Genomic DNA, 54,414 nt, shown 5'->3' with positions numbered 1-54,414 from the left:
CCTCGAAGCGCGCGGCATTGGCTGCGTCAAGTTCGCCGTCGATGAAGCCGTGCAGCAGGTCGTTCCATTCGCCGTGATCATTATGGTCTCCGCCGTTCATCGTGCCGCCCCTTTTCCTTCGAGGCTGCGCCAGACTTCGCCGAAATCGCGGCGGGCACGGGCGAGCCGCGACATGACGGTGCCGATCGGCGCATCGATGATCTCGGCGATTTCCTTGTAGGAGAGATCCTCGAGTTCGCGCAGGACCAGAACCTCGCGCATGGCATCAGGCAGCCTTTTGATGACCTCGCGCACGCGCTGCGTTTCCGACTTGCGGATGAAGGCCGCCTCGGGCGTATCCTCCTCGGAGGCGGGATCAGGGGAAGGCGAGCCTTCATCCGAATCCCGTTCGTCCGACATCGGCTGCTCATAGCGGGTCTTGCGCCGGCCCTCCTGCAGCCAGGCGTGATAGCAGTTGCGGACGATGGTGAAGGTCCATGCGCGGGCATCGCCATCGCGAAAGCCGCCGAAGCCGCGATAGGCGCGAAGATAGGCCTCCTGCACGATATCCTGCGCGGCATCGGCATCGCGGCTCAGGAAACGCGCGAAATTATAAGCGGCGTCGAGATGCGGGATGATCGTTTGCTGGAAGCGGCGCATGCTCTCGTCGGGCAGCGCGGTCGCGTGCTTCAATGGCTCCGCGCTGGCAGCGGATTGAGCGACCGCCATCTGGACGGCGTGATTGCCGGGCTTCGCCTCGGCAATGAAACGACGCAGGCGAGCCAGAAATCGGGCAAACCTGCCGATCGCGGTGTTTTGCGGCGAGTGCCATGTCCATGGGCGGGGCTGGCCGCCAAGTATCATCGAACTCATAGGTCGGGCGTCTGTCATCGTGATCCCCGCAAAACGCCGCTGCTGACTGTAAGCTTCAGCTAAGGCGCTTGCAATGTTGCCTGAGAGGCTAGATCGCGCTTGCGCGGGTTTTATTCCCGGTCGGATGAAAAAATCAAAGGCGAGGGAATGCGGAATGTCCGTCATCCCATCCGCCAATCCCTCGCCGCTAAAATAATCAAATGGATTTCAATGGCTTGCAAGAAATCTTCGGTCGAGGGGGGAATAAGCGCTCATTACCATCGATCTTCTTCCTCAGTGGACGGCCGCGATCGCTTGCGACCTCCGCCTGGCCCGAAAAGCCATAACCACGAGGAGATACTGCGATGTTTGATATGACCCGCCGCGCCGTGCTCGGCACGGCTGCAGCTGCGGCAGCCTTCGGGCTGTCGTCGAAGCTCGAATTCATACCGCAAGCCTTTGCCGCCACGCCGCTGGAGCCGACGGTCGGCTTCTACAAATACAAGGTCGGTTCGATCGAGGTCACGGCCATCTATGACGGCATCTGGCGCAAGCCGCACGATCCGGCCTTCATCAAGAACGCCTCCGTCGAAGACACCAAGGAAGCGCTTTCAAAGGCCGGTCTGACCACCGACTTCATGCCCATTCCGCTGACCGTCGTCGTCCTTGATATCGGCGGCCGCAAGATCATGATGGATGCCGGCTCCGGTGTCGGGCAATGGCAGACCAACGCCACGCATCTGCCGGCCAACATGGCCGCCGCCGGCATCGACTACAAGAAGATCGATACCATCATGATCTCGCATTTCCATCCCGACCACGTCTGGGGCCTGATGGAAAAGGGAACGAACGCGGCCGTCTTCCCGAATGCCGAGCTGGTCGTCAACGCGACCGAATACAAGTGGTGGACCGATCCCGGCCGTGTCGACAAGCTGGCGGAGGGCCGCAAGGAAGCCGGCCGGCGCATCGCCTCAGTCTTTCCGACATGGAAGAACTGGAAGCTGGTCGATGACAATGCCGAAGTGGCGCTCGGCGTTCACATGCTGGCCGCTTACGGCCATACGCCGGGGCACTCGGTCTTCTTCATAGATGGCGGTAGCGAACAGCTGATGGTCTCGGCCGACATCATGTATGTGCCGGCGCTGCTTGCACCCCATCCCGAATGGGAGGGTGCCTACGACCAGGACGGCCCGATGGCCGTCGCCACCCGCCGCAGGCTGATCGACCGCGTCATTGCCGACAAGATCAGGATCTGCGGCTCGCACTTCCCATTCCCGGGCTCCGGCACCTTCGTCAAGGACGGCAATGCCTACGGATTTACCCCCACCATCCAGGCCTGAGTGGCCAGAAAGAGGAGCAACTACCATGTTCAGACATGCCATTTTCGGGATCGCCGGCCTGTGCGCTGTCGCCATCCTTCCGGCCGCAACGGCAGGCGTTGCCTTTGCCGTCGATAATATGGAATCGACCGATGCGCCGGACCTGACCTCCGTGCGTGCCAAGATCGACGCCAAGGACTATGCCGGAGCACTCGCCGAGCTTCGCGATATCGCCGAGGAGCACCAGCAGGCCGATGTCTACAATCTGATGGGCTTCACCCTGCGCAAGACCGGCGACTTCAAGACATCGCTGACCTACTACACCAAGGCCCTGGAACTGCAGCCGGATCATAAGGGCGCGCATGAATATCTCGGCGAACTCTATGTCGAGACCGGCGATATGCCCAAAGCCCGCGAGCAGCTGGCAACGCTGACCAAGCTTTGCCCTAGTGGATGCGAGGAGCTTGAGGATCTGACCAAGGCGATCTCCGCCAAGGCAACCAACTGACGCTGTGTTTCAATCGATCCGGTGGCCTTCCATTTGATCATGTCGTGGGATGCCGCCGGACAGGATCGGAAATCTATGAATCTGACGGGAAGGAGATGGTCATGGAATTCGAAGAGGGGAGTGCAGTTCTCGTGAACATGACCGATATGGCATTGCTGTTCGGTCGCATACTGCTGTCGCTGCTCTTCCTGGAAGAGGGCATCGAACTTGCCAGCAATTTGGACAATGCCTTGGATGCCATGGCCAGGCTTGGCGTCACGGCTCCCATCGCGGTTGCAACCATCGTGCTGCAGCTTGGCGCGGGTCTCGCCATTGCGCTTGGCCTGATGACCCGGTTGGCCGCATTTGGCCTCGGCCTGTTCTGCTTGCTGACGGCGATGCTTTTTCACACGAACTTCGCCAGCCACAACGAGCTGCTGCATTTCGAAAAGGATTTGGCGATCGCCGGCGGCATGTTTGCGCTGATCGTCGCCGGCGCCGGCAAGCTGTCGCTCGACATGCTCATCCGGCGCCACTGGAAGACGAGGCTCGTGGCTTGAGCCGTCGATCGTCCGGTGAGCCGCACAAAGGGCTTCTGCTCACCGGTTGAGCTGCTTTCCCCGAGAATCAGGAGACCTTCTTGAAGCTCGGAAGCGTTGCGAAGAGTTCCACCGACTTCAGCCGCGCCTCGATGTCATGGATCGGCATCGAAATGATCACTTCATCAGCCTCCGTATCCCGGATGAACTGCGAAATCTTCTTTTCGGCCGTCTCAGGTGAGCCAACGATGGCATAGCGCAGCGTGTTTTCCACATTCAGCTTTTCCATCGGCGTCCAGAAATCGTCCATGTCGCTGCGCGGGCGCGGGAAGGGGCCACGCACGTTGCGGCGGAGGTTGACGAATTGCTGTTGTGCGGAGGTGAAGTGATACTGCGCTTCTTCGTCCGTATCGGCCACAGCGCCCATGGCGCCGACCATCACATAGGGCTTATCGAGCGTGGCCGAGGGCGTGAAGCGCTCACGGTAGATGGCGATGGCATCCATCAGGGCTTCCGGCGCGAAATGCGAGGCGAAGGCATAGGGCAGGCCGAGCATGGCGGCGAGATGGGCGCTGTAAAGGCTGGAGCCGAGCAGCCAGATGGGGATGTTGGCGCCATGGCCGGGAACGGCAAGGATGATCTGGTTGTCGTCGGCCGGGCTGAAGAGGTGCTGCAGTTCGACGATATCCTGCGGGAAACTCTGCGCACCGGCATCGATATTGCGCCGCAGGGCTTGCGCCGTGCGCATGTCCGTGCCCGGCGCGCGCCCAAGGCCGAGATCGACGCGGCCGGGAAACAATGCTTCCAGCGTGCCGAATTGCTCGGCAATCACCAGCGGTGAGTGGTTCGGCAGCATGACGCCGCCCGAACCGATGCGGATGCGCGAGGTTGCCGCGCCGACATGGCCGATGACGACCGACGTCGCGGCGCTGGCGACACCCGGCATGCCGTGATGCTCGGCAAGCCAGAATCGGTTGTAGCCCAGCTCTTCCGCCTTCTGCGCCATGCGCTTCGAACTCTCGAAGGACTGGCTGATGGTGCTGCCTTCGGCAACGGGCGAAAGATCGAGGATGGAAAAGGGAACCATGGCAAGAACCTGCGTGGTGGAAAGGAGGGGTTGCTTGCACATGTAGGAGCGCTGCATGCCTATTCCAAACCCTGTCGCCGCAATTTCGTCACGATGTTTTCAGCGCGGCTCCGGCAATCGCAATCTGTCCCTTGTTTTTGTTTTGTTCACATTTTGCTGGCACATGTCGGGCCTGAAAGATAGGTTTGACCCATGCAAAATACGATTCGCATCATCGGCATCGATCCGGGCTTACGCCGCACCGGCTGGGGTATCATCGATACCCTAGGCAACTCCCTGCGTTTCGTCGCGTCGGGGACCGTGACGTCGGACGGCGACATGGATCTCGCATCCCGCCTTTGCCAGCTTCATGATGGTCTTGCCGATATCGTGCACAGCTACAAACCGGATGAGGCCGCGGTCGAACAGACCTTCGTCAACAAGGATGCCGTGGCGACGCTGAAGCTCGGCCAGGCGCGTGGCGTCGTCATGCTGGTGCCGGCACGCGCCGGCCTGCCGGTGTCGGAATATGCGCCGAATGCCGTCAAGAAGGCCGTCATCGGCGTCGGCCACGGCGAGAAGCAGCAGATCCACATGATGTTGAAGATCCTGATGCCCAAGGTCGAGTTCAAGGGCAATGACGCCGCCGACGCGCTGGCTATCGCCATATGCCATGCCCATAACCGCGGCACCAGCAGACTGCGGCAGGCAGCACTGGCCGGATAGTTTGTTCTTGACTTGTTCCTATGGTAATGATAATTCTTACTTTGTAATTGGAGAGTAAGAATGCGTGTGACATCCAAGGGACAGGTGACTATCCCCCGCGACTTGCGTCAGTTGGCTGGCATAGAGCTCAACAGCGAGGTCATATTCTCCATCGAGGATGGAAAGCTGGTTGTTTCGCCCAAGAACGGCAAGCGGGAGATTGAGGATCGGCAGCGGCTCGATCGGTTCATGGCTACCCTCAAGCGCCTGGAAGGCACCGGTGATCAGGATATCGACGCCGAAGCGCTAATGTCGATGACGCGTGACCGGTAGGCATGGTCACCATCGTCGACACGAATGTGTTGGTTGATCTGGCGATATCTGGTTCAGCCTGGCACGGCTGGTCCAGTGGGCAGGTTCTTTCAGCTTTCAAGCGAGGACCGGTGGTTATCAACCCCATTATCTACGCGGAATTCTCTGTGCGTTATAGCAGCATGGATCAAGTGGACGAGCTGCTGCCGCAAAGCGAATTTCGCCGTGAAAGCCTTCCCTGGCCAGCAGCATTTGCCGCAGCAGCGGCTTTTAGGGTTTATCGGCAGGCTGGCGGTGGAAGAGACCGCATTCTTCCAGACTTTCTGATCGGAGCACACGCTGCAGTGCGCGGCTACTCCATATTGACGCGTGATCCCAAGGGCTATCGCTCCTACTTTCCCTCGCTCGACCTCATCACCCCCGAAACCCATCCCTGACGGACATCATCCATGATCGGCAAGCTGAAAGGCACAATCGAAGAGATCCGCGAGGACTATGTGCTCGTGGACGTGCACGGCGTCTGCTACGTCGCCTATTGCTCGGCCCGGACGCTGTCGAAACTCGGTTCGGTCGGCGAGGCCTGCATTCTCTTCATCGAGACCTATGTACGCGAAGACCAGATCCGCCTTTTCGGCTTCATGACGGCGCTGGAACGCGAATGGTTCAACATCGTGCAGACGGTTCAGGGTGTCGGTGCGAAAGTGGCGCTGGCGCTGCTGTCGACCCTGACGCCGGCCGAGCTTGCCAATGCTATCGCCTTGCAGGATCGTGCTGCCGTTTCGCGGGCGCCCGGTGTTGGCCCGAAGGTCGCCATGCGTATCGTGACGGAACTGAAGAACAAGGCACCGGCCTTTGCCGGCGATGCTGCCAATATCGGGCTCAAGCAGGAGCTTGGGGAAGGTGTTGCCGCAGCGCCCGTTGCCGACGCCGTCTCGGCGCTGACCAACCTCGGCTATTCCCGCGATCAGGCCGCCAACGCCATCGCCGCGGCAATGAAGGCAGCTGGCGAGGGTGCCGACAGCGCCAAGCTGATCCGCCTCGGCTTGAAGGAACTGTCGCGGTGAGGCTTTGCACCTTCCGCAATCCTTACTATTGTCGCAAAGTCGAGAGATCGACATGGGGTGCTCCGTCGTCAAAGACTATTTTTGAGTGCGGCAGAATAAATGCTGCCTTCGGCGCGGGAGCCGCAAAACGCATACCGGAAATGGAACCTCTGACATGAGTGAAGCCGCACGTCTGATATCGCCGGAAAAGCGGGGCGAAGACATCGATGCGACGCTCAGACCGCAATCGCTGGACGAGTTTACCGGCCAGGCGGAAGCGCGCGCCAATCTGAAGGTCTTCATCGAGGCGGCCAAGGGGCGTGGCGAGGCGCTGGATCATGTGCTGTTCGTCGGCCCACCTGGCCTCGGCAAGACGACCTTGGCGCAGATCATGGCCAAGGAACTCGGCGTCAACTTTCGCTCGACGTCCGGTCCGGTCATCGCCAAGGCGGGCGATCTGGCGGCGCTGCTCACCAATCTCGAAGAGCGCGACGTACTCTTCATCGACGAGATCCATCGGCTCAATCCGGCCGTCGAAGAAATCCTCTATCCTGCGATGGAAGATTTCCAGCTCGATCTCATTATCGGCGAAGGCCCGGCGGCGCGTTCGGTGAAAATCGATCTCGCCAAGTTCACGCTGGTTGCTGCCACCACCCGCCTCGGCTTGCTGACGACGCCGCTGCGCGACCGTTTCGGCATTCCGGTACGTCTGAGTTTCTATACGGTCGAAGAGCTGGAGCTGATCGTTCGGCGCGGTGCGAGGCTGATGGGCCTCGGTATGACCGACGAGGGTGCGCGCGAGATTGCAAGACGCGCCCGCGGCACGCCGCGCATCGCCGGCCGCTTGCTGCGCCGCGTGCGCGATTTCGCCGAGGTCGCCAAGGTCGAAGCGGTGACGCGCGAGATTGCCGACGAGGCGCTGACACGGCTTCTCGTTGACAATGTCGGCTTCGACCAGCTCGACAAGCGCTACCTCAATATGATCGCGGTCAATTTCGGCGGCGGGCCGGTCGGCATCGAAACCATAGCCGCCGGGCTTTCCGAGCCGCGGGATGCGATCGAGGATATTATCGAGCCCTACATGATCCAGCAGGGCTTTATCCAACGCACGCCGCGCGGCCGTGTTTTGACCGCGATTGCCTGGAAACATCTCGGCATGCAGCCGCCCAAGGATCTGGAGGCCGCGCAGTTCGGGTTGTTCCGGGAGGAAGATTGAATGCTCGGCCGTCGTGCCTTCCTGAAGCTTTTCGGCGGCAGCATATTGGGATTGATGGCACTCGGGGGATATGCCTTCGGCTATGAGCCGGTCGTTCGTCTCAATGTCACCCGCTACGCCTTGGTCCCGCCGGGATGGGCGCCTGGGCTGAAGCTCAGGATCGTGGCGCTTGCCGATTTTCATGCCTGCGAGCCATGGATGAATGCCGAGCGCATCGCTTCGATCTGTGACCGCGCAAACCAGCTCGGCGGCGACATTATTTTGCTGCTCGGCGATTATACGTCGGGAACGGACCTTATTACCTCACGCGTCGATCATCGTATCTGGGCGGCGGAACTGGCAAAGCTGCAGGCGCCGCTCGGGGTTCATGCCATTCTCGGCAATCATGATTGGTGGCATGATTCGAGCGCGCAAAGAACCGGCCATGGGCCGACATTCAGCCATCGGGCATTGGAAGCTGTTGGCATCGAAGTCTATTCCAACCGCGCGGCACGCCTGGAGAAGAACGGACAAGGCTTCTGGCTTGCCGGCGTCGAGGATCAGCTCGCGCTGCGCCGGAGCTTGCGCTGGAAGCGTCCCTTCACCAAGGGACTGGACGATCTCGGCGGCACGCTGGCGCAGGTCGGCGATGATGCGCCCGTGATCCTTCTCGCCCATGAGCCCGATATCTTTCCCGCCGTTCCCCAGCGTGTCTCGCTCACTTTGTCGGGGCATACGCATGGCGGGCAGGTGAGGATTTTCGGCTGGTCGCCCTATTCGCCTTCGCGCTATGGCGACCGGTATGTCTATGGCCATATCGTCGAGGAGGAGCGCCATATCATCGTATCCGGCGGCCTCGGTTGCTCCATCGCGCCGGTCCGCTTCGGCGTTCCGCCTGAAATCGTCGTGATCGACGTGGGATAGGGGATCATGTCGAAACGCAAACTCATCAGATTGAATGCCGGTCCCCAGCGCTTCCAGATGCGCGTTGCGGGCCTTGGATTTCGGGACGGCCATGTCCTGGTGCATCGCGCCGTGCACGAGCATTTCTGGACTTTTCCCGGCGGCCGTGCGGAGATCGGCGAGACCTCGCAAGAGACGTTGCGGCGGGAGATGATGGAGGAGATCGGCGTTAACGTTACGGTCGGGCGTCTGCTCTGGTCGGTCGAGAATTTCTTCCATTACGAAGAGATGGATTGGCATGAGCTCGGCCTCTATTATCTGATGGAGATTCCTGCCGACTTTCCCTTCGATCCGAAGGAAATCGTACATCGCATTCAAGATGGCGACAACGATCTGGAGTTCAAATGGGTGCGGGCGACGCGCGATGCGCTGGTTGCGCTCGACATCCCGCCCTATTTCATCGCCGAAGAAATCGAGGCCTTGCCGCTGACGTCTCGCCATCTCGTCTGGCGGGATGGTGATCTCGACAAGGCTTGAGGAGGAGGCTTATGTCCGCTTTCGATCCGGTTCGCAGCTTTCGCAAGCTTGCCTATAACAACGCATTGGCGAATGTCCGGCTGCATCGTGCCTGTGCGGCCCTGCGGCCCAGCGAATTCGAGGCCAAGCGCGTCAGCTTCTTTCCGTCGATCAAGGCAACCCTCAATCATATCCTGACGGTCGACTGGTTCTACGTCGACGCACTTGAAGGCGGCACTCTGGGCCTCAAAGCTTTTGATATCGAGGAGCCGTATGACCGGCTGGACGAGTTGAGCCAGGAGCAGGCCGACGTCGATCGCCGGCTGGTTGCTCTATGCGAGGCGCTGACGCCGGAGATCGCGATGCGGATCATCGATATCCAACGCGACGGCCGCATCCAGCGGGAGAGGGCGGACGATGTGCTGAACCATCTGTTCCAGCATCAGACGCATCATCGCGGGCAGGCCCATGCCATGCTGGCCGGAACCAGCGTCGCGCCGCCGCAGCTCGATGAGTTCATCGTTTCCGACGATGCGCGCTTCAGGGGCGAGGAATTGGCAGCGCTTGGTTGGGACGAAACGAAGCTGATGCGCTGAGATCGACTCGAGGCGATATCGTCTTCGCCAGCGTTTCGATCGTCCGCTGTAGCAACGCCTTTCCGCCGCCCTTCCATCCGAGCGCGCGGATCTTCGACGTATTCATGGCATTGGTTTCGTATGCTGCAGGCGCTGGCAGCGCGTGCGGACAGCCGGTTGCGCTTTGAAGATACCCCAGGATTTCGCGCGTGTCGGTGAGTATATCGGAGAGATTGAAGGCTTTGCCGTCAATGCGGGCAGCTTCCGTCTCCAGCAAAAGACGGATAGCGCGGCCTAGATCGCGGCCATGAACCTCGGTTCCGGCCCGCGCGGGAACCGGCTTGCCGCTCAGATAGTCGTCGAACAACGCGCCCCATTTGTTCGGTCGCAGGTCGCCATAGACGCCTGTCGCTCTCAGGCTCGTGGTCGCAAAGCCAGGCGTGGACAGAGAAAAAAGTGCGTGTTCGGCGTCGCGCTTCACCTCGCCGTAGAGCGTGTTTGGCATCAGCTTGATCGCCTCGGTCAGCTCCTCTCCGGAAATCCTGTCTCCATAGACGGCACGGGAGGAGAGAAAGATGCAGCGACGAATGCCGGCCTTCCGCGCCGTCTCGAAAAGCCTGACCGAGCCGTCGAGATTGAGCCGGCGAAAGCCTTCCGGATCGTCCCCTTCGCCGCCGCGATATTTGCCGGCGACATGGCTGAAGGCGGCGTGCACGAAGAAATAGGCATCGTCGAAAGCGCCGCTCTGATTCTCCATCGGGTCAAGGCTTAAGGGGACGAAAGAGACGGGCTGTGAAAAGAGGCCCGATGGAGGCGGATTGCGTCCGCCGATCGCAACCTTGTATCCGGCTGATAGCAGCTCTTCGGCGATGTATCGGCCGACGAGGCCTGTTCCGCCCGAGATCAGGACCTTCATGCCGCCGCCCGGGGATTTGCGAGCGCGGCGATGTCGGGCATATTTCCGCCGGTATGGAAGCTATGCCATAGCTCGATCAGTGGTTTCAACTGTTCCGCCTTGGGGTGGTTTTCCTCCCAAGGTTTTTCATACTGGTAGTGCAGGATCGAGACACTGTTCCAATCCCAGAGCGCGGGCATGCTGAACCAGACATATTGCAGCATGTTCATGAAGATCGGCAGGCCGTGCCAATCCGGGAAGAAGGTCTCGAGAAAGGTCTGGTCCGTGCGCCGCCAGAAGACGTCGGGACGGTCGAGGCTCTCCAGCATATGCCGGAAGGTCGCAAGCGACGGCTTGGCGACGAAGACGCCCGAATTCAGCCGGTGGAAATCGGCAAGGCTTTCATAGACGTTCGGGGCGGCCGAAAATTCCGGATAGTCGAAGAGCCTATCGACGTTTCTCAACACGAGCGCGTCCGCATCGATGAAGACGCAGGTGCCGTATTCGATCAGCTGCCAGAGTCGCAGCTTGCAGAAATTGTCGAGCGGCGTGTGGAAGGAGGGCTTGCGGCCCTTGGTGAATGGGGCGGCGGCGTGAAGATTGCCGCGGGCATGCCGCTCGTTGAAGGCATCCGACAAGGGAAGATGCTCGACTTCCACCAGCCGGCAGTCGAGTGCTGCCAATGGGACGAGGTCGTTTTCGCCGACCCCTTCCGTATGCAACACGACGATATCGGCTTTCGTGCCGCTGCGCACGATCGAGCGGGCAAGCGCCAGCGCACCCATGGCATAATCGGCATTCGTGACGAGCGTCACGAATGCCTGCCCGGCACGAGGGCGGCTGTGAGGCCGCAAGCCTTGCAGCATTTCGCTTCCAAGCATCATGATACGGACTTCAGCCTCTTGCCCTCGGGATCATGGTTGACCGTCGCGGCGAGATCCCTGGTCCAGGCGGAGATGGCCGGCACGCGCGAGCGATCGACGCGATAGGCATATTTCCTGGCGACGTCGACGATTTCGCTGAGAAGGCCGGCTTCAAGCGTGATCGGCGCCAGCCCGAGATCGAGGAATTTTTCGTTCTTGACGATCAGGTCGTTTTCGGGCGCTTCCTTGCGCGGATTGGGCAGACGGACGACTTCCGCGCCGCTCATCTTGGCGATCATCTCGGCGAGATCGCGCACGCGATGCGTTTCCGTCATCTGGTTGAAGATCTCGACGCGGGCGCCGCGAGCCGGCGGATTCTTTAGCGCGAGTTCGATGCAGCGCACCGAATCCTGAATATGGATGAAGGCGCGGGTCTGGCCGCCGGTGCCGTGTACGGTCAGGGGATAGCCGATGGCGGCCTGGATGAGGAAGCGATTGAGCACCGTGCCATAATCGCCGTCGTAATCGAAACGGTTGATCAACTGCTCATGCCGGCGCGTCTGTTCGGTGTGGGTACCCCAGACGATGCCCTGATGCAGGTCAGTGATCCTCAGCCCGTCATTCTTGGCATAGAATTGGAAAAGCAGCTGATCGAGGCACTTCGTCATGTGGTAGATCGAGCCGGGATTGGCGGGGTAAAGGATCTCCTGGCTGACGGTACGACCGTCGGCCGTATCGATGCCGACGGGCAGATAGCCCTCCGGAATAGCGGCACCCACCGTGGAATAGCCATAGACGCCCATCGTGCCGAGATGCACGAGATGCGCGTCGAGATTGAGTTCGACGAGCGCGTTCAGGAGATTATGCGTGGCATTGACGTTGTTGTTGACCGTGTAGTTCTTGTGGCGGTCGCTCTTCATCGAATAGGGCGCGGCGCGCTGCTCGGCGAAATGCACGATGGCATCGGGGCGATGCTCGGCCAGCCATTTTTTGAGGAGCTCATAGTCCTTGGCCAGATCAATCAGGTGGAAATGGATGCGGCGGCCGGTTTCGGCGTGCCATATACGGGTGCGTTCCTGAATCGAATCCATCGGCGTCAGCGACTGGACGCCGAGTTCGGTATCGATCCATCGGCGGGAAAGATTGTCGAGGATGTGGATCTCATGACCGGCGTCGGAGAGGTGAAGCGAGGTTGGCCAACCGATGAATCCGTCACCGCCCATAACCGCTATTTTCATGAGATTTTTCCTTCTGCGCCGATCCGCTAGCCGGCACCATTCCGGATAGTCGGAGTTTATGACAATTGTTCAAAGCTTGCTTGATGGCAGAACTTCGGCCAAAGAGATGCCGGACATTCAAGGAGATGCGGCAACGATGAACAGCCCCTTTCTGATTGCTGGGGAACTGGAAGCCGGAAGCCACCGGCTGGTGCAGCGAGTCTACTATGAGGATACGGATTTTTCCGGCCTCGTCTATCACGCGCGCTACCTGCATTTCCTCGAGCGCGGACGCACGGACTATCTGCGTTGTCTCGGCGTGGAACAGCGTGAACTCCTGAATGCCGATGAAGAGGGGCTGGTTTTCGTCGTCCATCGCATGGAGATCGATTTCAAGGGACCGGCGCGCATGGATGACGTGCTGACGATCCGAACGGTCACGGAAAAGGCCGGCGGCGCCAAGATGGTGCTGTCCCAGGAGATACGGCGCGGCGATACATTGCTGATCGCCGCCAAGGTCATCATCGCTGTGATCAACGCGAAAGGACGCCCGCGCCGTCTGCCGGAAAAGCTTGCGGCGCAGATGCTGGCGGCATCGGAGAATGCTGGCTAGCAAAGGATTTGGCGTCTTCACGTTCGCCGCGCGGCGGGAGCAAAGACCGCATGTTGAAAACAGGCTGCTTGCAATAACTTGAGTTTTATGTGAAGGAATTCGCCGCGCAAGCTTTGTCTGCGTTTGCCGCCGGTTTCGTCCGGTCAGTTCTTCCCTGGAGCTCCCTGGAGCTAGAATAACCTTCGCTGCCGTTAAATCCTTCATGTTTCGACGCTAACATTCTTTTAACCATAATAGTGTCTTACTGGTCATGTCGGAGTTTGTGCGGTGCACGCCTTCCTTTGACCAAATTTGACGGCAAGAAGGCAGTTGTAAGCTTGGAAGGCTTGACCAGGGCGTTCAGCGGCGGCTGCCAAACAATTCTTGTGAGATCACTTTTAGCCGCCCGGTCTAGCGCCGGGCGTTTGGATTCGGGGATTTTGGATCAATGGAACAAGTAGCATTGGCGGCGGCCACCACACCGGACATCACCCTCTGGTCGCTCTTCATGCAGGCGGGCCTGGTAGTCAAGCTCGTGATGATCGGCCTGCTGGCAGCGTCCGTATGGACCTGGGCGATCGTCATCGACAAATATCTGAGCTATGCGCGAGCGCGCCGGCAGTTCGATCATTTCGAGCAGGTCTTCTGGTCTGGCCAGTCGCTCGAAGAACTGTACCGCACGCTTTCGGAGCGCAACAATACGGGCCTCAGCGCCATCTTCGTCGCTGCCATGCGCGAATGGAAGAAGTCCTTCGAGCGCGGCGCCCGCTCGCCGATCGGCCTGCAGATGCGTATCGACCGCGCCATGGACGTGACGCTGGCGCGTGAATCGGAACATTTGACGGCGCGCCTCGGATCGCTCGCGACCATCGGTTCTGCCGGTCCGTTCATCGGTCTTTTCGGTACGGTTGTCGGTATCATGACCTCGTTTCAGGCGATCGCCGGTTCGAAGTCGACCAACCTTGCGGTTGTTGCGCCTGGTATCGCCGAAGCGCTGCTGGCAACCGCCATCGGCCTGGTCGCCGCTATCCCCGCCGTTATCGCTTACAACAAGTTTTCTGGCGATGCCGGCAAGCTCTCGGGCCGCATGGAAGGTTTCGCGGACGAATTCTCCGCCATCCTTTCGCGCCAGATCGATGAGAAGCTGCAGCCGCGTCAGGCAGCGCAGTAAGTAGCGGACAGAACCGGAGTATTTCACATGGCAATGTCTGTTGGAGGCAAGGGTGGCGGCGGAGGCCGCCGGGGTGGTCGTCGCGGCGGAGGCCGGGGCGGCCCGATCGCCGATATCAACGTGACGCCGCTGGTTGACGTCATGCTCGTGCTGCTGATCATCTTCATGGTGGCGGCACCGATGATGACATCGGGCGTGCCGATCGACCTGCCACAGACCCAGGCAGGCGCACTGAACGCCCAGACCCAGCCGATCACCATTTCGATCAAGGCTGATGGCCAGGTGTTCCTGCAAGAAACGCAGATCGATGTCGCTGAAATCGCCGCCAAGCTGCAGGCGATCGCGACCACGGGCTACAACGAGCGCATTTTCGTGCGTGGCGACGGCAAGGCGCCTTACGGTGTGATCGCCGACGTCATGTCACGTATCCAGGAAGCCGGTTACAAGAATATCGGCCTGGTTACGCAGCAGATAACGGACCACTGACGAACCGACATGAAGCGCAGTCTCGCCACTTCTGCTGTCATTCACGTCCTGGTGCTGATCGGCGCCATGGTGTCGCTGAGTGCGCCGGCGCCGCTGGAGACGCCGGAAAGCACGGCAATGGATGTCGATATCGTGACGGCGGATCAACTGCAGCAGGGCGAGAAGAAGGCGCCGGTGACGGATCACGCCGCGCGCAAGCCGACGACCAAGCAGGATCAGGTCGCCAACGCCCAGAATACCGGCGAGAACAAAGTCGACATCAAGAACCCTGTCGTGCCGACGCAAAGGCCGGAGAGCGACACGGCGGCCCTGGCGCCGAAGAAGGTGGATGCGCCAGTACCGCAGGACGATCCGAGGCCGAACGACGTCAAGACGATCGAGCAGAAGGAAACGGAAGCCGCCCCGAAGGAAGTGGCCGCTATTCCGCAGCAGAAACCGGACGTAACGCCCACTCCGACACCGAAGACGGACCCCACGCCGCCGACGCCAAAAGCCGATGCGACGCCGACCCCGCCGACGCCACAGCCGACCGAGCAGGCGGAAATCCAGCTGCCGAACAATGTTCCCGTGCCGGATATCAAGCCGCAGCCGACGCCGCCGAAGACCGCCGAGCAGAAGCCGGAGGTCAAGCCGACGCCGAAGCCGGACGTGAAGGTGGCCGAGGCCAAGCCGACCGACAAGACGACGACGCAGAGCACCAGCAAGACCACATCGGCTGACGACGGCAAGAAGGACGCTGACAAGAAGCGTCAGACCCCGAAGGCCTCCAGCAAGGGCCTTGACGATGGTCTCGCCGATCAGATCAACGACCTTCTAAACAACACTTCGTCGAAGGGTGGCGCGAAACGCTCGTCGCAGCAGGCTTCCGCAGGCGCCGATACCCAGGTCGCTTCGCTTGGCGGCAAGAAGTCGCTTGGCGCCGGAAAGCTCAGCCAGAGCCAACAGGACGGTTTGCGTGATCTGATCCAGAAATACTGGAACCTCCCACCTGGTCTTGAAGGCGGTGGCGACGTGCGAATCAAGGTGCACTTCAAGCTCGACAAATCCGGGCAGATCGTCGGTGAGCCGGAAGCGACGACGAACGGTGGACCGGCTTCGACACAAAGTGCCATGCAGTCCGCCGCTATACGAGCGGTCCTTCGCGCGCAATCGGAGTTCATGACGATTCTTCCGGCGGACAAATATGAGGACTGGCAGGAAGTCGTCGTCAATTTCAGCGCAGCGGACCTGGGAATGTGATGCGGAAAGTGCGGCTTTTGACGAATCACTGTCCATGCATCGGCACTCCGGATATTCCCGGCCCGAAGGACGTTCATATTCGGACCTACCTGAAGCTTGATAGCAATGGACGGATCGCGGGAGAATCCGATGTCGTCCCGCGGGGCGGTCCAGGGAAGACTCAAAAAATCGTGGTGGCAAATGCGATGCGTACCGTCCTTCGGGCGGCATCCTTCAAGAACCTGCCGCAAGCTCAATTCGATAATGAAACTAGCCGGGTCGACGTCCTACAGGACTTCGATCCCGGCCACATGGCGCTTTAATGCTGAAAGGCTTGGCACATATGATCAGAAAATCCCTCGTTCGTCTCCTGCTGGTGCTGGCAGGCCTGACCGCAGTCCTTGCCACTCCGGCCTATGCCGTGGTCGAGCTCAACATCAACAAGGGCAACGTCCAGCCGATGCCGATCGCTATCACCGACCTTCTGTCGAATGATAGCCTTGGCCCGCAGATCTCGGGTGTGATCGCAGCCGATCTGCAGCGCTCCGGATTGTTCGCGCCGATCAACAAGCAGGCCTTCATCGAGAAGATCACCAATCCGGATTCGACCCCGCGCTTCCAGGACTGGACATCGATCAATGCGCAGGCGCTGGTCACCGGCCGCGTGACGCAGGAAGGCGGCCGCCTTCGTGCAGAGTTCCGCCTGTGGGACACGTTCGGCAACAGCCAGATGATCGGTCAGCAGTTCTTCGCCCAGCCGGACAACTGGCGCCGTGTCGCGCACATCATTGCCGATGCGATCTACCAGAAGATCACCGGCGAGAAGGGTTACTTCGACACGCGTGTCGTTTTCGTTGCCGAAAGCGGCCCGAAGACGGCCCGCAAGACGCAGCTGGGCATCATGGACCAGGACGGCGCCAACGTCCGCATGCTGACCGACGGCAGCGATCTCGTGCTGACGCCGCGCTTCTCGCCGAACCGGCAGGAGGTGACCTATATGTCCTTCGCCAATCAGCAGCCGCGCGTCTATCTGCTGCAGCTGCAGACAGGCCAGCGCGAACTGGTCGGCAACTTCCCCGGCATGACCTTCTCGCCGCGCTTCTCGCCGGATGGCCAGCGCGTGATCATGAGCCTGCAGCAGGAAGGCAATGCCAATATCTATACGATGGATCTGCGCTCGCGCACGACGACACGCCTGACCTCGACGGCCGCCATCGACACTTCGCCGTCCTATTCGCCCGACGGCTCGCAGATCGCCTTCGAAAGCGACCGCGGCGGAAAGCCGCAGATCTATGTGATGGGTGCGGACGGTTCCAACCAGCGCCGCATTTCCTTCGGTGACGGTTCGTACTCCACGCCGGTCTGGTCGCCGCGCGGCGATCTCATCGCCTTCACCAAGCAGTCCGGCGGAAGCTTCTCCATCGGCGTCATGAAAACCGACGGTTCGGGCGAGCGACTGCTGACCACGGGCTTCCACAACGAAGGTCCGACCTGGGCACCGAACGGCCGCGTCATCATGTTCTTCCGCCAGCCGGCCGGTTCAGGCGGCCCGCAGCTCTATTCGATCGACCTGACCGGCTATAACGAACAGAAGATCCCGACTCCCGGCTTTGCTTCCGACCCGGCATGGTCGCCGCTTCTCGAGTAGTGAAGGACCTGCCACGTTATCGCCGCAAAGTCCTGTGAGTGGACCTTTTCGGGACGATTTTAGGACATCATTAACCATATTTGTTGGAATCGGATTAACCGAACCCGGTTACAGTCTGGCAACCCTGATAGAGACTTAAGGAGAGACCGGCTATGAGCCGCATCGCAACCCCGGCCGTTGGCCACATGCAAAACCTCGCCCGCAACCCGATCATGATCGCGCTTTTCGTCGGCCTTTCTCTGGCTGGCTGCGCTTCCAAGAAGGGTCTGCCGAACGATGCCAACGGTCTCGGCCTGAACGGTGCCGGCAATGCTACTCCGGGTTCGCCGCAAGACTTCACGGTCAATGTCGGCGATCGCATCTTCTTCGATACCGACAGCACCTCGATCCGCTCCGACGCCGCTCAGACGCTCGACCGTCAGGCTCAGTGGCTCGCCCGCTATCCGAACTATGCGATCACCGTCGAAGGCCATGCCGATGAGCGCGGCACGCGCGAATACAACCTGGCGCTCGGCGCTCGCCGCGCAGCTGCCACCCGTGACTATCTCGCTTCACGCGGTGTCCCGGCCAAGCGCATGAAGACGATCTCTTACGGCAAGGAACGTCCGGTCGCGACCTGCGACGATATTTCCTGCTGGTCGCAGAACCGCCGCGCCGTCACCGTGCTCAACGGCGCCGGTTCCTGATAGGTCAAAAGCCAGTCGAGAATGTATAAAGGCGGCCTCCCAGCCGCCTTTACTTTTTTGACCACACTTTGGCCGAACTCCGTTGCTTTTTGAGAGCAATTGTAAAAATCTCCTGTTCGAGCCCTTGGCCCGAAGAATCAATGAGACAGGACGATCCATATGAGAAAACTTGTCGTGGCGAGCATGCTTTGTCTCGCTGCCTTCGCAGGTAGTGAGCGCGATGCTTCTGCCTTGTCGCTGTTCGGAATCCACCTCGGAGGCCGTGATGCCTCCACGCAGTCGGCTTCCAGCAACGTGTATCAGAGACAAGCGCAATACGGCCAGGCACCGGTCGTCAATGTTCAAAGCAGCGATGCCGAGATCCGACTGCAGCAGCTGGAAGATCAGATGCGCCAGCTGAACGGCCGTGTCGAGGAAATGAGCTATCAGCTGCTGCAGATGCAGGAACAGATCCGCAAGACGCAGGAAGACAATGAATTTCGTTTCCAGCAGCTGGAAAAGCGCGGTGGCGCGCCGGCTGCAGGCAGCACGATGAAGAAGAGCGAAGCCGATGTTCCGGCATCGGGCTCCGGCGGCCAGCGGCAGGATGATATTGCCGGCGTCATCGGCGATTCGCAGAACAATGACGTCGCTTCCCAACAGGGAAGCGGCTCGGGCAAGCCGCCGAGCCAGCTTGGTTCGATCCAGTTCGACCAGGGCGGCAAGCAGGTCGGCTCCTCTATTTCGGGGGCCAACAATGGCTCGGGCGCGCCGCCGAGCGCCGGCTCCGGGACACAGACCGCCTCGCTTGGCAATGAAAACGATCAGTACAAGGCCGCTTATGGCCACGTCCTGTCGGGTGACTATAGTGTCGCCGAACAGGAGTTCCGCCAGTATCTCGACAGCTATCCGAGCAGCACGCGGGCCGCGGATGCGAATTTCTGGCTCGGAGAGGCGCTATACTCGCAGGGCAAGTACAACGACGCCGCCAAGACCTTCCTCAATGCGCATCAGAAATATAGCGGCTCGGAAAAGGCACCTGAAATGCTCCTGAAGCTCGGGATGTCGCTCGCCGCGCTTGACAACAAGGATACGGCCTGTGCCACGCTTCGCGAAGTGACCAAGCGCTACCCGAAGGCCTCGAAAGCCGTGACCGGCAAGGTCGCCAGCGAAGAGAAGCGGCTTGCCTGCTGAGCGCCATGTCCATTGACGCTGTGACCGGCGGTGCCACAGCCCTCATGCCAGAAGCCGCCGCGACTGTATTCCTGCAATCCCTATCGACGCCTGCTCATATTCTGGTTGCCGTTTCCGGCGGCAGCGATTCCATCGGGCTCTTGATTGCCCTTGACGAGCAGCTGAAATCCCATTCCCGCAGAGATATCACCCTTAGCGCCGCGACCATCGACCATAGGCTGCGCGCTGCCGCGGCAGACGAAGCGCGAGAGGTCGCAGCACTCTGCGCTTTGCGCGGCATTCCCCATTTTACCCGTCGCTGGGAGGGCGAGAAGCCGGCAACCGGCCTCATGGCCGCGGCGCGCGAGGCTCGCTATGAATTGCTCGCCGATCTTGCCGAGGAGATTTCGGGCAATCTCATCGTCACCGCGCACACCATGGATGATCAGCGTGAGACCATGGTCATGCGCGGCAAGCGCCGGCTGGCAGAGGTAGACGGCCTTGGTACCGGCATCGCCGACGCGATGCTGTTTGACCGGCGCATCTGGATTGTCAGGCCGTTTCTGGCCTGCCGGCGGATGGATATCAGAGCTTGGCTCAAGATGCGCGGCATATCCTGGCTCGATGACCCCAGCAACGCAGATATGAGATATGAGCGCGTGCGTACGCGCATGGAACTTGAAGCGGATGCGTCGGGATCGCTTTCGGGCGATGGCGGTGCCGGCCGCGCCGCGCTATCCGGGAAGGCGGCCGCATGGCTGGACGACCATGTCACCATCCATGCGAATGCGCTTTGCGTCATCGATCGATCCGGCCTTTCGGCGGATAAAGCGGTTGTCGCCTATGCCTTGTCTTACCTTGCCGCCGTCTTCGGTGGCAGGACTTATGCGCTGGGGCGCGTGCAAATGCAGCGTGTTCTCGAATTTGTGAACGGCGCGGATCCCGGCCGGCGTACGGCCGGTGGCGTGGTCTTCGACCTGCGCCGCGATGGGCTCTACCTCATGCGGGAAAGCCGCAATATCGCCCCACTGTCGCTCGCACCAGGCAAAAAGGGCAATTGGGACGGCCGCTTCGAAATAAGCAATTCGGGCCGTGTGCCCCTCGTCGTGCGCCCCGCCGGAACGGAGAATGCGGCGATTTTCCCGTCGAATCTGCCGAAAGGAGCCGCGCGGCGCGCCGGGGCAGCGCTGCCGATGATGACGACGGACGTGGGGACAAAGACGGCGTCGGTTGCGGTCGTGCCCTATCTTGCGCCTTTCGACCGCTTTTTGACACGATTCGACCTCACATTCGCGGATCGGCTTTCAATCGCTTTTGGACGTGAGGCCTATATGCGGCCGCCGGTTTCGGTCCTATAGACGGAAAAAACATGTGGCGGCGCGGTTTGCCTTGGCAAGGGCTTGGCGCAACCCTATGTTAGAGGTCAAGTAATGCCGCCGCTCAAGCGGCGGAAGTTTCAGTGCTGGGGAGTTCGATGAACCCTAATTTTCGTAATTTCGCTCTGTGGGCAATCATAGCCTTGCTGTTGATTGCTCTGTTCAGCATGTTTCAGAACGCGCCGGCACAAACAGGCTCCAGGGAAATTCCGTATTCGCAGTTCCTTCGGGAAGTTGATTCCGGCCGCGTCCGTGACGTGACCGTAACGGGCAACCGTATCATCGGTAGCTATTCCGAAAACAGTACGGCCTTCCAGACCTACGCTCCGGTCATAGATGACAGCCTGCTTGAACGCCTGCAGTCCAAGAACGTTACTGTTGCCGCCCGCCCGGAATCGGATGGTTCCTCGAGCTTCCTGAGCTATCTCGGCACGCTGCTGCCGATGCTCCTGATCCTCGGCGTCTGGCTGTTCTTCATGCGGCAGATGCAGGGCGGCTCGCGCGGAGCCATGGGCTTCGGCAAGTCGAAGGCCAAGCTTCTGACGGAGGCGCATGGCCGCGTCACCTTCGATGACGTCGCCGGTGTCGATGAAGCCAAGCAGGATCTTGAAGAAATCGTCGAATTCCTGCGTGATCCGCAGAAGTTCCAGCGTCTGGGCGGCCGTATTCCGCGCGGCGTTCTGCTTGTCGGACCTCCCGGTACCGGTAAGACGCTTCTGGCGCGCGCCATCGCCGGCGAAGCCAATGTGCCGTTCTTCACCATTTCCGGTTCAGACTTCGTCGAAATGTTCGTCGGTGTCGGTGCAAGCCGCGTCCGCGACATGTTCGAGCAGGCGAAGAAGAATGCACCCTGCATCATCTTCATCGACGAAATCGACGCCGTCGGCCGCCATCGCGGCGCCGGTCTCGGCGGTGGTAACGACGAACGCGAACAGACGCTCAACCAGCTGCTGGTCGAGATGGACGGCTTCGAGGCCAATGAAGGCATCATCCTGATCGCCGCTACCAACCGTCCTGACGTGCTCGACCCCGCGCTGCTGCGTCCGGGCCGTTTCGACCGTCAGGTCGTCGTGCCGAACCCGGATATCGTTGGCCGCGAGCGCATCCTCAAGGTTCATGCACGCAACGTGCCGCTGGCTCCGAACGTCGATTTGAAGACGCTTGCCCGCGGTACGCCCGGTTTCTCCGGTGCGGACCTTATGAACCTCGTCAACGAAGCCGCCCTGATGGCTGCCCGCCGCAACAAGCGCCTGGTCACCATGCAGGAATTCGAAGACGCCAAGGACAAGATCATGATGGGCGCGGAGCGCCGCTCTTCGGCGATGACCGAGGCGGAAAAGAAGCTCACCGCCTATCACGAGGCCGGTCACGCCATTACCGCACTCAACGTCGCCGTCGCCGATCCGCTGCATAAGGCAACCATCATTCCGCGCGGCCGTGCCTTGGGCATGGTCATGCAGCTCCCCGAGGGCGATCGCTACTCGATGAGCTATAAGTGGATGGTTTCGCGCCTCTGCATCATGATGGGCGGCCGTGTCGCGGAAGAGCTGACCTTTGGCAAGGAAAACATCACCTCGGGTGCGTCTTCCGACATCGAGCAGGCAACCAAGCTTGCCCGTGCGATGGTCACCCAGTGGGGCTTCTCCGATGAACTCGGCCAGGTCGCCTATGGCGAGAACCAACAGGAAGTCTTCCTCGGTCACTCCGTTTCGCAGTCGAAAAATGTGTCGGAAGCAACGGCGCAGAAGATCGATAACGAAGTGCGTCGTCTGATCGATGAAGCCTATCGCGAAGCCAAGGATATCCTCACTTCGAAGCATGACGAGTTCGTGGCCCTAGCCGAAGGCCTCCTCGAATACGAGACGCTGACCGGCGAGGAGATCAAGGCGCTCATCCGCGGTGAAAAACCGGCACGCGACCTTGGCGATGACACGCCGCCGAGCCGTGGCTCGGCCGTGCCGAAGACCGGTGCCAAGAAGGATGGTTCGCTCGGTGCCAAGGGCGACGAGCCGGAAGGCGGTTTCGAACCGCAGCCGCGCTGACGCACGGAGCCGATTGACCATGTAGACGAAGCGGCCAGTTCTCCTTTGACTAGGGAACTGGCCTTTTTCTTGATGGCCGCAGGTGACGGACGGAAGCTGAGTGAGGGTCGGCACCGATGATGGTCCGAACATCGGAGTTGGGCTGAGAGTGGCCGCAATTCGTAAAACGACATTCGGCCGGGCTCTTTACCGGAGTTGCCTTATCGAAGATCGGATATCTCCATGCGTGAAGCTACCGTGATCCTCAAGGCTATCGCACATGGGGCGGATGAAAACTCCTTCTCCCCGAGGGGGAGAAGGGACGCGGCAGCGACTTCTCAGCTCCACGATTGCTTGGCGACCTGCGGTTTCAAGGCGGCGGAACCAATGCCAACCACGCCTGCCAGTATTCCTATGAACAAAGGCCGCGGCGTCATGCTCCAGAGGATGGCCGGCGATGTTGTGAGTTCTGCTCGTTCGGAACCTTTGCTTGCCCGCGATCCGCGATCATGGCGGACGGGCCGTTGCTATTGGCCGGCTGACGACGCGGCAAGGGTAGCCCGACGATGCACAATCGTCGTAGCCGGGGGAAGTAATATGGGTAGTTTATGTTGTGAATTGGAATATTGTCCGCCTCCACCGGATGCGGTTTTTTAGTGCTTATTAATGGTAACGCGTTGTAATAGGCGGTCTCGGTAATTTAAGTGCCGAGTTTTACAATCTGTGGCATGAGCCACAGGCATCGATGCTCGAAGCGTCTCTGGATTCGGAGTAGTGCTTTCGATGCCGCTGCATGTTTCGCGAAAATGCAGCAACGACAGGAGTGCATATGAAACGTCGCTATTTCGGAACTGACGGAATTCGCGGTCAATCCAACATCTATCCGATGACGCCGGATCTTGCCATGCGCGTGGGTATCGCCGCCGGCACGATCTTCCATCGTGGTAGTCATCGTCACCGGGTCGTCATCGGCAAGGACACGCGTCTTTCCGGCTATATGCTGGAAAACGCCATGGTGGCGGGCTTCACTGCGGCCGGCGTCGATGCCTTCGTTCTCGGCCCCATTCCGACGCCTGCCGTCGCCATGCTGACGCGTTCGCTGCGTGCCGACATCGGCGTCATGATTTCCGCTTCGCACAACCCTTACGAAGACAACGGCATCAAGCTTTTCGGGCCGGACGGCTACAAGCTGTCCGACGATCTTGAAATGAAGATCGAGGATCTGCTCGACAAGGACATGACCGAGCATCTTGCCAAGGCTGAGAATATCGGCCGCGCCAAGCGCATCGACGGCGTGCACGACCGCTATATCGAGCATGCCAAGCGCACGCTACCGCGTGACGTCACGTTGCAAGGCCTGCGCATCGCCATCGATTGCGCCAATGGTGCTGCCTACAAGGTTGCCCCGGCTGCTCTATGGGAACTCGGCGCCGACGTCGTGACCATCGGCAACGAGCCGAATGGCACGAACATCAATCTGAACTGCGGCTCCACCAGCCCCGTTGCCCTGCAGAAGAAGGTGGACGAAGTGCGCGCCGATATCGGCATTGCGCTGGATGGCGATGCCGACCGCGTCATCATCGTCGACGAGACCGGCACGATCATCGATGGCGATCAGCTGATGGCTGTCATCGCGGAGAGCTGGGCCGAGAGCCAGACGCTGCGCGGCAACGGCATCGTGGCGACCGTCATGTCCAATCTCGGCCTCGAGCGTTTCCTCGAAGAGCGCGGCATGTCGCTTGCACGCACTGCCGTCGGCGACCGCTATGTCGTCGAGCATATGCGTCAGCACAATTACAATGTCGGCGGTGAGCAATCGGGTCATATCGTGCTGTCCGACTATGGCACGACGGGCGATGGGCTGGTGGCCGCGCTGCAGATCCTTGCCTCGGTGAAACGCACCGGCAAGCCGGTCAGCGAAGTTTGTCGGCGTTTCGAGCCCGTGCCGCAGCTGCTGCGCAATGTCCGCATTGCCGGCGGCAAGCCGCTGGAGGACATTCAGGTGCGGCAGGCGATTGCCGATGCGGAAAGCGAACTTGCCCGCAATGGCCGTCTGGTCATCCGCCCTTCCGGTACCGAGCCCCTGATCCGGGTCATGGCGGAAGGCGACGATCGCGGCCAGATCGAACGTATCGTCGGCGGATTGATCGACGTGATTTCGAGCGTCCGCTCGGCAGCCTGAGCCTGGAAATATCGGATATCCAAAATTGCGGCCGTCTCGTCGAGGCGGCCGTTTTGTTTGCGCCGGTGTGGCCGAGACGGCTTACTGGAACATTTCGCCGGGGTAGGCGCCCCAGAGCTTGTCCTGCCTGACATAGCCTCTCGCCGAATGCTCCCTTACGGAGACGCGGCACCATCTTCCCGTGCAGGACTGCAGCGAAACCAGAACACGGGGCTGCAGCTCCGCGACCGCCCGAGCGGCTGGACTGGGATCTGCGCGCAGCATTGCGTTCTTGGTCAGCCAAGGTGCGATCAGTGCAGTGCGAGTGCCGGAGAGCAGGGCGCTATGCATCCAGCCAGTCACGCCAGTGTCGTCGCGGACCTGCCGCCAATGGCCATATTCGTCGATGATCTCCAGGGGCAGGCCGGGTTTCACGTAGATCCATCTGGTCGCGTACATCGTCGATGGACCCACGCGCATCCGCGCTTTTTGGGCTCTCAGCGAAACATAACGCGGGATCGGCAGTCCCGTCTCGCGCCCCTTGTTCCATGCGGTGGCCGCAACGGGCTTTACCGGCATCGCCCCGGCCAATGCAGCAGGGCTCAGGAAGAGGATGAGGAGCCCCAGACAGGCCCATATTTTTCGATGGCAAGTCAAAGACTTCCTCCTGATTTAGCTTCCCGGCTATGACACTGTAAGGGCGCTATTCTTGCCAATTCGTTTAGAAATCCAGGCTTCCACAGGACTCGATGGCGCATGCGCTCGCGAAGAAGGGAGGAGGTGAAACGGCCGCATCCCCTTCTCTTTGTTGTAAGATCACCAATCTCTAATATATTAAATAAAGTATAGTCTCTGAATAAACACGGTAAATATTCGTAGTTAATCAGGTTTTAACTCATTTTCATCATTATCCCTGTCATGTCATTTCGATTGGCAAGCATCTGCTGTGCCAAGGCAAGAAATTTGGAGCCAAAGCCATGATGAAATCCCTAATAGGAGCACTTGCCACTTTGCTTGTCGGCACGTCGGCCTTTTCCGCTGATCTCTATACACCGGAGCCGGTCCAGCCGGCGCCGGAGGTGACTGTCGCCCAATCCAGCGGCTGGTACCTGCGCGGCGATGTCGGCTATGCCTTCACGAACTTGCGCGGCGCCAACTATTTCCAGGGCTCCAACGCCAGCCTGGTCGATTTCGATAGGGCATCGCTCGACGACAACTTCACCATCGGCGGCGGTGTCGGTTATCAGATCAACAATTATCTGCGCACGGACGTGACGCTCGATTATCTCTTTAAGTCCGACTTCAAGGGTTCGACGAGCGGCAATTGCGGCGGCTGCGGTCCCGGCTTCTCGTCCGTTCCCGCAACGTCCCGCGATCTGGCGTCCTTGACGGCCTACAGTTTGCTTGCCAACGCTTATGTCGATCTCGGCACCTACGGCATCTTCACGCCTTATGTCGGCGGCGGCCTCGGTGGTACCTACGTCAAATGGAGCAACCTGAAGAACACGTCCTGCTCGGATGCAAATCCGGACTCCTGCGATGGCACGGTCACACATAATGGCCGCGGCAGCTGGCGCTTCACCTATGCGCTCATGGCCGGTACGTCGATCGACCTGAGCTGCAATCTCAAGGCCGATGTTGGTTACCGCTACCGTCACGTCCAGGGCGGCGACATGTTCGGCTACAATGAAAATGGCGGTCCGGGCTATGACAAGGGCCTGAACCTGCACGAAGCCCGCATCGGTGCCCGTTATACCTTCGGCGGCTGCCAGACGGCAAGCTACATGCCGCCGGCCGATATTCCGCCCCAGCCGGTCTACAAATAAGCGTAGCTCACGCAACCCATTGAAAAGCCGTCCGGTTTCCTCCGGGCGGCTTTTGTCTTTTCTCTCTCCCCGTTAAGCAATTCTTCCGTGCTTTAAAGCTTCATTAACCATGAATTCCCTATGGTTAATGAAATCAGAATGGCGGCTTTTCCGCAGAGTTTCTTCTCTGACGGGCTCGCAGGGAAGCAAAGGCCGACCGATTCGACGCGCGGGCATTCGCCCGAGGATGGAAGGCGAGGGGTAATGATCCGTTTTGACGCTTTGGCGCTGGCCGCAGCGATGGCAGGCGTATCGACGGGCGTTGCTCTTGCGGGCGATACGCCGCCGGAAATCAAGGTGCCTGAAGTCAGCGTCCCCGAGGTCAGCGTCAAGGATGCGAAGGGATGGTATGTCCGCGGTGATATCGGCTATGCAGTCAATGCCAGCCGCAACGACACGACGTTCCATGCTTATGATCCGGCCGGTGGCGATTACAGTTCGAGCCGTTTCGATTCCAGCCGCTTCGGCGGCGACTTTTCCGGCGGCCTGGGTGTCGGCTATCAATTCAACGACCTGTTTCGCGCCGATGTCACGGGGGATTTCTTCAGCGGCGATTTCAACGGCCGCGTCTCCAGCAATTCGCCCTGTTCCGGCGGATCGGCCGGTACCGGTTGCTCCACAAAGGCACATTCCTCCTTCAGGGCCGGCAGCCTGATGGTCAATGGCTATGTCGATCTCGGAACACTTGCGGGCTTTACACCCTATGTCGGCGCGGGTCTGGGCGCGACGCGCGTCTCGTGGAGCAGCGTCAATGGCATCGGTTCCTGCGTGGATGGTGCTTCCGGCTGTGGTGGCGCAGCTTCGGTCAGCACACGTTATCCGGGCGATAGCGACTGGCGCATGACCTATGCGCTGATGGCAGGCGTCGCCTATGAGGTTGCGCCGAACATCAAGGTCGATCTTGGCTATCGCTTCTCCCACGTCGCCGGCGGAGACATGTTCGGCTATTCCGCCGCCGATTCGGTCGCGGGTGCCGGCGGCACCATGGGCCGCGACGGCGTGCTTTCGCGCCACGAAATCCGCATCGGCCTCAGGATCACCACCTGGTAGGTTCGAGGCGCAGCGGTTTGGCTTTCAAGGAAGCTCTGAGCCGCTCCAGTTTTTCTCGCAATTCCACACGGAAAGCCGCTACGCACTCTTCCTGGCGTTGCCCTATGGCATCGTCAACACGTAGTTGATGCGGCGAAAGAAGTCCAAGGTTCGGAAGATATGGGCGGGTATGCGCCGCCACGCCGAGGCCTTGGCGGCGCGATAATCGCGGCGCCAGCCGATCATGGTGGTGCGCTGCAACCGGCTGAAGCCGGCGATATTGGTGCGCGTGCTGAAGATCGAGATCTGCATGTCCCAGCCACGCTCCACCGCCACATCCCAAGGCAGTGACATGACCGCCAGCGATTTGACGATTTTTTCGGCACCGTGGCGCGTGACGAGATAGCAAGCCGTCGAACCCTGCGGGCCGAAAAGACAACGGCCGACGATGTCTCCCTTCCTGCTGCGCATCATGGCACAGAAGCCATTCCAGCGGTGGTTCACAAGCTTGATGAGGTCGGCCGTCGGCGCTGCATCCTTGGCGGCCATGGCGCGCGCCAGGAAATCGGCATCCAGCGCGACATCGTCCTCGATGATGACGGCCATCGAGTCATCGCTCGCAAGAAACTGGCGTAGTGCCTGCAAATGGCTGCGATAGCAGCCATATTCACCTGGAAGGATGGTCCGGCCGTGCCGGCGCTGGAAGCGATCGTGATCCACGTCGACCCATTGGTCACGTGGGATGAGGGCGCCGTCGATGCCGTCGATGCGTTCGAAGCGGAAACCGAATTCATCGCTCTGTCGCCGGATCTCCGCCAATCTCTCCGCCGCTCGGTCTATATTGATCAGATAGACCGGCACGATCTGTGCGGGTATGGGAGAGCTTTCAATAAGCGCAGTTAGAGACATTGGACACATTTGTCATTTCTACCGGCGCGACCAGGGACGCCAAACCCTATATGATTGTGCTTCGGCGAAAAAACCAGTTTTTGTGTGGCCAAATTTGGCTGAATTTCATTGTGCGTAACTTACGCACCTTCAAACTTTTCGCACGACTTTGTGATCGAGCGCCATCCGCAAATTTTACTATTGCGCCGGCGCTGGGCTTTCAATATACCCGGCGGCGGGACACTCCTCCCCAACGAGGAGCTTTCTATCTGAGAGGATAGCATCATGACTAAGCTCGCCAAGCCGGACATCCGTCCGAATAATACCCATTTTTCTTCTGGTCCATGCTCGAAGCGTCCCGGTTGGACGCTTAACGCTCTTTCCGACGCGGCTCTCGGCCGTTCGCACCGCGCGAAGGTCGGCAAGGCAAAGCTGAAGCAGGCCATTGATCTTACCCGCGAAATTCTGGAAGTGCCCGCGGATTACCGCATCGGCATCGTTCCGGCTTCCGACACCGGCGCCGTCGAGATGGCGCTCTGGTCGCTGCTCGGCGAACGCGGTGTCGACATGCTCGCCTGGGAAAGCTTCGGCGCCGGCTGGGTTACCGACGTCGTCAAGCAGCTGAAGCTCAAGGACGTCCGCAAGCTCGAAGCCGGCTACGGCGAGCTGCCCGATCTTTCCGCTGTCGATTTCGATCGCGATGTGGTCTTCACCTGGAACGGCACCACCTCGGGCGTCCGCGTTCCGAACGGCGATTTCATCCCGGCCGACCGCAAGGGCCTGACGATCTGCGACGCCACCTCGGCGGCCTTTGCCCAGAACCTCGATTTTGCCAAGCTCGACGTCGTCACCTTCTCCTGGCAGAAGGTTCTCGGCGGCGAGGGCGCACATGGCGTCATCATCCTGTCGCCGCGCGCTGTCGAGCGCCTGACGACCTATCAGCCGGCTTGGCCGCTGCCTAAGATCTTCCGCATGACCAGCGGCGGCAAGCTGATCGAAGGCATCTTCACCGGCGAGACGATCAATACGCCTTCGATGCTCTGCGTCGAAGACTATATCGACGCTCTCCTCTGGGCTAAGGATCTCGGCGGCTTGAAAGCACTGATCGGTCGCGCCGATGCCAATGCCAAGGTCATCCACGACTTCGTTGCCGCCAACGACTGGATCGCCAATCTCGCCGTCAAGGCCGAGACGGCATCCAACACCTCCGTCTGCCTGAAGATCGTCGACAAGGATGTCGTCGCTCTCGATGCCGATGGTCAGGCGAATTTTGCCAAGGGCCTGGTTGCGCTCCTTGAGAAGGAAGGCGTCGCCTATGACGTCGGCCATTACCGCGACGCGCCCTCGGGCCTGCGCATCTGGGCCGGTGCAACGATTGAGGCTTCCGACATGCAGAAGCTGATGCCCTGGCTCGCCTGGGCTTTCGAAACGCAGAAAGCGACGCTCTCCCAGGCTGCTGCCTGAGGTTTGAAGCGTTTATGGCTCCGCCCCGACAGGCGGAGCCCAGCATTCCGAATTCTCATTGTTTTCATGCAATTCCGACCGGAAAACCGTTCGCATTTCGTGGGATTGCTCGTCTTAGCTGACTTTTCAGGAGGCCTCCATGGCACCTCGCGTTCTCGTATCCGATGAATTGTCGGAAACCGCCGTTCAGATCTTCCGCGATCGCGGCGTCGAAGTCGATTTCCAGCCGCAACTTGGCAAGGACAAGGACCGGCTGTTCGAAATCATCGGCAATTACGATGGTCTTGCCATCCGTTCTGCCACCAAGGTGACGGAGAAGATCATCGAAGCGGCGAAGAACCTCAAGGTCGTCGGCCGCGCCGGCATCGGCGTCGACAATGTCGATATTCCGGCCGCCTCGCGCCGCGGTATCATCGTCATGAACACGCCGTTCGGCAATTCGATCACGACCGCCGAACACGCCATCGCGCTGATGTTTGCCGTTGCCCGCCAGCTTCCGGCTGCCGATGCCTCGACCCAGGCCGGCAAGTGGGAAAAGTCGAAGTTCATGGGTGTCGAAATCACCGGCAAGACGCTCGGCATCATCGGCGCCGGCAACATCGGTTCCATCGTGATTGCCCGCGCCCTTGGCCTGAAGATGCATGTCCTGGCCTACGACCCCTTCCTGTCGAAGGAGCGCGCCGAGGAAATGGGCGTTACCAAGGTCGAGCTCGATGAACTCTTCGCCGGCGCCGACTTCATCACGCTGCATGTGCCGCTGACCGACAAGACCCGCAACATCATCGACGCCTCCGCGATTGCCAAGATGAAGCGGGGCGTGCGCATCATCAATTGCGCTCGCGGCGGTCTCGTTGATGAAGCGGCTCTTGCTGCCGCCATCAAATCAGGCCATGTCGCCGGCGCCGCCTTCGACGTGTTCGAAGTCGAGCCCGCCAAGGAAAGCCCGCTCTTCGGCCTGCCGAACGTCGTCTGCACGCCGCATCTCGGTGCCTCCACGACGGAAGCCCAGGAAAACGTCGCTCTTCAGGTCGCCGAGCAGATGGCGGACTACCTCGTCAAGGGCGCCGTCTCGAACGCCATCAACATGCCCTCGATCACCGCTGAGGAAGCGCCGATCCTGAAACCGTTCATCAAGCTTGCCGATGTTCTCGGCGCCTTTGTCGGTCAGGTCACGGAAGATCCGATCAAGGAAATCGAGATCCTCTATGATGGCGTCACGGCCAACATGAACACCAAGGCCCTGACCAGCGCGCTGCTCGCCGGCCTGATCCGCAATCAGGTTGCTGACGTCAACATGGTTTCGGCCCCGATCATGATCAAGGAAAAGGGTATCGTGCTTGCAGAAGTCAAGCGCGACAAGACCGGCGTCTATGACGGTTACATCAAGCTGACGGTTACCACCAACAGCATGACGCGTTCCGTCGCCGGCACCGTCTTCTCGGACGGCAAGCCGCGCTTCATCCAGATCAAGGGTATCAATCTCGATGCCGATGTCGGCAATCACATGGTCTATATCGCCAATACCGACGTTCCCGGCATGATCGGCTTCATCGGCACGACGCTCGGCTCCGCCGGCGTCAATATCGCCAACTTCCAGCTCGGCCGCGACAAGCAGGGCGGTGATGCCATCGCGCTTCTCTATGTCGACGGTCCGATCAGTGATGAGGTGCTTGGCAAGTTGACGGCGCATCAGGCGATCCGTCAGGCAAAGCCGCTGGTGTTCAACGCCGACTGAGCCTGCCCGCCCTGAAGAGGGGCGGCAGCTATAGAATTCGCTCCTCCCAAGAGCCAATCCGAAAGCTCGGCGCGACATAAGTTGCGCCGGGCTTTCTTTATGGTTGTGAGGGTTGTGGATAAGCCCGGTGCGTAGACTATCGGGGGCGAGGAAACGCGCCTATCTCTATGTCATGGAGGCTTTGCGGAAGAACATTCTCGGGGAAGGAATGGGCACGCCGATCGAGTGGCTGGCGAAGCCGGCCTCGGTGGCGATCGTGCTCTTTGCACGGGCCATCACCGCCGTCCGGGCCATCTGGCCTGAGAGCGGCATGCAAACCCGCCGCTGCGTCTATTTCGCCAACCATTCCAGCCATGGCGATTTCATCCTGATCTGGACTGTCCTGCCGCCACGATTGCGCCGACGCGTCCGCCCGGTGGCAGGCGCGGATTATTGGCTGAAATCGCCGCTCAACAGTTTCATCGGCCGGGATGTCTTCAATGCCGTGCTGATCGAGCGGGATCGCGAGGCACGTAAGGAAGATCCGGTCACGCAGATGACGCAGGCGCTCGATGCAGGCTCTTCATTGATCCTCTTTCCGGAAGGCACCCGCAATCTGACTGATCAGCCGCTGCAGCCTTTCAAGAGCGGGCTTTTCCATCTTGCTCAGGCCCGCCCCGATATCGATCTCGTGCCCGTCTGGATCGATAACCTCAATCGCGTCATGCCCAAGGGCGAGTTCGTGCCTATTCCGCTGATCTGCACCGTCAGCTTCGGCGAGGCGCTGCATATCGGCGACACCGAGGAGAAGGCGGAGTTCCTGGCAAGAGCCGAAGCGGCGCTACTGGCGCTGGCGCCCAAGCGGGCGGGAGACAGAACATGAGTGCGGCAAGTGCCGATCTGATCCACCTTGTTCTTGGCATTTTCGGCGTCCTGATCGTCGCCTCCGTCATCGGCTACGTACTGGAACGGCGCCTTTCGCCCGACGGATCGAATGCGGCGATCGAAAACCTGAATGCGCGCATCAAGGCCTGGTGGGTGATGGTGGTGCTGATCGGCATTGCCTTCATCGCCGGGCGTGCCGGCGTCATCCTGCTGTTCGCCTTCTGCTCCTTTGCGGCACTGCGCGAATTCGTGACGCTGATCAACACGAAGCGGGCGGATCATTGGGCGCTTGCCGCCGCCTTCTTCGTCGCCTTGCCGGTGCAATATTACCTGCTCTGGGCCGAGCAATACGGCATCTATTCGATCTTCATTCCCGTCTACGCCTTCCTCTTGATGCCGATTATCGCGGTGCTGCGCGGCGATACCGAGCGGTTTCTGGTGCGCATCGCCGAAGTGCAATGGGCGCTGATGATCTGCGTCTTCTGCGCCTCGCATGTGCCGGCGCTGCTGACGCTGCATATTCCCGGCTACGAGGGCCGCAACGTGCTGCTGATCGCCTTCCTGGTGATCGTCGTGCAGCTCAGCGACGTCCTGCAATATGTCTGGGGCAAGTTGTTCGGGAAAACGAAGATCGCGCCACGGCTGTCTCCATCGAAGACGGTGGAAGGCTTCGTGGGCGGTGTCATCAGCGCTTCCTTGATCGGCGCGGCGCTCTGGTGGGTGACGCCGTTCACGCCGCTGCAGGCCGGGCTGCTCGCCTTCATCATCACCATCATGGGCTTCTTCGGTGGTCTCGTGATGTCGGCGATCAAACGGGATCGCGGCGTCAAGGATTGGGGGCATCTGATCGAAGGGCATGGTGGGCTGATCGACCGGCTGGACTCGGTCGTCTTCTCCGCGCCGATCTTCTTCCACCTCGTGCGCTTCTGGTGGTCGCTGTCATGAGCGAGAAGCTGAAAGCGCTTGCCGGCAGCACCATCGTGCATGTGCTTTTCGCCTTTCTCGCCATGGGCGGCTGGGCGGTCTTCGCCAATCGCATGCACCCGATGCCGCGGCCACTGATTGCGGGCCTCGTGCAGGGCGTGCTTTCCGGCTGCCTGACACTGTTCCTGAAATCCGTGGTCGAGGCTTTGTCGCGGCGATTCAGTGGCCTTCTGCGCCTTTGGGCGCCGCCGCTGATTGCCTGCCTGGGCTCGGCGACCATCCTGGTTCTCATCCATGCGCTGAGCGGCACGCCGGAGATCCTGAAGACCATCGCCGTGCCTCTGCTGGTCTCCTCCAGCTATGCGGCGATCTATAATTACTCGATCTCGGGCGGAAGGCTGCGAAGTCATGGAAGGTGAGGGGCGATGACAGGCGAGGGGATGGGCGACAGACGACCGCTGGCGAGCCGAAATACGCGGTGGGCTCAGATGCTGGCGCGGCGCATGACGGCGCTTTCGGTAACGCCGAACCGGATCTCACAGGCGAGCATGCTCATGGCAGCGCTGGCGGGAGCCTCGTTCTGGCTCTCCGGCGCCGCCGATAGTCTCGGTATGCGAGTGGTCCTGCTGATCCTTGCCGCCTTGTTCTGCCAGTTGCGTCTGCTCTGCAATCTGCTTGACGGCATGGTGGCAGTCGAAGGCGGAAAGGGGGAGGCCGACGGGCCGTTCTGGAACGAATTTCCGGATCGGATCGCCGATATCCTCATTTTCGCCGGTATCGGTTATGGCATTGCGATACCAGGCCTCGGCTGGGCGGCTGGCGCCTTTGCTGTGTTGACCGCCTATGCGCGCGAGCTTGGCCGCGCCACCGGCAATCCCAGCAATTTCGGCGGTCCGATGGCCAAGCAGCATCGCATGGCGGTCACTACGGCGGCGGCTTTGCTTTCGATTGTCGAGGCTCTATGGACCGGCGGCAGCTGGGTTTTGACGATCACGCTCTGGATCATTGCCATCGGTTCGGCGGTCACGGTATGGAGGCGCAGCCGCAATCTGATCCGGCAATTGAAGGCAAAGGGTTGATCGGCACTTTTGCCGCCCCCTTGCGCCGGATAGCGATCCTTTCTATATCCCTCCAGAATTAGGCAGGTTGCGAATGGTGCAGCCCATTGCCCGCATGAAAATTCGCCGCTTTTGCATGGCATCCGGCGGCAGGAAGCATGATCCCGAAAAGTGTGCAGCGGTTTTTGGATCAGATCGTGCGAAATGAAATCGTGAGAGCGTGACGACGTTTCGAAGGAAGGTCATCCCGCTACGGACAGCATCGAAGATCGTTCAAGACTGGCGGCAACGACCGTGAATACACTGGATTTTGACAAGAGGCCGGAAGATACCCGCGTCGTCGTCGCCATGTCGGGCGGTGTCGACAGCTCCGTCGTTGCCGGCATTTTGAAGCGGCAGGGCTATGATGTGCTCGGCATCACGCTGCAGCTCTATGACCATGGCGCGGCCGTGCATCGCGCCGGCTCCTGTTGCGCCGGCCAGGATATCGACGATGCGCGCCGCGTCTGCGAAACGCTCGGCATCCCGCACTATGTGCTCGACTATGAAAAGCGCTTCCGCGAGACGGTGATCAATCCCTTCGCCGAGAGCTATGTCGCCGGCGAAACGCCGATCCCCTGCGTTGCCTGCAACCAGACAGTCAAGTTCGCCGATCTGCTGCTGACCGCCAAGGAACTCGGCGCCGATGCGCTGGCGACCGGCCATTACATCCGCTCGCGCCCGAATCCCTCTTTTGAACATCCGCATCGTCGCGCGCTCTATCGCCCGGCCGACGCCGATCGCGACCAGAGCTACTTCCTTTTCGCGACGACGCAGGAACAGATCGACTATCTGCGCTTTCCGCTCGGCGGCATGCCGAAGGCGGAGACTCGTGCGCTTGCTGAAGAGATGGGCCTCGTCGTTGCCAAGAAGGCCGACAGCCAGGACATCTGTTTCGTGCCGCAGGGCAAATATTCCGACGTCATCGCCAAGCTGAAGCCGAATGCGGCGCTTGCCGGCGAGATCGTTCATCTTGACGGCCGTGTGCTCGGCCAGCACGAAGGCATCCTGCATTACACGATCGGCCAGCGCCGCGGCATCGGTGTTGCCACAGGCGAGCCGCTCTACGTCGTCTATCTCGACGCCCGCTCGCGGCGCGTCATCGTCGGCCCGAAGGAGGCGCTGGAAACGCATCGCGTCTATCTGCGAGATGTCAACTGGCTGGGTGACGAACCGCTCTCGCAGGCCGCTTCCGGTGAAGGCTTTGCCTGTTTCGCCAAGGTCCGCTCCACCCGCGCGCCGTCGCCTGCCGTGCTGCATGCCGATGCCAGCGGCATCTATGTCGATCTTACCGTCGGCGAGGCCGGCGTGGCTCCAGGGCAGGCCTGCGCGCTCTATTCGGCACCGGGCGACGACGCCCGCGTCTATGGCGGCGGCTTCATCGAACGCTCGGAACGCGAGCCGATGGCGGAGGCTTCGTTGAAGGCGCTACTGGCAGGCCCGGTGGCTGCTTGAGGGCGGATGTATCGGCGTCAAGAGAAAGCACTGATTTTTCCAAATCATCCGCTTGACACCAAGCCGAACCGCACCTTATAAGCCGCTCAACCGACGAGCTAGCGCTTTCGAGCGACGGTTCGTTTGACCTTTGCATTTGATTTCAACATCAAATGTGGCGTGGCGGAGTAGCTCAGTAGGTCAGAGCAGAGGAATCATAATCCTTGTGTCGGGGGTTCAAATCCCTCCTCCGCTACCAAAATTCTAATTTAAATCAATGGCTTATTGATTTCCCGAGGCGCTGCCCGCTCCAGATGGACAGAACTGGGCTCACGAGCCCGCCGAGCCGATTCCCTTCGGGCCATCGAGACGGGTCATGTTCTCGTCCAAAGATCGCACGACCTCTATCATGGCGCTCAATGCCGACATCATGAGCGCGTGGTCATGACCTTCCTGGGATTGGGATAGAGCAAGAGCGCGCGTGTGAAGCTGTTGGTTAATCGAGTCCAACCGGTCGATCGTGTCCTGGTTCATAGCCATCTCCTTTGCGAACAAATTGAACAGAGTGCCATATGTTCGGGAATGCTCCGAGCGCGACATTTGTTCCGGTGGTGGGCTTCCGCCAAATTGCGGTAAGTTCCAAGGGATGGGGGTATCCTGGTTGCGAAGGTCGCGGTGTTCCCCACGCGACGATATGGCGGCATCGAAAATTCTTGCTGCGCTTCCGAATGATGTCGGAACCAAGAGTGGCTGCCTGCGTAAAGATAGGTAACGAGCTTTACTCGATCCTCATGTGGAACCGAGCGCCTTGAGCCGCGCGAGTTCCGGATGAGGCGCGGCTTTCCATGACGACACCAAGAGCAACTTCGAAGGGAGGCCCTGATGTCGAGCTATAAACTTCTTCTTATGTTCTTTCTGTCCGCCGGCCTGCTGACCTGCATGATCCTGGTCGGCCTGCTTTCGCTGCATCAGTGAAATCGATCAGGCAAATTGATGCTGAACGGCGGCAGGAGTTCGTGACTGGAGCCCAGGTGTGTTGTGAAGGCATGCAGTTCGGCGACATCGTCCGCGGCTGCGACACCTGCTTGCGGTGAGAGACAGTCTCACACGAACTCAACGCCTATGCTGTTGATTTTTCGCCAGCGCACCTCGCAGGCGAGCAGCCTGTCGTCCGGAAATCGCAGACTGAAGGTGTTTGGTACCGCGAGCGGGTTTTCGATTTGGATCATGGCGCCGGTATCCGACAGGTTTCTGACAGTGCAATCAAAAACCGAATGGCCGCCGTTGAATATGATCTTGCCGCCGAGAAGCGTACGTTTTCGGAGGGATGCTCGACCTTCGGGTGACAGTGCCGTCATCGCGTTGGCTTCCTCATTTCTACATTTTGCTAATATGCCATGTTCCAATATCGAAGATATTAACGGCAGGCTGTGAATTGCGTGCTTTTCACGGGTCGACCGATGAGGCGGCCAGTAAGGGCTTCCTGAAGGTTGACGTTCCTCGATTGCGGCGGAAGATCTCCGGTAAACCAATTCTCCGGCGAACAAGTTATCGTCATTGATGTTTTATTTCCAAACAGTCACCGCAAATCCGTGCAACATGTCTTGCAAGAAGAAACATGCTCTGGCACCGTGCCGCCATAGGGGATCGGGGTTTTCAATGAGACTGTTTTTGGCGGTGACCACTGCATTGGTGGTCGCCAATTCTGCAATGGCTGCCGATGAAGCCGCGAACAACGCGCTCCGGGTTTGCAAAATGATCGACAATACCGGCTTGTTTACTGCGCCGTGTCAGGTTGCCGGCAGGAAGAACGCTGTCGTAGCGACGATAGATCTGCCGAGTGCCGACGCCAGGAAGGCATGCATGCAGATTGCCGGCGTGGCTTCCTCCAAGGGATTTCATTTTCCCGGCGGCGAATGGACGGTGCAGATCAGGTCGCCGACCAGCGGCGACAAATCGATCGCATTCTGCAGGCTGCCTAAATAGAGCAATTCCAGGAAAAGTGCGTAGGGGTTTTCCGTCCGGAATTGCATGAACAAAGGATAGAGCGTTTTCGCGATTCGAGGAAAAGCGGAAGGCTCTATCCCCGTCAGGCCGACGCGTTCAGCTCTTCCTCGGCAAAGGCAAGCTGCAGCTCCATCTGGACTGCGTGCATATAGAGGCCGGCCTGCCGCGAGATTTCGTCGTCTTCCACTCCCTGTTCCCGCAGGACGGCGGCAAAGCTCGCCATTTCCGAACGCCAGAAGCGGTTTGCCGCCTCTCCGTGAAGCTGCTGCAGGGCTTTGGCACACCGCCTGACATCACTGGTACGCCTGTCGGCCGGGAATGGTAGAAGCGACATATTCTCTCCGTCATTGGCAGAGCGAATCGCCTGCCTCTATTGGCAACATCGCCGGCACTCCTTCATAAAAAGTGAATTATCTCAGGGAGATCCCGCCTGACGCGGGATGGCGGCGCGTTTTTACTGCAATACGGATATGCCAGCCTCGCGGGCAGCCTTGATCAAGGCCTCCCTCACGGCCTCGGGCGGGACGGCGCCAAGCATCGCTTCAAGGCAGATACGCACCGCGGCGACATACTCCTCGCCATGCTCGACCGGCCAATGCTCCAGCAGCAGTTCAGCGACCTGATGTACTGAATTGACGCGGCGCTGCCTGCCGTTTTCTCCGATCACCAGCGTGATAGCCGGAAATGGTCGTAAAGTGTCTCGTTTCAACACGCATTACCTCCGAAACGTACTTGCTTCGGTAACGTTGCAAAAAGCATTCCGGATCGAATAGCTTTCGGCTGGCGTTTATCGAGCTGGTTTCGTTTGTCCACGTAGAGCGGCGTGAACGCCGGCTGTCGGCGAGGGTTTTCGCATCGGCCGGCTCCTGCCGCGATACTTGTAGGCCCCGCGACAGCCCTCCACCGCCGCAGCATGGTCGAGGGTCCCGTCTATTGACGCTAGCCTGAACGGATCGGAATGGAGGCCGCTGAGAACTAAGGCTGGCTTGAGCGCCTTGCTTCCCGAGCCGGCGACGGGCTCTAGATGGCCTTAATCCAATACGTCCGCTTCAACGCAGGCCTCGATGAAAATTTTCCTGGCCTTGTCGCAGAGAAGGGGATCGTCGTTGGCGGCGAGGCAAAGGCTCCTGGCCGACTTGTATTTCTCGCCCCTGAGAGCCGGCCAACGGAAAAGGAGGTAATCGTGGGCTTCTTTCGGACTTCGAATTGCTTCCGGTATGCCATAGCCGATACGCAGATAAACGGGCTCGGGCCAGCGGACCTCGCCCCCATTAAATATCATGGTCATTTTCGATGGTGCTCCGACATTGTGATCGAAACTCCTGTCGCGACAAAAAGTTTCGCAATTTACGAAAAATCGATCGTGGCTGTCTTACAGCCTGGCGCGGGGCGGACGGCCGGGCGGAGCAAGGCCGGCTTGAGGGCGCACAGACCGATTGATGTCGCAATCATATGGAGAGACAGGCGGCCGTTTGGCGCACGGATGCATGTGGAAGATTGGGTGAATTCTATTGAGTCACGGGAATTTCGAGCGGGACGCCGGCCTCCGCCGCCGCTATGACAAAGCTGCTGCGAGCCTCCAGCGGCTGTCCCTGACCCCTTTCGACGTCGGCGCAGATTTGCAGAGCCATCATGAATGCCTTGCCCTCCGCCACCGGCCAGGCATTCAGCAACATGTCCAGTGCTTCCTTCGTGCTGGTGACGGCGTAAACTTTTCCAGTCCGCTTGCAGATGACCATGATGGGATAATTCCAGTCTTTACTATTCATGGTACGAGGCTCCGATCCGATGCCGCCGAAACTAACGCTGTGCTGCCTGAAAACTCAAGTTAATTTCAAGACGATATGTGGAGCAGCTGGGAGCCGTTTCAATCACCGCGGAAATCAATTCATGCGGAAGCGCGATCAACTTTCGAGTCATATCTTTCGATGCCGTGTTTTCACAGGCGATCATTCTATGAAGATTACTTGCGCGGCGGCGGAAGATCATAAAAGACTTGGACGCACCGCGCAGGCATGGAGAAAGCGATGGCGAGTTTTGTGGAGATCAAGGAACGGGCCGAGAAGCGCAAGGGCGGCGCCGAGGGCCTGAAGGCATTGATGCCGAAGGTGCCGAACCATGATGCCCTGCGTGCCCTGCCTGATGACCGCATCCTGTCGGAAATGACGCGTTACATCTTCTATGCGGGTTTCGTCCGCAACGTGATCGATGCCAAATGGGCGGGATTCGAGACTGCTTTTTCCGGTTTCGATCCGGCTTTTCTCAATCTAACACCGGATGATTATTGGCATGACCTGACCTCCGACACGCGTGTCATCCGCAATGGCGCCAAAATCATGTCGGTGCGGGCCAATGCGCAATTCGTTCGCAAGCTTGCAGACCAGCATGGCGGCGCGGGCCGCTTCTTCGCCGATTGGCCGCTGGAGGATCAGATCGGCCTGCTTGCCATCCTGGACAAGCAGGCGAACCGGCTCGGCGGCATGACCGGCCAGTATCTCCTGCGGGCGATCAGCCGCGACAGCTTCGTCATGAGCCATGACGTTCTCGTCTGTTTACGGCTTTCCGGTGTGCCGATTTCCGAAAGCAAACCGACGAAGAAGGACCTGCGTCTGATCCAGGATCAGTTCAATGTCTGGCATGCCGAGACGGGTCTGCCACTCACCCATCTCTCGCGCATCTGCGCCTTCTCCGTCGGAATGCCTGCCGAAGAGGACGAGACCTGATTGATCTGATCCGTCGAATGCTATTGGATCGCCTCGTCAGACAAGGAGGAATAGAATGACCACCGACAGCAGGCCCTTGGCCATCAGCGCGCCGGAGCCGCGCTCGCTCGAGCTTATCTTCACCAAGGACGCACTGTCGCTCCTTCAGTCGAAATATCGCATCGTCGAAGTGGGTGCGGATGATATCGGCGGGTTGGGTGACGATGTGCTCGGCGAGGCGCGCTATATCATTGGCCAGCCGCCCTTGTCGAAGGAGACGCTCGACCGCATGCCGCAACTGCGCTGCATTTTGAATGTCGAGAGCAATCTCATCAACAACATGCCTTATGAAGTGCTTTTCGCGCGCGGCATCCATGTCGTCACCACAGGTCTCGTCTTCGCCGAACCAGTTGCCGAAATCGGCCTTGGGTTTGCGCTAAGCCTGGCGCGCGGCATCGCTGATGCCGATTTTGATTTCCGCGAGGGCAGGGAACTCTGGGGCGGCGACGGCAATGCCGGCGCCAGGCTGATTTCAGGCAGCGATATCGGCATTGTCGGCTTCGGTGATCTCGGCAAGGCGCTGAATCGGGTTCTCTCCGGCTTCCGCGCCAATATCAAAGTATTCGATCCCTGGATGCCGCCATCGATCCTCCGCGAACATGGCGTACAGCCTGCCGGGCTGGACGAGGTGTTGTCCAGCAGCGATTTCGTCTTCGTGGTCGCATCGGTCACCAGCGAGAACAAGGGTTTTCTCGGTGCCGAAGCTTTTGCGAAAATGCGCACGGGGGCAGCCTTCATACTGCTCAGCCGCGCTGATGTGGTGGATTTCGAGGCGCTGATGGCGGCGGTCGCATCCGGCCATATCGTGGCGGCGAGCGACGTCTATCCTGAGGAGCCGCTCAGCCTTGATCATCCGGTGCGCAGGCTCAAGGGCTTTCTGCGCTCAGCCCATCGCGCCGGCGCTCTCGACAGCGCCTTCAAGAAGATGGGCGACATGGTACTGGAGGATATGGATCTGATGGATCGCGGCCTGCCGCCGATGCGCTGCAAGCGCGCCGAGCGGGAAACGGTGTCGCGCATGCGTTCGAAACCGGTGACGCGCAACTGACAGCAGGTCCCCATTCCCGGCGGTGTCTCTCTGCGTCGGGAATGGGTTTGCATTGACGGGACTAACGGCGGTCGAGCCGGTTGGCGAGACGATCGCCCAGCCACTGCATGCCGCAGACCAGAATGATCAGTACGATGACGACGGCGATCATGACACCGGTTTCGAAACGCTGGTAGCCGTAGCGGATCGCAAGGTCGCCGAGGCCACCGCCGCCGATCGTGCCCGCCATGGCCGAAGCACCGATCAGCGTCACCAGCGTCACCGTGAAGCCGGCGACGATGCCGGGCATGGCCTCGGGCACCAGCACTTCGCGGATGATCGTCCAGCGATTACCTCCCATGGCGCGCACCGCATCGATCAGGCTGCGATCGACTTCACGCAGCGAGACCTCGGCGATACGGGCATAATAGGGGATCGCGGCAATGGTCAGCGGCACGATCGCCGCCGTTGTCCCAAGCGCGGTGCCGACGATCAGCCGCGTCAGCGGGATGAGGGCAATCAGCAGGATCACGAAAGGCACGGCGCGGAAGCCGTTGACGAGCGCGGCAAGGATGCTGTTGATCGCAGGCTGCTCGGCAATGCCGCCGCGACCAGTGACGACGAGGGCTAGGCCGAGCGGCAGGCCGATGACCAGGGAGAGGAGGCCGGACGCAGTCGTCATCCAAATCGTCTCCCAGAAGGAGCGCCAAAGCAGGCCGAGGATCACATCAGTTGTCATAGCCTAAAACCTCTAACCGGGCGGAGCGGGCTTTCAGAAAATCGCTGACCTGCGCCGGCAGGTCCGGATCGCGCGTCGGGACGGCGACGAAGAAACGGGCAACGGGTTGGTTCTGGATGTGGTCGATGCCGCCGTGAACCAGGCGGAAAGAACGCGGCAGGGCAGCGGAAAGCTCCGCAAAGAGCGCGCCCTGCGCGGCCGGACCGGCGAGATCGACGCTGAGAATGGCCTCGATGCCGGAAGTCGGGGAGAGGCGCGCGGCGATATGTTCCGGCAATTGCGGCCGGATGCCGCCAAGCAGGCTTGCCGTGATTTCCGTTTGTGGATTGGCGAAGACCGACCAGACCGAACCCTCCTCGACGATCCGGCCCGCATCGATGACGGCGACGCGATCGGCGATGGAGCGCACCACCTCCATCTCGTGCGTGATGAGCAGGATGGTCAGGCCGAGTTTGCGGTTGATATCCTTCAGCAGCGCCAGGATCGATCGGGTGGTTTCCGGGTCTAGCGCCGACGTCGCCTCGTCCGACAGGAGCAATGCGGGCCGGGCGGCAAGGGCGCGGGCGATGCCGACGCGCTGCTTCTGGCCGCCGGAAAGGGCGGCTGGATAGGCTTTGGCCTTGTCGGCGAGACCGACGAGTTCGAGCAGTTCGCGTGCGCGCTGCAGCCGTTCGGCCTTGGCCACGCCCTCGATCTTCAGCGGCAGGGCGATGTTCTCTTCGACGGTTTTTGCCGACAGCAGGTTGAAATGCTGGAAGACCATGCCGATGCGGCGGCGCAGCGGCTGCAGTTCTTGTTCCGAAAGGCGGGCAATGTCGCGGCCTTCGATATGGATCTCGCCGCTATCGACGCGCTCCAGCCCGTTCAGGCAACGGATCAGCGTCGATTTACCGGCGCCACTGCGGCCGATGATGCCGACGATCTCGCCACGGCGCGCGGTCAGAGATATGCCGTCCAGTGCCGGCGTGCCGCCGAACCGGCGACGGACATCAACCAGGCGGACGACTTCGTCGCTCGCCGCTCGTTCGGGCGGCGCCTGTCCGTCGATTGATGTGCCTGGGATGAAGGAATTCATATCTGCTTCCCAATCTTCTTTTTTACGTTCGGCGCGGGTTGAGCATGGGCTTTAAACATCGAAGGCGGCCCGGGCAAGATACCCCGGCCGCCTTACCGCTCAGCGCTGTCCCCCGCGCCGTACTGATATCAATAGGCGCTCTGGCCGGTACCCTTGTAGACCTTGTCGAACTCGGCCTTGACGGTGTCGTTCTGGTAAGCTGCAACCAGCGTCTTCACCCAGGCCTCGTTCTCGCTGCCCTTCTTGACGGCGATGAAGTTGCGGTACGGGTTGCCGTCGATCGGCTCCTGCGCAATGCGATCCTTCGGGGTCAAGCCGCTCTTCAGCGCCCAGTCGGTATTGACGACGGCTGCGTCCAGGTCGTCGATCGAGCGGCCGACGATGCCGGCGTCCAGTTCCTTGATCTCGACGTTCTTTGGGTTTTCAGAAATGTCGGCCGTGGTGGCGAGGATGCCGGTGCCGTCCTTGAGCTTGATCACGCCTTCATGCTGCAGAACACGCAGGGCGCGGCCTTCATTGGACGGATCGTTCGGCACGCCGATAGTGGCACCCTTCGGAAGGTCGGCGACAGCCTTGTACTTCTTGGTATAGAGCCCGATCGGCCAGACGCCCGTATAGCCGACGTTGACGATGTGATAGCCGTGCTGCTTGATCTGGTTGTCCAGATAGGGCTGATGCTGGAAGGCATTGGCCTCGACTTCGCCGCGCTCCAGGGCTTCGTTCGGCTGGGTGTAATCGTTGAAGACGACCGGCTCGACCTTCAGGCCCTTCTTGGCAGCTTCAGCGACCACGACGCGCCAGACATCCTCGTCCTCACCACTCATGATGCCGACCTTGATCGTCTTGTCTGCGGCGAAGGAGGGCGTAGCGGTCGCCGTCAAGCCGAACACGACGACAGCGGAGGCAAGGAGGGCAGCAAGGCCGGCGCGGCGAGAAAGGCGCGGCGCGTCGAAACCTTTAGAAAGCTTTTCAGTCATGGGAAATCCTGTTCCAGATGATCGAGATCGTTTTTCTCGGTGACATCAGGATCATCTCAGACGTGCGTTCTGTCCGCGAAGCAGGATCATGCGTTGTGCGGCGCAGTTCTGAAAAACTCTTTTCAGTGCAACGCGAAAGAGCAAACTAATTTTCCATAAATATTGTAGATTATTAATGCGGCAAAATGAGCATTTGCCTAAAAATTGAGCGCATCACCGGTGAATCGGGTCCTTCCAGAGGACTTCCTCCGGTTTTTCGACGGGTTCTATGTCGAGATTGACAACCACCGGCTCCTGACCGGAGCGGACGAGGACGCATTCCAGCGTTTCGTCGCGGCTGGCATTGATCTCCTGATGCGGCACGTAAGGCGGCACGAAGATGAAGTCGCCAGGACCGGCTTCGGCAACGAATTCCAGATTGTCACCCCAGCGCATCCGCGCCTTGCCTTTGACGACATAGATGATGCTTTCGAGATCGCCGTGATGATGGGCGCCGGTCTTGGCGTTGGCGTGGATCGTCACGGTTCCCGCCCAGATCTTTTCCGCGCCGGCGCGCGCATGGTTGATCGCGGTTGCGCGGTTCATGCCCGGTGTCTGCGCGGTATTCGGGTCGAGGGCATTGCCGGGGATGATTTTGACGCCATGTTCACGCCAGTCGACCGGTTGATGGCTGTGATCGTGCCCGTCTTGATGCCCATGCTCATGATCGCCGCACATGGTCGTCCTTTCGGCTTTGGAGGGAGATTCGCATGCCCTCCACGGGAACGCTGTTGTTTCACTCTACGCGAAGCCATTCAAAAATAAAGGGAATTACAAAAAGTTATCAATAAGGCTTTTCAAGTCGGGATTAATCTATAAACTTGATCAAGTTACATGACCGGTGGGAACATTTCGTGTGCATCCCGCGTTGCGCCGGTCACGAAATGGTTTGCCGCGCCGTTCCCCTCAATAAGGCGCGCCAAATTGAAGAAGCAGCGCTTGGGTCTCGGAGGAGAGACCATCAACTTTACATATATGCGCCGGACTTCCAATTGAAAGGAGACAGACATGTCGAATGCCTTGCCGCCCCTTCATGAGGGTCATGCCCCCATCACTCTGCAGCAGCTCTTCCGCGAAGCGCTCTACGCCTTCGAGGAATGGGACAGCGAAGTCACCGAACCGATCGTGACGTTCGAAGGGCGTATCCATCCCATCAGTGTCGTGTTCGAAGCCATGCGCGAATGCACTGATATCGTGCCCAACAACATCGTCTCGGCCGTGACCGAGCGGCTGACCAAGCCCTGGGAGGGCGAGGGTCCGCTTGATACGATGACTTTTTCGACGGCTGCCCGCGTTATGGGCGTTCTTGTTCGTAAAAGGCTGCTGGCTGTGAACAACGGCGTCAACGTCGCTGCCATTGCGGCAGATAGCCAGGCGGCGGAAACGTCGGATCGCTAATAGGCGAAGATTGTTTATGGAAGGCCCGCTGGCTATATCAGCGGGCCTTCTGCATTTCATCGGCCGCTCACATCGAATTCCGGATCGACGGGGATCTGCATTGCCGTAACCAGATGATTGGTCTGCCCGGCAAGCCCGATGACAGCGAGCAACTCCCCATGCTGTGCATCGGTCATGCCCTTTGCCCTGGCAGCTGCCGTATGGGAATGGACGCAATAGGTGCAGCCGTTGGCGGTGGAGACGGCGATGTAGATCATCTCGCGCACCAGCGGGTCGAGCGCCCCTTCCGCCATCATGACCGCTTTCAGGCCCTCCCACGTCCGTTTCAGCAAGGCGGGATCATTTGCCAAGCCGCGCCAGAAATTATTGACGAAATCGGATTTCCTCACCGCGCGAATGTCATCGAACACAGCCTTGACCGCCGGGATTGCGTCTGCTTCCGCATCATCGAGCAATTTCACCGTCGTCATTCTCTATCTCCTTCAGCAATCCTGACTGTGCCGGAACATAGCGCATTTTTCCGCCGTGTCGGCGGGGAGCGCGGTCGAATTTTCCTCCTCTTTTCATTTGCAAAATTCATCCATATGTGAAAATACTATTCACATAAGAAAATTGGGCCGATGCGAAAACCAGCTGCGAGGATATTCCTCAAGGCGGCGGAGCGCCTTGAGCCGGGCGATGTCAGGGAGTGGGAATATCGATGGTCTTGAAGAAGGACTTGCCTCTGGCCGGACTTGTCGTCGTCGACATGAGCCAGTTTCTGTCAGGTCCTTATTGTTCGCTGCGGCTGATGGATCTCGGCGCCAGGGTCATCAAGATCGAACGGCCAGGTGGGGGCGATCTCTCGCGCAGGCTTTATCTCAGCGACCGTGAGAGCGGCGATTCGACGATCTTCCATGCTATCAACCGCTCCAAGGAGAGTCTCGCGATCGACTTGAAGAGCGAGCGCGATATGAGCGCGCTGCGCAAGCTGATCTCCAAGGCCGATGTGCTTATACAGAATTTTCGCCCCGGCGTGCTCGAGCGGCTGGGGCTGGATCATGAGGCCGCAAGCAAGCTCAATCCGCGTCTCGTCTATTGCTCGATCAGCGGCTACGGCGAAGAGGGGCCGTGGGTCTCGCGCCCGGGGCAGGATCTTCTGGCGCAATCGCGCTCCGGCGTCATGTGGCTGAACGGCGATGAGGGGCAGGGACCGGTGCCCTTTGGTCTCGCGGTCGGCGATATGCTGGCGGGTGCGGCAGCGGCGCAGGGCATTCTTGCGGCGCTGGTGCGGCGCGGCGTGACGGGCGAGGGCGGGCTGGTGGAGACCAGCCTGCTGGAAGCCCTGATCGATCTGCAGGTCGAGGTGCTGAGCGTGCACATGAACAGCGGCAACAAGCTGCCGGAGCGCTCCCATGTTCGCAGTGCCCACGCCTATCTTTCGGCTCCCTATGGCGTCTATCGCGCCGCAGACGGTTATCTCGCTATCGCCATGACGCCGATTTCCAAGCTTGCCGATCTGCTCGGCATGGACGAGCTTGCGCCCTATCGCGATCATGAGAAAAGCTGGTTTACGGCACGTGATGAGATCAAGGCGCTGATCGCGGCGCGCATCGCCAGCCGCAACGTTGACGACTGGCTGGCGATCCTCGAACCTGCCGACATCTGGTGCGCAAAAGTGCTGAGCTGGCCAGAGCTGCTAGGTAGCGAAGGTTTTCGCGTTCTCGACATGCTGCAGACGGTCGGGCGCGAAGATGGCGTCAGCCTGCAGACAACCCGCTCGCCCATCCGCATCGATGGGCAGCGGCCGAAATTCGAGCGTGCGGCCCCGCACGTTGGCGAGCATAATGCGGCACTCTGGGAGGAGTTCGGCCTCGGTTAACGGGTCGAGAGGCCGCGATGGATATAGAAGGAGTTTTCCAATGACGCGCATCACCAATCTTCGCGTTTTCGACTTGCGCTTCCCGACATCGCAAAGCCTCGACGGGTCTGACGCGATGAATCCGGATCCGGACTATTCAGCAGCCTATGTCATCCTCGAGACCGACAGACCGGGGCTTGCCGGCCACGGCCTGACCTTCACCATCGGCCGCGGCAATGACATCTGCTGCATGGCGATCGAGGCGATGCGGCATCTGGTCGTCGGTACCGAGCTTGCGACGGTTCTGGAAAACCCCGGCAAATACTGGCGGCATCTGACCAGCGACAGCCAGTTGCGCTGGATCGGCCCGGAGAAGGGCGCGATGCACCTTGCCACCGGCGCGGTCGTCAATGCCGTCTGGGATCTACTCGCCAAGGAGGCCGGCAAGCCGGTCTGGCGGCTGGTTTCGGAGATGGATGCCGAGCAGATTGCCGATATCGTCGACTATCGTTACCTGACAGATGTCCTGACCCGCGACGAGGCCGTCGCTATCCTGAAGAAGGCGGAAGCCGGCAAGGCCGACCGTATCGCAACGCTCGAGCGCGAGGGCTATGCCTGCTACACGACCTCTGCCGGTTGGCTCGGTTATGACGATGCCAAGCTGCGCCGCCTGTGCCAGGAGGCGATCGACGCCGGCTTCAACCATGTGAAGATGAAGGTCGGCCGCGATCTCGAAGACGATATCCGCCGCCTCACGATTGCCCGCGAAGTGATCGGCCCCGACCGCTATCTGATGATCGATGCCAACCAGGTTTGGGAAGTCAATCAGGCGATCGACTGGGTGAAGAAGCTCGCCTTCGCCAAGCCCTTCTTCATCGAAGAACCCACAAGCCCGGACGATGTCGCCGGACACCGCAAGATCCGCCAAGCCATCGGTCCCGTGAAGGTCGCGACCGGCGAGATGTGTCAGAACCGCATCATGTTCAAGCAGTTCATCGCCGAGGGCGCCATCGATGTCGTGCAGATCGATTCCTGCCGCATGGGCGGTCTCAACGAAGTGCTGGCTGTGCTGCTGATCGCCGCCAAATATGGTTTGCCGGTCTGGCCGCATGCCGGCGGTGTCGGCCTCTGCGAATATGTGCAGCACCTGTCGATGATCGACTACATCGCCATATCAGGCACCAAGGACGGCCGCGTCATCGAATATGTCGATCATCTGCACGAGCATTTCATCGACCCCTGCATCATCCGCGACGCGGCCTACATGCCGCCGAGCCTTCCGGGGTTCTCGATCGAGATGAAGCCGGAATCGATCGCGGAATATACGTTTAAGGGGTGAGCTGCAGCCGACCTCCTTCTCTCCGAGGGGAGAAGGAGGTCGGCATATCGGCCTTACACGTTCCGCTTCAACCAGTCCCGAATGACCGACACGTCTGCATCATCAAATTCGTGACCGGCGGGCACCGTCGCGAGTTCGACCTTGGCGCCGCCATCCCGCAGGCGTTCCGCGAGAGGCTGGGCGTATGGGCCATACAGATCCTTCTCGCCCGCGATCACCAGGACTTCGGCATCCGACATATCAGCTGCCGGCGGATTTTCGAGGGCGGCCATCGAGCGCAGCAGCACGGCGCGGCGGATCAGATGCGGGTGCAGCGACAGCATGGCGTTCAGCAGATTGGCGCCGTTCGAGTAGCCGATATAGACGATGCGATCCGGATCGAGTCCGTAAACATGGATCGCGCCATCGATGAAGGCGGCGAAGGCTTCGGCTTCGCTCACGATATCGGCCTGATCGAGGGACATCGGGCCGGTCCGGCGAAACCAGCGCGGTGCACCTTCCTCGAGCGCACGGCCGCGCACGCTGAGCAATGTCGCGGCAGGATCGATCTTGTGGCCGAGCGGCAGCATGGTCGTTTCGTTGGCGCCGGAGCCGTGCAGCAGAACGAAGACATTGCCGTTCGGCTTGTCAGGCGTGAAGAAGCGATGGATGAAGGGCAGATCGCGATAGATGACGCGTGGCTCGCCGGGCATGGAGAACTGCGGCAGGACCACGTTCAGCTCGGCCAGAAGCTTCGGACTGTCGCCGGGAGCGAAGAGACGCGTGCCGAGCGTTGCCTCGTCCTCGTCGACCAGCATGCCGGGCGCGTCGGTTGCGAGTTCGAACAGGATGCGCCCGGGCTCGCGGACGTAGAGCGAGCGGAAATACTTGCGGTCATGCATCGCTGTCGGCCCGGAATCGATCGCCTGCAGGGCGGTACGGATTGACTGCAATTCGATGTCGTCGCTAGCGCGAAAGGCGACATGATCGACCGTGCCCGTGCCCGGAGCACTGGCCCAGAAGCCGCGCGCATCACGAATGTCGAGGATATCGCCCGATAGCGAGATGAGCCGGCCGATCGCCCCGCTGGTGGCGAGCGGCTGGTAGTCGAAGTGATCGACAAGGATGGCCCGGGTCTCCTCGGGCGTTTCGCTGAACAGCGTCGCGCCGCGGATACGCCGGATCACGTGCTCTTGCGGAATGGTGTCGCTTGTCCATGGAGCTGCCGCTTGCAGAGTATTGGTTCCCACCAGTTTGACGATGACGCCGTCCGGGTCCTTTAGCCGTAAGACGGGTTCGCCGAACTCCTCGGAGGGACCTTCCGGCTTCAGGCCGGCGCTCAGGGCGCGCGTCAGCCAGAAGCCGATGCTGGCTGGATCGATCGCAAGCGAGATCTCGCCGACCTGGCCGACGCCGGCGCGGCCGGGCGAGCCATCCTCCCAAACGAGAAAGGTGATCAGCGAGCCCGGCGAGCCTGTGGCATCGCCATAGATGAGATGAAGCTGCGTTGCGTCCTCGAAACCACCGGTGCGCTTGACGAGGCGCAGGCCGAGGAAGCCGACGTAGAAATCGACATTCGCCTGGACCTTTCGGGTGATCAGCGTGATGTGATGGATGCCGGCGACCATGGGATGCTCCAGACTGTTATTCGTTCTGGTCGCTATTTAGGCCGGGGCCATTGTTCAATGCAATGTGCGGTCTGTAGAAGGCAGTGTTCACAAAAACGCAACTTTTTATCGCGCTGCATCGGCTGTCAGATCAGGTTTCAGCCGCCCCCGATTTTTTCGGAGTCTTCCGTTTGGACTTTGTCTTTGGCTCCGGCTGTGGTTGCAGAGCTTCCTTTTCAAGCCGGAGCTCGCGCAGACGGGCCGTTTTTCGCTCACGGATTGCATGCTCGCTGGCGAGAATTTCTTTAACCGCCGAATCGAGCTGATTGGCTTTATCTGCCGGCGCCTGTCTCTTTGAGCCGAATAGGTTCTCTTTATTCGGTGGTGTCACATCAGCCTCCAGGGGTTGTATCGTGTTGACGCTGGTCGCAAATAGCCCAAGCTGATCGACTGTAGGCACAATGGAGATGGTATCATGCTGTAGCAGAAGATGCCCGCATCAACGACACAATTCCGCAGTCCTTTGCAGAAGCAGACGAGCGGAGTCCAAAGGAGAGGGTCTTTCGACTCTATTCAAAAGCAGCTGTATCAGCGCCATCACGTATGTCATCTTTTGATGCGCTATCCAACATTAGTTAATTTAGATGTTTCTGCTTGTGGAGAATATACCTATCCGATACAAGATGCGTCATCGATATTTGTGACCGACGCTTTGCCTCGACGCACTCTGCGCGACAACGACGAACTTCCCTCTCAAAATCGGTCCACTGCCAACCAGTGTTTCCTGGTTGACGTCTTTATGTGAGTGATTGAAAGGTCATCGTTATGAGCACAGGTACTGTAAAGTGGTTCAATGCTGCCAAGGGTTTCGGTTTCATTCAGCCTGATGATGGGGCGACGGATGTTTTCGTGCATATTTCAGCCGTTGAGCGCGCTGGAATGAGCACGCTGCGCGACGGCCAGAAAATCTCCTACGAGCTTGTCAAGGACAAGCGTTCGGGCAAGATGTCGGCCGACCAGCTCGAAGCTATGTAAGCCATTTGTTTTCCGGTCTTGGACCATGGATGAGATGGTATAGATCGTTAGGCAATGAAGGAAGAGGTCGGGTTGGTCCGGCCTCTTTTTTATTCACCCCTGTTTCCGCAAGGCGGACAAAACCCATCAAGGTCGAAGCACCGATGCATGATCGATGCGCGTTGCGACTTTGCACTCCCAAGCTGAGCGCCGGATGATTATTTCGTCCTGGGGCCGCTTACACTTTCGGCATCATGCCCTGGCCAACTCAATGCTCGCCGAGGCCATCTTCCGGCGATTTGCGGCGATGGCCGCTGATTTCGGAGCCGGCGGTGCGCGAGAAGCTGGCGTTCCAGATCACCGCGAGTAGTGCAATGGCCGTCACGACGATGAAGGCGACCGAGAAGTCGATCATCTCGGCTTTCGTCTCTCCACGCAGTTGCATCGAGCCATGCAGGGCAAGGGCGGCGACGCAGATGCCGAGAGACAGCATCAGCTGCTGGAAGGTCGAGTAGAAACTCGTCGCGATGCTCATGCGATCGCGCTCGATCTCGTCATAGGCGATGGTGTTGTAGGCCGTGAACTGGAACGACATGAAGAAGCCGCAGAAGAACAGGATCACGAAGATGACGGGCAGCGGCCAATCCGGCTGGAAGATGGCGCACATGCCGTAGCCGAGCGTGCCGATCAGGCCGAAGATGATAAGGGCCGTGCGGAAACCGAGCGTCCTCAGAATGCGGACTTGCAAGGGCTTCATGGCCATGGAGCCGAGCGCGGTCGCAATGGCGATCTGGCCGGCCGCAGCGGCCGAAAGGCCGAAGCCGAGCTGCAGCATCAGCGGGATCAGGAAGGGATGGGCACCCTGGCTGATGCGCGTCAGCGAACCGGCGATCACCGAGGTGCGGAAGGTCGGCACCTTCATCAGCGAAAAATCCATGATCGGCGAGGGGTGCCTGCGGGCGTGGCGCAGATAGGCAATGCCGAACAAGAGGCCGATGGAGATCAGAAAGACGGCAAGATAGCCTTCGCCCTCACGGCTCGACATTTCGAAGCCGAAGAGCAGAGAGCCGAGAGAGATGCCTGAGAGGATGAAACCCGAGAGGTCGAAACGGCCGGTGCGCGGGCCTTTCACCTCCTCGATGAACATGGTCACCAGGATGAAGCCGATGACGCCGATCGGCACGTTGATGTAGAAGATCCAGCGCCAGTCGAGATAGGTGACGAACATGCCGCCGACGGGCGGCCCGAGAATGGGGCCGACCAGCGCCGGGATCAGCAGCCAGGACATGGCGTTGACCATATCCTTGCGGGCGACGCTGCGCATCAGCACGAGACGCCCGACGGGCAGCATCATAGCGCCGCCGAGGCCCTGCAGCAGCCGCGCGATCACGAGGAAGAACAGGTTCGGCGCCTGCGCGCAGAGAAGCGAGCCGACAACGAAAACCGCAATGGCGGATCGGAAGACGGTGCGCGACCCGAAGCGGTCTGCAATGGCGCCGCTGGCGGGAATGAAGATCGCGAGGCTGAGGAGGTAGGATGTCAGCGAGATACTCATGGCCGGCGCACTGACGCCGAAGTCTCTTGCCATGGTCGGAAGGGCAGTCGCGAGCACGGTCGCGTCAAGCTGTTCCATGAACATCGCGCTTGCTACGATAAGCGCTACTACACGAAAATTCGGTGCGGCCCGCCTGGTGGGGGCGGCCTGGAATATCTGATCCGACATTGTCGGGGATCGCTCTCGATGGTGCGGTGGGGTCCGAGGACAGAACCGCAAATCTGGTCATGGCGCGAAGGCCTATTTGAACGGCGGTTTGTATACTCCTGCTTGCACGCGATTGCTATATCAGAAATCGCAAATCCCATTCATGGGATGAAAAAAATGACCCACGTGCAAGGGCAAACGGCTTCAAATGAATGTGAGGTGAATGAATAGGCGCGATATCGCGCCGAAATGCTCACGCTTGGTTTTTTCGCGTAAGATAATGTGCTGGTTTGGCCGGATGCCATAGGCAAAAACGTATGGCCCGCCCGTCTGCAAGAGGATTTTACGGTGTTCTGATCAGTTTGCGTCAACGTATACGGTCTCATGGGAAGTCCCCATGGCCAAGATGGACATCCGCGCGTTCAGAGCCCAATAAGACCGTCGGCACCTAGTGCCATTTTTTTAAACGGGCTTTCCGAAGCCGGTAAACTGTCAGGCCATCTTCACGATCCTTCCTGCAAACCTCGTTGAGCTACATGTGCGATAGCATAGCCGTCTCGACTATGCCGCAGCCGCCAGGTAGCCACGTTCAAATGATGTCTTTTTCCGCAAAACCGCCCACGCGATGCGGG

General features: G+C 59.9%; 59 protein-coding genes and 1 tRNA gene (1 of these 60 only partly in view). 38 read left to right on the top strand and 22 right to left on the bottom strand.

From position 1 onward, the window contains the following. Both PH552_RS24320 and PH552_RS24315 read right to left on the bottom strand, forming a co-directional pair. Positions 1 to 100, bottom strand: partial view of an anti-sigma factor family protein gene (locus tag PH552_RS24320; protein ID WP_113250503.1) — the 5' portion only. It extends 698 nt beyond the left edge of the window; the window shows 100 of its 798 coding nt (coding positions 1-100); it begins with the start codon at positions 98 to 100; the stop codon falls past the left edge of the window. Further along, entirely contained in the window at positions 97 to 852 is a 756-nt protein-coding gene (locus PH552_RS24315) for a sigma-70 family RNA polymerase sigma factor (RefSeq protein WP_183764900.1), read from the bottom strand. The genes PH552_RS24320 and PH552_RS24315 overlap by 4 nt, the downstream gene beginning before the upstream one ends. Before the next feature lie 344 nt (positions 853 to 1,196). Between PH552_RS24315 and PH552_RS24310 the strand changes: the two genes are divergently transcribed. From PH552_RS24310 to PH552_RS24300, 3 genes are all read left to right on the top strand, one after another. Continuing rightward, entirely contained in the window at positions 1,197 to 2,171 is a 975-nt protein-coding gene (locus PH552_RS24310; protein ID WP_113250505.1) for an MBL fold metallo-hydrolase, read from the top strand. A gap of 25 nt (positions 2,172 to 2,196) precedes the next feature. Next, entirely contained in the window at positions 2,197 to 2,658 is a 462-nt protein-coding gene (locus PH552_RS24305) for a tetratricopeptide repeat protein (protein ID WP_113250506.1), read from the top strand. Positions 2,659 to 2,759: 101 nt separating this feature from the next. Further along, positions 2,760 to 3,197, top strand: coding sequence for a DoxX family protein (locus tag PH552_RS24300; protein WP_113250507.1), 438 nt, complete (start codon positions 2,760 to 2,762; stop codon positions 3,195 to 3,197). A 67-nt stretch (positions 3,198 to 3,264) separates the two neighbouring features. On the opposite strand, the gene PH552_RS24295 is transcribed toward PH552_RS24300, so the two are convergent. Beyond that, positions 3,265 to 4,263: an LLM class flavin-dependent oxidoreductase gene (locus PH552_RS24295; protein ID WP_113250554.1), complete on the bottom strand. Its 999-nt coding sequence runs from the start codon at positions 4,261 to 4,263 to the stop codon at positions 3,265 to 3,267. 192 nt (positions 4,264 to 4,455) lie between these two features. Here PH552_RS24295 and ruvC point away from each other — a divergent pair, with 192 nt between their 5' ends. From ruvC to PH552_RS24255, 8 genes are all read left to right on the top strand, one after another. Further along, entirely contained in the window at positions 4,456 to 4,968 is a 513-nt protein-coding gene (gene ruvC / locus PH552_RS24290) for a crossover junction endodeoxyribonuclease RuvC (protein ID WP_095435719.1), read from the top strand. A 60-nt stretch (positions 4,969 to 5,028) separates the two neighbouring features. Continuing rightward, positions 5,029 to 5,280 carry an AbrB/MazE/SpoVT family DNA-binding domain-containing protein gene (locus tag PH552_RS24285; RefSeq protein ID WP_069611835.1) on the top strand — a complete coding sequence of 84 codons (252 nt, stop codon included), beginning with the start codon at positions 5,029 to 5,031 and terminating at the stop codon, positions 5,278 to 5,280. Positions 5,281 to 5,282: 2 nt separating this feature from the next. Beyond that, positions 5,283 to 5,696, top strand: a complete 414-nt coding sequence (locus PH552_RS24280; RefSeq protein ID WP_112343399.1) for a type II toxin-antitoxin system VapC family toxin — start codon at positions 5,283 to 5,285, stop codon at positions 5,694 to 5,696. 12 nt (positions 5,697 to 5,708) lie between these two features. Beyond that, a complete protein-coding gene (gene ruvA, locus PH552_RS24275; protein ID WP_113250508.1) occupies positions 5,709 to 6,323 on the top strand; it encodes a Holliday junction branch migration protein RuvA in 615 nt (204 codons plus the stop codon). A 154-nt stretch (positions 6,324 to 6,477) separates the two neighbouring features. Then, positions 6,478 to 7,518, top strand: coding sequence for a Holliday junction branch migration DNA helicase RuvB (gene ruvB / locus PH552_RS24270; RefSeq protein ID WP_113250509.1), 1,041 nt, complete (start codon positions 6,478 to 6,480; stop codon positions 7,516 to 7,518). Next, positions 7,519 to 8,421: a metallophosphoesterase gene (locus PH552_RS24265; RefSeq protein ID WP_145644520.1), complete on the top strand. Its 903-nt coding sequence runs from the start codon at positions 7,519 to 7,521 to the stop codon at positions 8,419 to 8,421. It begins immediately after the preceding gene. A 6-nt stretch (positions 8,422 to 8,427) separates the two neighbouring features. Beyond that, the gene (locus PH552_RS24260) at positions 8,428 to 8,937 is read left to right on the top strand and encodes an NUDIX hydrolase (RefSeq protein ID WP_183764855.1); all 510 of its coding nucleotides are present in this window, start codon (positions 8,428 to 8,430) and stop codon (positions 8,935 to 8,937) included. Between the two features lie 11 nt (positions 8,938 to 8,948). Next, complete coding sequence (locus tag PH552_RS24255) at positions 8,949 to 9,512, top strand: DinB family protein (RefSeq protein ID WP_113250511.1); 564 nt, start codon at positions 8,949 to 8,951, stop codon at positions 9,510 to 9,512. On the opposite strand, the gene PH552_RS24250 is transcribed toward PH552_RS24255, so the two are convergent. The 3 genes from PH552_RS24250 to PH552_RS24240 are packed head-to-tail and all read right to left on the bottom strand — an operon-like array spanning position 9,457 to position 12,487. Then, positions 9,457 to 10,407, bottom strand: a complete 951-nt coding sequence (locus tag PH552_RS24250; protein ID WP_113250512.1) for an NAD-dependent epimerase/dehydratase family protein — start codon at positions 10,405 to 10,407, stop codon at positions 9,457 to 9,459. The two genes, PH552_RS24255 and PH552_RS24250, sit on opposite strands and share 56 nt — an antisense overlap. Then, positions 10,404 to 11,267, bottom strand: a complete 864-nt coding sequence (locus PH552_RS24245; protein ID WP_246698633.1) for a glycosyltransferase — start codon at positions 11,265 to 11,267, stop codon at positions 10,404 to 10,406. Before PH552_RS24245 ends, PH552_RS24250 begins: the two co-directional genes overlap by 4 nt. Then, the gene (locus tag PH552_RS24240) at positions 11,267 to 12,487 is read right to left on the bottom strand and encodes an NAD-dependent epimerase/dehydratase family protein (RefSeq protein WP_113250513.1); all 1,221 of its coding nucleotides are present in this window, start codon (positions 12,485 to 12,487) and stop codon (positions 11,267 to 11,269) included. The genes PH552_RS24245 and PH552_RS24240 overlap by 1 nt, the downstream gene beginning before the upstream one ends. A 136-nt stretch (positions 12,488 to 12,623) precedes the next feature. Between PH552_RS24240 and ybgC the strand changes: the two genes are divergently transcribed. From ybgC to glmM, 10 genes are all read left to right on the top strand, one after another. Beyond that, positions 12,624 to 13,079, top strand: coding sequence for a tol-pal system-associated acyl-CoA thioesterase (gene ybgC / locus PH552_RS24235; RefSeq protein ID WP_112343431.1), 456 nt, complete (start codon positions 12,624 to 12,626; stop codon positions 13,077 to 13,079). A gap of 427 nt (positions 13,080 to 13,506) precedes the next feature. Further along, the gene (gene tolQ / locus PH552_RS24230) at positions 13,507 to 14,229 is read left to right on the top strand and encodes a protein TolQ (RefSeq protein ID WP_112343405.1); all 723 of its coding nucleotides are present in this window, start codon (positions 13,507 to 13,509) and stop codon (positions 14,227 to 14,229) included. 27 nt (positions 14,230 to 14,256) lie between these two features. Beyond that, positions 14,257 to 14,715, top strand: coding sequence for a protein TolR (gene tolR / locus PH552_RS24225; RefSeq protein WP_069611827.1), 459 nt, complete (start codon positions 14,257 to 14,259; stop codon positions 14,713 to 14,715). A 9-nt stretch (positions 14,716 to 14,724) separates the two neighbouring features. Further along, positions 14,725 to 15,954, top strand: coding sequence for a hypothetical protein (locus PH552_RS24220; protein WP_113250514.1), 1,230 nt, complete (start codon positions 14,725 to 14,727; stop codon positions 15,952 to 15,954). Positions 15,955 to 16,276: 322 nt separating this feature from the next. Next, a complete protein-coding gene (gene tolB, locus PH552_RS24215; RefSeq protein WP_112343432.1) occupies positions 16,277 to 17,581 on the top strand; it encodes a Tol-Pal system beta propeller repeat protein TolB in 1,305 nt (434 codons plus the stop codon). A gap of 152 nt (positions 17,582 to 17,733) precedes the next feature. Then, positions 17,734 to 18,267, top strand: coding sequence for a peptidoglycan-associated lipoprotein Pal (gene pal / locus PH552_RS24210; RefSeq protein ID WP_112343408.1), 534 nt, complete (start codon positions 17,734 to 17,736; stop codon positions 18,265 to 18,267). A gap of 159 nt (positions 18,268 to 18,426) precedes the next feature. After that, positions 18,427 to 19,440 (top strand): tol-pal system protein YbgF, encoded by a 1,014-nt coding sequence (gene ybgF / locus PH552_RS24205; protein WP_112343409.1) that lies wholly within the window; start codon positions 18,427 to 18,429, stop codon positions 19,438 to 19,440. A 5-nt stretch (positions 19,441 to 19,445) separates the two neighbouring features. Further along, positions 19,446 to 20,777, top strand: coding sequence for a tRNA lysidine(34) synthetase TilS (gene tilS, locus PH552_RS24200; protein ID WP_145644522.1), 1,332 nt, complete (start codon positions 19,446 to 19,448; stop codon positions 20,775 to 20,777). Positions 20,778 to 20,893: 116 nt separating this feature from the next. Further along, positions 20,894 to 22,837, top strand: a complete 1,944-nt coding sequence (ftsH, locus tag PH552_RS24195; protein ID WP_112343411.1) for an ATP-dependent zinc metalloprotease FtsH — start codon at positions 20,894 to 20,896, stop codon at positions 22,835 to 22,837. Between the two features lie 808 nt (positions 22,838 to 23,645). Beyond that, a complete protein-coding gene (glmM, locus tag PH552_RS24190) occupies positions 23,646 to 24,998 on the top strand; it encodes a phosphoglucosamine mutase (RefSeq protein WP_112343412.1) in 1,353 nt (450 codons plus the stop codon). An 81-nt stretch (positions 24,999 to 25,079) separates the two neighbouring features. Here the strand turns inward: glmM and PH552_RS24185 are convergent, their stop codons facing one another. After that, on the bottom strand, positions 25,080 to 25,634 hold the full coding sequence (locus tag PH552_RS24185) for an SH3 domain-containing protein (RefSeq protein WP_145644523.1): 555 nt from the start codon (positions 25,632 to 25,634) through the stop codon (positions 25,080 to 25,082). 320 nt (positions 25,635 to 25,954) lie between these two features. Between PH552_RS24185 and PH552_RS24180 the strand changes: the two genes are divergently transcribed. After that, entirely contained in the window at positions 25,955 to 26,803 is an 849-nt protein-coding gene (locus tag PH552_RS24180; protein WP_112340560.1) for an outer membrane protein, read from the top strand. Between the two features lie 243 nt (positions 26,804 to 27,046). Next, complete coding sequence (locus PH552_RS24175; protein ID WP_113250517.1) at positions 27,047 to 27,892, top strand: outer membrane protein; 846 nt, start codon at positions 27,047 to 27,049, stop codon at positions 27,890 to 27,892. Between the two features lie 102 nt (positions 27,893 to 27,994). Here the strand turns inward: PH552_RS24175 and PH552_RS24170 are convergent, their stop codons facing one another. Continuing rightward, entirely contained in the window at positions 27,995 to 28,780 is a 786-nt protein-coding gene (locus PH552_RS24170; RefSeq protein WP_246698628.1) for a glycosyltransferase family 25 protein, read from the bottom strand. Positions 28,781 to 29,044: 264 nt separating this feature from the next. Here PH552_RS24170 and PH552_RS24165 point away from each other — a divergent pair, with 264 nt between their 5' ends. The 8 genes from PH552_RS24165 (at position 29,045) to PH552_RS24130 (ending at position 36,536) form a co-directional block, all read left to right on the top strand. Beyond that, on the top strand, positions 29,045 to 30,223 hold the full coding sequence (locus tag PH552_RS24165; protein ID WP_015340971.1) for a phosphoserine transaminase: 1,179 nt from the start codon (positions 29,045 to 29,047) through the stop codon (positions 30,221 to 30,223). A gap of 139 nt (positions 30,224 to 30,362) precedes the next feature. Then, on the top strand, positions 30,363 to 31,958 hold the full coding sequence (gene serA, locus PH552_RS24160) for a phosphoglycerate dehydrogenase (RefSeq protein WP_113250518.1): 1,596 nt from the start codon (positions 30,363 to 30,365) through the stop codon (positions 31,956 to 31,958). 208 nt (positions 31,959 to 32,166) lie between these two features. Beyond that, a complete protein-coding gene (locus PH552_RS24155; protein ID WP_113250558.1) occupies positions 32,167 to 32,820 on the top strand; it encodes a lysophospholipid acyltransferase family protein in 654 nt (217 codons plus the stop codon). Then, the gene (locus tag PH552_RS24150) at positions 32,817 to 33,767 is read left to right on the top strand and encodes a phosphatidate cytidylyltransferase (protein ID WP_113250519.1); all 951 of its coding nucleotides are present in this window, start codon (positions 32,817 to 32,819) and stop codon (positions 33,765 to 33,767) included. The genes PH552_RS24155 and PH552_RS24150 overlap by 4 nt, the downstream gene beginning before the upstream one ends. Further along, positions 33,764 to 34,165, top strand: coding sequence for a hypothetical protein (locus PH552_RS24145; protein WP_112340556.1), 402 nt, complete (start codon positions 33,764 to 33,766; stop codon positions 34,163 to 34,165). Before PH552_RS24150 ends, PH552_RS24145 begins: the two co-directional genes overlap by 4 nt. A gap of 6 nt (positions 34,166 to 34,171) precedes the next feature. Beyond that, complete coding sequence (locus PH552_RS24140) at positions 34,172 to 34,825, top strand: CDP-alcohol phosphatidyltransferase family protein (protein WP_113250520.1); 654 nt, start codon at positions 34,172 to 34,174, stop codon at positions 34,823 to 34,825. 273 nt (positions 34,826 to 35,098) lie between these two features. Continuing rightward, complete coding sequence (mnmA, locus tag PH552_RS24135; protein ID WP_113250521.1) at positions 35,099 to 36,298, top strand: tRNA 2-thiouridine(34) synthase MnmA; 1,200 nt, start codon at positions 35,099 to 35,101, stop codon at positions 36,296 to 36,298. Between the two features lie 161 nt (positions 36,299 to 36,459). After that, positions 36,460 to 36,536, top strand: a tRNA-Met gene (locus PH552_RS24130). A 71-nt stretch (positions 36,537 to 36,607) separates the two neighbouring features. On the opposite strand, the gene PH552_RS24125 is transcribed toward PH552_RS24130, so the two are convergent. Together PH552_RS24125 and PH552_RS24120 are read right to left on the bottom strand one after the other, a co-directional pair. Beyond that, positions 36,608 to 36,811, bottom strand: coding sequence for a hypothetical protein (locus PH552_RS24125; RefSeq protein ID WP_113250522.1), 204 nt, complete (start codon positions 36,809 to 36,811; stop codon positions 36,608 to 36,610). A 569-nt stretch (positions 36,812 to 37,380) separates the two neighbouring features. Continuing rightward, complete coding sequence (locus PH552_RS24120) at positions 37,381 to 37,824, bottom strand: PilZ domain-containing protein (RefSeq protein WP_285166322.1); 444 nt, start codon at positions 37,822 to 37,824, stop codon at positions 37,381 to 37,383. Positions 37,825 to 37,936: 112 nt separating this feature from the next. On the opposite strand from PH552_RS24120, the gene PH552_RS24115 reads away from it, so the two are divergent. Then, positions 37,937 to 38,263 carry a hypothetical protein gene (locus PH552_RS24115; protein WP_112340551.1) on the top strand — a complete coding sequence of 109 codons (327 nt, stop codon included), beginning with the start codon at positions 37,937 to 37,939 and terminating at the stop codon, positions 38,261 to 38,263. A 103-nt stretch (positions 38,264 to 38,366) separates the two neighbouring features. On the opposite strand, the gene PH552_RS24110 is transcribed toward PH552_RS24115, so the two are convergent. From PH552_RS24110 to PH552_RS24095, 4 genes are all read right to left on the bottom strand, one after another. Next, the gene (locus tag PH552_RS24110) at positions 38,367 to 38,618 is read right to left on the bottom strand and encodes a DUF6074 family protein (RefSeq protein WP_112340550.1); all 252 of its coding nucleotides are present in this window, start codon (positions 38,616 to 38,618) and stop codon (positions 38,367 to 38,369) included. Between the two features lie 120 nt (positions 38,619 to 38,738). After that, entirely contained in the window at positions 38,739 to 38,996 is a 258-nt protein-coding gene (locus tag PH552_RS24105) for a DUF982 domain-containing protein (RefSeq protein ID WP_245430250.1), read from the bottom strand. Between the two features lie 318 nt (positions 38,997 to 39,314). Then, a complete protein-coding gene (locus tag PH552_RS24100) occupies positions 39,315 to 39,572 on the bottom strand; it encodes a DUF982 domain-containing protein (protein WP_112340548.1) in 258 nt (85 codons plus the stop codon). Between the two features lie 220 nt (positions 39,573 to 39,792). Further along, the gene (locus PH552_RS24095) at positions 39,793 to 40,053 is read right to left on the bottom strand and encodes a DUF982 domain-containing protein (protein ID WP_112340547.1); all 261 of its coding nucleotides are present in this window, start codon (positions 40,051 to 40,053) and stop codon (positions 39,793 to 39,795) included. Positions 40,054 to 40,311: 258 nt separating this feature from the next. Here PH552_RS24095 and PH552_RS24090 point away from each other — a divergent pair, with 258 nt between their 5' ends. Then, positions 40,312 to 41,007 carry a DNA-3-methyladenine glycosylase I gene (locus PH552_RS24090; protein WP_183764848.1) on the top strand — a complete coding sequence of 232 codons (696 nt, stop codon included), beginning with the start codon at positions 40,312 to 40,314 and terminating at the stop codon, positions 41,005 to 41,007. Between the two features lie 55 nt (positions 41,008 to 41,062). Next, positions 41,063 to 42,094 carry a hydroxyacid dehydrogenase gene (locus PH552_RS24085; RefSeq protein ID WP_113250525.1) on the top strand — a complete coding sequence of 344 codons (1,032 nt, stop codon included), beginning with the start codon at positions 41,063 to 41,065 and terminating at the stop codon, positions 42,092 to 42,094. A gap of 61 nt (positions 42,095 to 42,155) precedes the next feature. Here the strand turns inward: PH552_RS24085 and PH552_RS24080 are convergent, their stop codons facing one another. The 4 genes from PH552_RS24080 to PH552_RS24065 all read right to left on the bottom strand — a co-directional run bounded on the left by PH552_RS24080 (position 42,156) and on the right by PH552_RS24065 (position 45,581). After that, entirely contained in the window at positions 42,156 to 42,812 is a 657-nt protein-coding gene (locus tag PH552_RS24080; RefSeq protein WP_113250526.1) for a methionine ABC transporter permease, read from the bottom strand. Next, positions 42,802 to 43,887: a methionine ABC transporter ATP-binding protein gene (locus PH552_RS24075; protein ID WP_113250527.1), complete on the bottom strand. Its 1,086-nt coding sequence runs from the start codon at positions 43,885 to 43,887 to the stop codon at positions 42,802 to 42,804. Before PH552_RS24075 ends, PH552_RS24080 begins: the two co-directional genes overlap by 11 nt. 128 nt (positions 43,888 to 44,015) lie before the next feature. Beyond that, positions 44,016 to 44,864, bottom strand: coding sequence for a MetQ/NlpA family lipoprotein (locus PH552_RS24070; RefSeq protein ID WP_183764845.1), 849 nt, complete (start codon positions 44,862 to 44,864; stop codon positions 44,016 to 44,018). 213 nt (positions 44,865 to 45,077) lie between these two features. Next, positions 45,078 to 45,581, bottom strand: a complete 504-nt coding sequence (locus PH552_RS24065) for a cupin domain-containing protein (protein WP_112340541.1) — start codon at positions 45,579 to 45,581, stop codon at positions 45,078 to 45,080. A gap of 330 nt (positions 45,582 to 45,911) precedes the next feature. On the opposite strand from PH552_RS24065, the gene PH552_RS24060 reads away from it, so the two are divergent. After that, complete coding sequence (locus PH552_RS24060; protein WP_112340539.1) at positions 45,912 to 46,301, top strand: BRA0787 family protein; 390 nt, start codon at positions 45,912 to 45,914, stop codon at positions 46,299 to 46,301. Between the two features lie 56 nt (positions 46,302 to 46,357). Here PH552_RS24060 and PH552_RS24055 read toward each other — a convergent pair whose 3' ends face one another. After that, positions 46,358 to 46,771 (bottom strand): carboxymuconolactone decarboxylase family protein, encoded by a 414-nt coding sequence (locus PH552_RS24055; protein WP_112340538.1) that lies wholly within the window; start codon positions 46,769 to 46,771, stop codon positions 46,358 to 46,360. 230 nt (positions 46,772 to 47,001) lie between these two features. On the opposite strand from PH552_RS24055, the gene PH552_RS24050 reads away from it, so the two are divergent. Continuing rightward, complete coding sequence (locus tag PH552_RS24050) at positions 47,002 to 48,162, top strand: CaiB/BaiF CoA transferase family protein (protein ID WP_112340537.1); 1,161 nt, start codon at positions 47,002 to 47,004, stop codon at positions 48,160 to 48,162. 40 nt (positions 48,163 to 48,202) lie between these two features. Further along, positions 48,203 to 49,480, top strand: a complete 1,278-nt coding sequence (locus PH552_RS24045) for an L-fuconate dehydratase (RefSeq protein WP_113250529.1) — start codon at positions 48,203 to 48,205, stop codon at positions 49,478 to 49,480. Positions 49,481 to 49,533: 53 nt separating this feature from the next. On the opposite strand, the gene PH552_RS24040 is transcribed toward PH552_RS24045, so the two are convergent. Together PH552_RS24040 and PH552_RS24035 are read right to left on the bottom strand one after the other, a co-directional pair. Next, complete coding sequence (locus PH552_RS24040; protein ID WP_113250530.1) at positions 49,534 to 51,087, bottom strand: VOC family protein; 1,554 nt, start codon at positions 51,085 to 51,087, stop codon at positions 49,534 to 49,536. Positions 51,088 to 51,217: 130 nt separating this feature from the next. After that, on the bottom strand, positions 51,218 to 51,457 hold the full coding sequence (locus PH552_RS24035) for a hypothetical protein (protein ID WP_113250559.1): 240 nt from the start codon (positions 51,455 to 51,457) through the stop codon (positions 51,218 to 51,220). A gap of 434 nt (positions 51,458 to 51,891) precedes the next feature. Between PH552_RS24035 and PH552_RS24030 the strand changes: the two genes are divergently transcribed. Then, entirely contained in the window at positions 51,892 to 52,101 is a 210-nt protein-coding gene (locus PH552_RS24030) for a cold-shock protein (RefSeq protein WP_034503699.1), read from the top strand. A gap of 247 nt (positions 52,102 to 52,348) precedes the next feature. On the opposite strand, the gene PH552_RS24025 is transcribed toward PH552_RS24030, so the two are convergent. Further along, the gene (locus PH552_RS24025; protein ID WP_113250531.1) at positions 52,349 to 53,803 is read right to left on the bottom strand and encodes an MFS transporter; all 1,455 of its coding nucleotides are present in this window, start codon (positions 53,801 to 53,803) and stop codon (positions 52,349 to 52,351) included. Positions 53,804 to 54,414 lie beyond the last annotated feature (611 nt).

Source organism: Rhizobium aureum (genome assembly GCF_030182495.1).
Lineage (GTDB): Bacteria > Pseudomonadota > Alphaproteobacteria > Rhizobiales > Rhizobiaceae > Rhizobium > Rhizobium tropici_C.
Note: the sequence above shows the minus strand (reverse complement) of the source record. Positions and strands in the feature narration are given on the sequence as shown.

What these genes read in the sequence shown, in the direction of transcription:
- PH552_RS24315 (WP_183764900.1), bottom strand. Translation starts at nt 852, where the DNA reads ATGAGTTCGATGATACTTGGCGGCCAGCCCCGCCCATGGACATGGCAC.
- PH552_RS24310 (WP_113250505.1), top strand. Translation starts at nt 1,197, where the DNA reads ATGTTTGATATGACCCGCCGCGCCGTGCTCGGCACGGCTGCAGCTGCG.
- PH552_RS24305 (WP_113250506.1), top strand. Translation starts at nt 2,197, where the DNA reads ATGTTCAGACATGCCATTTTCGGGATCGCCGGCCTGTGCGCTGTCGCC.
- PH552_RS24300 (WP_113250507.1), top strand. Translation starts at nt 2,760, where the DNA reads ATGGAATTCGAAGAGGGGAGTGCAGTTCTCGTGAACATGACCGATATG.
- PH552_RS24295 (WP_113250554.1), bottom strand. Translation starts at nt 4,263, where the DNA reads ATGGTTCCCTTTTCCATCCTCGATCTTTCGCCCGTTGCCGAAGGCAGC.
- ruvC (WP_095435719.1), top strand. Translation starts at nt 4,456, where the DNA reads ATGCAAAATACGATTCGCATCATCGGCATCGATCCGGGCTTACGCCGC.
- PH552_RS24285 (WP_069611835.1), top strand. Translation starts at nt 5,029, where the DNA reads ATGCGTGTGACATCCAAGGGACAGGTGACTATCCCCCGCGACTTGCGT.
- PH552_RS24280 (WP_112343399.1), top strand. Translation starts at nt 5,283, where the DNA reads ATGGTCACCATCGTCGACACGAATGTGTTGGTTGATCTGGCGATATCT.
- ruvA (WP_113250508.1), top strand. Translation starts at nt 5,709, where the DNA reads ATGATCGGCAAGCTGAAAGGCACAATCGAAGAGATCCGCGAGGACTAT.
- ruvB (WP_113250509.1), top strand. Translation starts at nt 6,478, where the DNA reads ATGAGTGAAGCCGCACGTCTGATATCGCCGGAAAAGCGGGGCGAAGAC.
- PH552_RS24265 (WP_145644520.1), top strand. Translation starts at nt 7,519, where the DNA reads ATGCTCGGCCGTCGTGCCTTCCTGAAGCTTTTCGGCGGCAGCATATTG.
- PH552_RS24260 (WP_183764855.1), top strand. Translation starts at nt 8,428, where the DNA reads ATGTCGAAACGCAAACTCATCAGATTGAATGCCGGTCCCCAGCGCTTC.
- PH552_RS24255 (WP_113250511.1), top strand. Translation starts at nt 8,949, where the DNA reads ATGTCCGCTTTCGATCCGGTTCGCAGCTTTCGCAAGCTTGCCTATAAC.
- PH552_RS24250 (WP_113250512.1), bottom strand. Translation starts at nt 10,407, where the DNA reads ATGAAGGTCCTGATCTCGGGCGGAACAGGCCTCGTCGGCCGATACATC.
- PH552_RS24245 (WP_246698633.1), bottom strand. Translation starts at nt 11,267, where the DNA reads ATGCTTGGAAGCGAAATGCTGCAAGGCTTGCGGCCTCACAGCCGCCCT.
- PH552_RS24240 (WP_113250513.1), bottom strand. Translation starts at nt 12,487, where the DNA reads ATGAAAATAGCGGTTATGGGCGGTGACGGATTCATCGGTTGGCCAACC.
- ybgC (WP_112343431.1), top strand. Translation starts at nt 12,624, where the DNA reads ATGAACAGCCCCTTTCTGATTGCTGGGGAACTGGAAGCCGGAAGCCAC.
- tolQ (WP_112343405.1), top strand. Translation starts at nt 13,507, where the DNA reads ATGGAACAAGTAGCATTGGCGGCGGCCACCACACCGGACATCACCCTC.
- tolR (WP_069611827.1), top strand. Translation starts at nt 14,257, where the DNA reads ATGGCAATGTCTGTTGGAGGCAAGGGTGGCGGCGGAGGCCGCCGGGGT.
- PH552_RS24220 (WP_113250514.1), top strand. Translation starts at nt 14,725, where the DNA reads ATGAAGCGCAGTCTCGCCACTTCTGCTGTCATTCACGTCCTGGTGCTG.
- tolB (WP_112343432.1), top strand. Translation starts at nt 16,277, where the DNA reads ATGATCAGAAAATCCCTCGTTCGTCTCCTGCTGGTGCTGGCAGGCCTG.
- pal (WP_112343408.1), top strand. Translation starts at nt 17,734, where the DNA reads ATGAGCCGCATCGCAACCCCGGCCGTTGGCCACATGCAAAACCTCGCC.
- ybgF (WP_112343409.1), top strand. Translation starts at nt 18,427, where the DNA reads ATGAGAAAACTTGTCGTGGCGAGCATGCTTTGTCTCGCTGCCTTCGCA.
- tilS (WP_145644522.1), top strand. Translation starts at nt 19,446, where the DNA reads ATGTCCATTGACGCTGTGACCGGCGGTGCCACAGCCCTCATGCCAGAA.
- ftsH (WP_112343411.1), top strand. Translation starts at nt 20,894, where the DNA reads ATGAACCCTAATTTTCGTAATTTCGCTCTGTGGGCAATCATAGCCTTG.
- glmM (WP_112343412.1), top strand. Translation starts at nt 23,646, where the DNA reads ATGAAACGTCGCTATTTCGGAACTGACGGAATTCGCGGTCAATCCAAC.
- PH552_RS24180 (WP_112340560.1), top strand. Translation starts at nt 25,955, where the DNA reads ATGATGAAATCCCTAATAGGAGCACTTGCCACTTTGCTTGTCGGCACG.
- PH552_RS24175 (WP_113250517.1), top strand. Translation starts at nt 27,047, where the DNA reads ATGATCCGTTTTGACGCTTTGGCGCTGGCCGCAGCGATGGCAGGCGTA.
- PH552_RS24170 (WP_246698628.1), bottom strand. Translation starts at nt 28,780, where the DNA reads ATGTCTCTAACTGCGCTTATTGAAAGCTCTCCCATACCCGCACAGATC.
- PH552_RS24165 (WP_015340971.1), top strand. Translation starts at nt 29,045, where the DNA reads ATGACTAAGCTCGCCAAGCCGGACATCCGTCCGAATAATACCCATTTT.
- serA (WP_113250518.1), top strand. Translation starts at nt 30,363, where the DNA reads ATGGCACCTCGCGTTCTCGTATCCGATGAATTGTCGGAAACCGCCGTT.
- PH552_RS24155 (WP_113250558.1), top strand. Translation starts at nt 32,167, where the DNA reads ATGGGCACGCCGATCGAGTGGCTGGCGAAGCCGGCCTCGGTGGCGATC.
- PH552_RS24150 (WP_113250519.1), top strand. Translation starts at nt 32,817, where the DNA reads ATGAGTGCGGCAAGTGCCGATCTGATCCACCTTGTTCTTGGCATTTTC.
- PH552_RS24145 (WP_112340556.1), top strand. Translation starts at nt 33,764, where the DNA reads ATGAGCGAGAAGCTGAAAGCGCTTGCCGGCAGCACCATCGTGCATGTG.
- PH552_RS24140 (WP_113250520.1), top strand. Translation starts at nt 34,172, where the DNA reads ATGACAGGCGAGGGGATGGGCGACAGACGACCGCTGGCGAGCCGAAAT.
- PH552_RS24125 (WP_113250522.1), bottom strand. Translation starts at nt 36,811, where the DNA reads ATGAACCAGGACACGATCGACCGGTTGGACTCGATTAACCAACAGCTT.
- PH552_RS24115 (WP_112340551.1), top strand. Translation starts at nt 37,937, where the DNA reads ATGAGACTGTTTTTGGCGGTGACCACTGCATTGGTGGTCGCCAATTCT.
- PH552_RS24110 (WP_112340550.1), bottom strand. Translation starts at nt 38,618, where the DNA reads ATGTCGCTTCTACCATTCCCGGCCGACAGGCGTACCAGTGATGTCAGG.
- PH552_RS24100 (WP_112340548.1), bottom strand. Translation starts at nt 39,572, where the DNA reads ATGACCATGATATTTAATGGGGGCGAGGTCCGCTGGCCCGAGCCCGTT.
- PH552_RS24095 (WP_112340547.1), bottom strand. Translation starts at nt 40,053, where the DNA reads ATGAATAGTAAAGACTGGAATTATCCCATCATGGTCATCTGCAAGCGG.
- PH552_RS24090 (WP_183764848.1), top strand. Translation starts at nt 40,312, where the DNA reads ATGGCGAGTTTTGTGGAGATCAAGGAACGGGCCGAGAAGCGCAAGGGC.
- PH552_RS24085 (WP_113250525.1), top strand. Translation starts at nt 41,063, where the DNA reads ATGACCACCGACAGCAGGCCCTTGGCCATCAGCGCGCCGGAGCCGCGC.
- PH552_RS24080 (WP_113250526.1), bottom strand. Translation starts at nt 42,812, where the DNA reads ATGACAACTGATGTGATCCTCGGCCTGCTTTGGCGCTCCTTCTGGGAG.
- PH552_RS24075 (WP_113250527.1), bottom strand. Translation starts at nt 43,887, where the DNA reads ATGAATTCCTTCATCCCAGGCACATCAATCGACGGACAGGCGCCGCCC.
- PH552_RS24070 (WP_183764845.1), bottom strand. Translation starts at nt 44,864, where the DNA reads ATGACTGAAAAGCTTTCTAAAGGTTTCGACGCGCCGCGCCTTTCTCGC.
- PH552_RS24065 (WP_112340541.1), bottom strand. Translation starts at nt 45,581, where the DNA reads ATGTGCGGCGATCATGAGCATGGGCATCAAGACGGGCACGATCACAGC.
- PH552_RS24060 (WP_112340539.1), top strand. Translation starts at nt 45,912, where the DNA reads ATGTCGAATGCCTTGCCGCCCCTTCATGAGGGTCATGCCCCCATCACT.
- PH552_RS24055 (WP_112340538.1), bottom strand. Translation starts at nt 46,771, where the DNA reads ATGACGACGGTGAAATTGCTCGATGATGCGGAAGCAGACGCAATCCCG.
- PH552_RS24050 (WP_112340537.1), top strand. Translation starts at nt 47,002, where the DNA reads ATGGTCTTGAAGAAGGACTTGCCTCTGGCCGGACTTGTCGTCGTCGAC.
- PH552_RS24045 (WP_113250529.1), top strand. Translation starts at nt 48,203, where the DNA reads ATGACGCGCATCACCAATCTTCGCGTTTTCGACTTGCGCTTCCCGACA.
- PH552_RS24040 (WP_113250530.1), bottom strand. Translation starts at nt 51,087, where the DNA reads ATGGTCGCCGGCATCCATCACATCACGCTGATCACCCGAAAGGTCCAG.
- PH552_RS24030 (WP_034503699.1), top strand. Translation starts at nt 51,892, where the DNA reads ATGAGCACAGGTACTGTAAAGTGGTTCAATGCTGCCAAGGGTTTCGGT.
- PH552_RS24025 (WP_113250531.1), bottom strand. Translation starts at nt 53,803, where the DNA reads ATGTCGGATCAGATATTCCAGGCCGCCCCCACCAGGCGGGCCGCACCG.